The sequence below is a fragment of the Tahibacter soli genome (assembly GCF_025717065.2).
Lineage (GTDB): Bacteria > Pseudomonadota > Gammaproteobacteria > Xanthomonadales > Rhodanobacteraceae > Tahibacter > Tahibacter soli.
Genome location: NZ_JAOVZO020000019.1, coordinates 1 through 57,206 on the forward strand (window position 1 = coordinate 1; position 57,206 = coordinate 57,206).

The following is a 57,206-nucleotide window of genomic DNA, read 5'->3' on the forward strand; positions in this document are numbered from 1 at the left end:
TCAAGGATTCGGTTTTATCGAACTTGCGCAGTCCTTGACGGCCTGAGCACGGTGCTAGGCTGCGACGACCGCAGCGAGCTTTGTATTGCGCCAAACGCTGCGAGCTTCGGCTTCTCTCTTGGCTCGTCATTCCAGCGCAAGCTGGAATCCAGCCGTTGCTGTTGCTCTTGACGCCCAAAAACTGGATTCCAGCTTGCGCTGGAATGACGAGCGGCGGGGGGCGTCAAGGATTCGGTTTTATCGAACTTGCGCAGTCCTTGACGGCCTGAGCACGGTGCCAGGCTGCGACGACCGCAGCGAGCAGTTGTATTGCGCCAAACGCTGCGAGCTCTGGCGTCTCTTTGCTCGTCATACCGGCGAAGGCCGGTATCCAGCTTTTCGGTGTCGGCGAAAACCGAGCATAGAAGCTGGATACCGGTGGTCTCAACCGGTCGATGCAACATAGGCATGTTGTTTCGATCGGAGAGAAGGCATGGAGAGGTCGCGGTCACGCACCTTGAGTCAAGCGGAGCGACAGGAGGTTTGGCGCCGATTTCGCGCCGGTGAGTCGTTGCGGCAGATTGCCCGAGGACTGTCGCGCAACGCCTCGTCGGTGACGGATCTGGTCAAAGCACGCGGTGGCGTGGCGCCGATGGCGTCGCGCCGCTCGGCCCGTACGCTGACATTGCATGATCGCGAACACATTTCGCGAGGGCTTGTTGCCGGTGACTCATTCCGACAGATCGCGTGCGAGTTGGGCCGGCCAACGAGCACGATCAGTCGCGAAGTGGGTCGTCACGGCGGACGCCAGGGTTATCGCGCGGTGCTGGCCGACGAGCGAGCGTGGCAGCGGGCTCGTCGTCCGAAGGTGTGCCGTCTGGCGCGCTCACATCGACTACGGCATCAGGTTGCCTCAAAGCTGCGACAGGATTGGTCGCCGAACCAGATTGCCCAATGGCTTAAGCTTGAGCATCCGCATGAGCCGGAGCAGCGTGTGTCGCACGAGACGATCTACCGATCCTTGTTCATTCAGGCGCGGGGCGCGCTGAAAAAGGAGTTGATGACGCATCTGCGATCACAGCGACAACTGCGCCGCTCACGCAACGCCGAGCGTGTGCCGCAAGGTCGAGGACAGATTCCCGATGCGGTTTCGATCAGCGAGCGTCCCGCACAGATCGAAGATCGGGCAGTACCAGGACACTGGGAAGGCGATTTGATCTGCGGGGCGAACAACAGCTATGTCGGTACCCTGGTGGAGCGCCACTCTCGTTTTGTGATGCTGGTCAAGCTGGCCGGCAAGGACACGCAGACCGTGGTGCGTGCCCTTGCTCGTCGCATGAAGCGCTTGCCGGCAACCCTCAGAGGTTCGCTGACTTGGGACCGTGGTGCGGAAATGACCGCCCATGCCCGCTTCACTCTCGCCACCGACATGGCGGTATACTTTTGCGATCCCCGCAGTCCGTGGCAACGCGGATCCAACGAAAACACCAATGGGCTATTGCGCCAATACTTGCCGCGCAAGGCCGATTTATCGCTCTTTACACAGACTCAACTCGACGCGATTTCGCGACGACTGAACCAACGTCCACGAGAGACGCTGGCATTCAGAACGCCTGCTTTTAAACTCGCACAGGCGTTGCAATGACCGGTTGAGACCACCCCCGGCCTTCGCCGGTATGACGGCTTTGTAGATGGGCCGTGCAAATGGTTTGTCATTCCAGCGCAAGCTGGAATCCAACCGTTGCTGTTGCTCTTGGCGTCCAAAAGCTGGATTCCAGCTTTCGCTGGAATGACGAGCTAAGGGACGCCGCGCTTCGGCTGTTGATGTTGATGTTGTTGTTGCTTCTGGCGGCAGGAAGCCGCCCGCTCTACCCGGGGCCCCGTCGGCCGCGGCGAGATCGCGGAGGAAAAGCCCACGCAGCGGGTGCGCACAGGATGTGCGCCGTTCGTTGACGGGCCATGGATGGCCCATCAACGAACCCCGGAGCGATCTCGCGAAGTTTGCGGGCATGGATGCCCGCAAACCGCGGCCGTCGGGGTGCCCTTGGAGGGTGCTGGGAGGGGTTGGGCAAGCAACCTCTCCCTGCCCGCTCGCGGCAGCGAGCGGAACGCTTTGTTGAAAGCCGAGCGGAAACTACAAAGCGAAAAGCAACGTCAAGAGCGGGACCCCAGCTTTCGCCGGGGTGACGAGCCGAATAGACGAGCGAGTATGGCGCCGAGCAAAGAGCCCGGCGCAGCGTATCGAGTGCGAAGCCGGCCTGTAAGCCGGGTCCTGTTCGCCCGCTTCGCCAGAAGCAAAGCGCGCGCGACAGTCATTCCTCTAGGCGCACCGTCGCCGGTGCGCTCAAGCGACCAACCCGGAAGCGACGCGGGCAACGTCATTGCTTCCCTATTCGGTCTTGCTCCGGGTGGGGTTTGCCGTGCCGTGCGGCGTTGTCCCCGCACGCGGTGCGCTCTTACCGCACCGTTTCACCATCACCTGATCCCCTTGCGGGGCCATCGGCTGTCTGCTCTCTGTTGCACTTTCCGTCGGCTTGCGCCGCCCAGGCGTTACCTGGCACCCTGCCCTGCGGAGCCCGGACTTTCCTCGCGGCATCGCTGCCCCGCGACTGTCCGGCCGACTTCGCAACCGCGGATCATACGCGATCGGCGGGTCTCACGCCTCGTACAACGCCTTGCGCGGCGCCCCGGTGATCGCTGCCGCGAGTTTCGCCGCGCGCGCCGGCGGCAGTTCCTCGCGCAGCAGCGCGAAGACGCGCCGCCCTTCGGCGAGCTTGCCGTCTTCTTCTTCCGGCCGCCCCGCCACCAGCACCACGAACTCGCCGCGCTGCTGATTCGCATCGCCGTTCACGCGTTCGACGAGTTCGCCGAGCGGGCCGTCGAGCACGGTTTCGTACAGCTTCGTCAGCTCGCGCGCGACGACCGCGGGGCGCGTCGCGCCGAATACCGCGGCCATGTCGGCGAGCGATTCGGCGATGCGATGGCTCGATTCGTAGAACACGAGCGTGCGCGCGTCACCGGCGAGTTCGCCCAGACGCTCGCGCCGCGCGCCGCTCTTGGCCGGCAGAAAGCCTTCGAAGACGAACCGGTCGCTCGGCAGGCCCGCGACCGACAACGCCGCGATCGCCGCGCAGGCGCCGGGCACCGGCGATACGGCGATGCCGGCCTCGCGCGCCGCGCGCACGAGACGAAAGCCCGGGTCGCTCACGAGCGGCGTGCCGGCGTCGCTGATCAGCGCGATGCGCTCGCCGGCCTGCAGTCGCGCGACGAGCCGCTGCGCTTCGTCGCGCTCGTTGTGTTCGTGCAGCGCGACCGTACGCGTGGCGACGCCGAGACGGGCGAGCAGCGGCGCGCTGTGGCGCGTGTCTTCGGCGCAGATGAGGTCGGCGTCGCGCAGCACGGCCTGCGCGCGCGCGGTGACGTCGTCGAGGTTGCCGATCGGCGTCGCCACCACCCACAGGCGTCCGGGCTGTTTGTCCATGTCTGGCTCCTGCCGCCGGCACGAGGAGGCCGGCGCGATCCGCTATCATCGCAGGACTTGCGGGTTCGAGATCGGAGTGGACGATGCGTATGACGAACGCGCTGCGGCGCCTGCCTGCCGTGCTGCTGCTCGCGACGATGACGCTGGCCGCGGGCTGCGTCACGACCGGCGGCGGCCCGGGCACGGCCGTGCCCTCGGCGAGCGCCGACGAGCTGTATCAGCGCGGCGAATTCAACGCGGCGGCGCAGGCGTATCTCGCGCTCGCGCAGAGCAATTCGAGCCAGCGCGCGCACTTTCGCCTGCGCGCGGCCGAGGCGTTCCGCGAGGAAGGCGATCTCGCCGCCGCGGTCGACGCGCTCGACGGCGTCAAGCGCAAACGTCTGGCGGTCGACGAGGCATTCCGCTTCGACCTCCTCGAAGCCGAGATCGCGCTGGCGCGCAAGGATCACGCGCAGGCGCTCGCGCTGCTCGCGGTGCCCGATACGAACCTGCCGCCGGCGCTCGCCGTGCGGCGCCTCGAACTCACCGCGCGCGCGCAGGCCGAGAGCGGAGACGCGTACGGCGCGGCGCGCACGCGCGCGGCGCTCGACCGGTCGCTCGAAGGCCCCGACCGCGAGCAGAACCGCCAGCAGATCGTCGACACGCTGGCCGCGCTCGATTCGGCGACGCTCAAGGAACGCGCCGGACAGCTGCAGCCCGACGACGCGCTGCGCCCGTGGATCGAACGCGCGCTGCGCAAGCAGGGCCAGGTGCTGCCGCTCGTGACGATGCGCCCGAGCCGTCCGGTCGGCACGCTCGAGGCGAACGGCGAGCGGCGCGAAGGCTACGCGGCGACGAAACACATCGCGCTGCTGCTGCCCGCGAGCGGCTCGCTCAAGAACGCCGCCGCGGCGATACGCGACGGCTTTTTCGCCGCGTGGTTCAACGACGCGAACCCCGCGCCCGAACGCGGCGAGGTGCGTGTGTACGACGCCGGCACGTCGGCGCAGGACGCGCTCGCGGCGTATCAGCGCGCGGTGCAGGCCGGCGCCGACCGCGTCGTCGGGCCGCTGACGCGCGACGCCGTGAGCCTGCTGTTCGACCAGGGCCGCCTGCCGGTGCCGGTGCTCGCGCTGAACCAGGCCGACAACGGCCAGACGCCGCCGCCGGGCAGCATCGCGTTCGGCCTCCTGCCCGACGCCGAAGGCGCGCAGGCGGCCGAGCGAATGGTGTCGCTCGGTATCAAGGAAGCCGTCGTGATCGCGGCGACCGACGACTGGGCCGAGCGCGCGTCGCTCGCGTTCCGTGCGCAGTTCGAAAGCCTCGGCGGCGCGATCGTCGGCGAATCTCGCGTGCGCGAGGGCGACATCAACTACGCGCCGCTGATCCGCCAGTCGGTCGGCGCGTTTCAGACCGCCAGCAACGCCGCCATCTTCATCAGCATGCGCCCGCAGCAGGCGCGGCTGTTGCTGCCGCAGCTCAAGCTCGCCGGCATCACGCTGCCGGTGTATGCGAGTTCGCACGTGTACTCCGGCACGTTGAACGCCGGCCTCGACCGCGACCTCGACGGCCTCGAATTCTGCGACGCGCCGTGGCTGTTCGACGCGACGGCCGGCCTGCCGCGCCGTGAGGAGATCGCACGCGGCATCGACTCGGCGCGCGGCGGCGGCGCGCGCCTGTTCGCGCTCGGCCTCGACGCCTATTCGCTGTTGCCGTACATGGACTGGCTCGGCACGCATCCCGACAGCTATCTGCCCGGCGCGACCGGCCAGCTCGCGTCCGACGCGTTCGGCCGCGTGCATCGGCTGATGATCTGGGCGCGCTTCGAGAACGGCGTCGCGCGGCCGGCGTCCGGCCTGATCGGCCAGTTTTGACGCATCCGCGATGAAGGCGATCGGCGCGGTCTGGGAAGACGCCGCGTTGGCGGAACTCGTCCGCCGCGGCCTGACCCTGATCGTGCGCAACTGGCACTGCCGCCACGGCGAGCTCGACCTCGTCATGCGCGATCGCGACGGCGGCATCGTCTTCGTCGAGGTACGCTTTCGCGGCGACGGCATGCACGGCGACGGCATCGAGTCGGTCGCGGCGGCCAAGCGCGGCAAGCTGGTGAAAACCGCGCGCGAATTTCTGGCGGCGCATCCGGCGTTCGCGCGCGCGCCGTGCCGCTTCGATATCGTCGCGTTCAGCGGCGGTCCGCACAATCCGACGTTCGAGTGGTTGCGCAACGCCTTCGACGCTGGGAGCTGATTCGATGAAACGATGCTTACGCAACGCCCTGTTCGCACTCGCCGCGCTGCCGCTGCTCGGCGGCTGCTTCGCCGCGGTCGTCGGCGGCGCGGCGGCGGGCGCGGGCGCCGCGCACGACCGCCGCAGCTTCCGCACCGTCATGGACGATCGCAACATCCAGTTGTCGGCCTACGACAATTTGAACAAAGATAAAGAGCTCGCGCTCGAGAACAACGTATCGATCACGGTGTACAACGGCGTGATGCTCTTGACCGGCGAAGTGCGCACGCCGGAACTGAAGGAACGCGCCGAGGGCCGCACCGCGGGCTTCGAAGGCGTGCGCCGCACCGTCAACGACATCGAGGTGCGCGAGCCGGAAGGCTTCTGGTCGCGCCGCCGCGACAACACGATCACCGCGCACGTGAAGACCGCGCTGCTCGACATCGTCGACCTGCCCGGCTTCGATCCCACGCGCGTGAACCTCACGACGGTACACCGCACCGTGTATCTCATGGGCGTGCTCACGCGCGAGGAAGCCGAGCGCGTGGTCGAGGTCGTGCGCAATGTCGCCGGCGTCGAGAAAGTCGTGCGCGTGCTGGAGTACCGCGACGAATGAACGCGAGCGCCGGCCTGCGCGACGCCCTCGCCGGCATCTTCGCCGCCGGCGCGTACAGCGTCGATCCGGCGGAAACGCTCGTCTACGGCTACGACAACTCGCGCCGGCAGGCCGCGCCGGACGCCGTCGTGTTTCCCACGGCGCACGACGAGGTGGTCGCGCTCGTGGCCGCGTGCCGCAGGCTGGGCGTGCCGATCGTCGCGCGCGGACGCGGCACGAACACCACCGGCGCGACGGTGCCGGTCGCCGGCGGTGTGGTCGTGTCGTTCGAGCGCATGAACCGCATCGTCGAGATCGATCCCGCGAACCGTCTCGCGGTCGTCGAACCCGGCGTGCTCAACGGCGCGCTGCAGGCCGCGCTCGCGCCGCACGGCTTTTTCTGGCCGCCCGATCCGACGTCGAGTCCGTACTGCACGATCGGCGGCAATCTCGCGTGCAATTCGGCCGGACCGCGCGCCGTGAAGTACGGCGCGCCGCGCGAGAACACGCTCGGCCTGCGCGCGGTCGCGGGCACCGGCGAGGATTTTCGCTGCGGCTACCGTACGACGAAGGGCGCGACCGGCTACGACCTCACGCGCCTCCTGATCGGCGCCGAAGGCACGCTCGCGCTGATCACCGAGGCCACGCTGAAACTCACGCCGCTGCCGGGCGCCAGGCGGCTGCTGCGCGCAACGTATACGACGATACAAAGCGCGGCGCTCGCCGTTTCGCGCATCATGGCGCAGCCGGTCGTGCCGTGCGCGCTCGAGTTTCTCGACGACGAGGCGCTGCGCCTGGCTCGCGCGCACGGCGGCGACGCGATTCCCGTCGCCGGCGCGATGCTGCTGATCGAAGCCGACGGCGAGCCGGATACGCTCGCCGCATCGGTCGACGCGATCGCGCGCGCGGCGCGCGGCGAAGGGCTCATCGAACTCGTCGCGGCGAACGACGCGGCCGAGGCCGACGCGCTATGGGCCGCGCGCAAGGCATTGTCGCCGGCGCTGCGCTCGATCGCGCCGATGAAGATCAACGAAGACGTGGTGGTACCGGTCAGCCGCGTGCCGGAACTGATCGGCGGCTTGAAGGCCATTTCCGCGCGCCATGCGATTCCGATCGTCAATTTCGGCCACGCCGGCAACGGCAACATCCACGTGAATCTCTTGTATCGTCCGGAGGACGCGGCGCAGGCCGCGGCGGCGCCGGACTGTCTCGCGGCGGTGTTCGATCTCGTGCTCGCGCTCGGCGGCACGCTGTCGGGCGAACACGGCATCGGCCTCGTCAAGCGCGAGTTCCTGCCGCGCGCGCTCGACGCGACGTCGCTCGCGCTGATGCGACGGATCAAGGCGCAGTTCGATCCCGACGGTCTGCTCAACCCGGGCAAGCTCTTGCCGGACTAAGAAAGTATGAAACGTTTTCTGATTGCAGTGACGATGCTCGCCGCCGCCGGCACCGCGTTCGCGGCCGACACGCCGCGGCGCATCCTGATGGTCGGCAACAGCCTGAGCTACACGAACAACCTGCCGCAGCTCCTGGCCGCGGTCGCGCGCGCGAGCGGCGAGTCGGAAGTCGACGTGCAACTGGTCGCCACCGGCGGCGGCACGATCGCCGAGCGCTGGCGCGACGGCTACGTGCAGCGCCTCTTGCGCGACGAGCACTGGGACGTGCTCGTGCTGCAGGAACGCGGCGGCCGCATCGCGTGCATCGCCGACCAGCGCGCGGCGCCCGGCGACAGCTGCCGCGAACTGCGCAACGCGCACGACCGCTTCGTCCGCCTCGCGCGCGAGCGCGGCGTCAGGCCGTTGCTGCTCGGCACCTGGACGCCGGAAGAGCGCTGGCAGCATCGCCTCTCCGAAGGCCTGCGCGAGCTTGCGGTCGAAACCCGGGCGCGCGCGGTCGATCCGGGGCCGGCGCTCGCCGCGCTCGCGGCGAAGCGCCCGCCGGGCGCGGTCTACGCCGACGAGCAGTTTCATCCGACGCTCGACGCCTCGGTGCTCGTCGCGTGTGCGCTGTACCGCGAAATCTACGGCCGCGAGCCGCGGCGCGCGGGCCTAGACGCGCGCATCAGCGTGCTGCCGGCGTCGACGTATTTGTATGCGATGCGCACGGTCGAAAATCAGAACCTGCCGCTGCCCGAGCCGCAGCCGGTCGCGCTGTCGGCCGAGAAACTCGGCGAACTGATCGACGCGATCGCCCCGCGCTGAGCACGTCAGTCCGCCTTGCCGCCGCGTTTCAGGCGGGCGAGCCGGTATGTGGCGTAGTCGTCGTCCGCATCGAGCGCGACGGCGCGCTTGAACAACGCCGCGGCCTTGTTCCTGTCGCCGCGATCCAGCGCGATTTCGGCCATGCCGTCGTAGCTGCCCGACGAGGTCGGGAACGTCGCGAGCGTGAAGTCGAAGATCGCCGCGGCGGCATCGAGCCGGCGATCCTCGAAGAGGTCGTAGCCGAGGTGCAGCAGCATGTTTTCGTTCAAGCCCGGATCGTCGGGCTTGGCGCGCGCGAGCGCCTGGTACTGCGCGATCGCCGCCGCCGCGTCCTTGTCGACGATCGTCGTCCAGAGCACGTCGCGCGCCGACCGCGCAGGCTGCGCGTACGGCGCGCCGAATACGATCGCGGCGAGATCCCTGCCGGCCCGGCCGGCGGACATGCGGTCGCTGTTGCCGAGCACGATCACGGTCACGCGCGCGTCGGGAAAGCGCAGCAGATACGACGAGAACCCGTTGAGGCTGCCGCTGTGCTCCGTCGTGCGCCGGCCGTACGCCTCGCCGATTCGCCAGCCGTACGCGTAGCCGTCCTTGAACGCGGTGAACATCCGCTCGCGCGATGCGCGCGAGACGAGCGTGTCGGCGTAGAGCGCCTGATCCCAGCGCAGAAGGTCGCCGGTCGTCGAGGTCAGGCCGCCGGCGGCGTAGCTGGCGGTCGGATCGACGAACGGCGCGCCGACGAACCGCGTGCCGCGCGAGTAGTAACCGGTCGCGCGGCCCGGCACGAGTTCGCGGTTTTCGGTGTACGCGGTGTGCAGCATGCCGAGCGGCGCGAAGATCGCGTCATGCAGGTACTGCGCGTAGGTCTTGCCCGACGCGCGCTCGATCGCGAGCCCGAGCAGGTGATAGCCGGAATTGCTGTACTTGTGCTTTTCTCCCGGAGTGAACTCGAGCGGCAGGCCGCGGACCAGATCGACGAGTTCGTCGCGCCGGTACCGCCGGAGCCCGAGGTCTTCGTCCCAGTCCGGCAGACTGGAAAAGTTTCTGATGCCCGACGTATGCGTCAGCAGATGGTGCAGCGTGATCGGCCGCCATGATTTCGGGCAGTCGGCGAGATACCGGCAGATAGGGTCGTCGACCTTCAGCTTGCCCTGCTCTTCGAGTTGCAGGATCGCCATCGCGGTGAACTGCTTGGTCAGCGATGCGATGCGGAAGATCGTGGAAGGCGTGTTCGGCGTGCCGGTCTCGATGTTCGCGAGGCCGTAGCTGGCATCGAACAGCGGCACGCCGTCGCGCGCGACCAGCACCGAGCCGGAAAAATGCGCGTCGCGGACGGCGGCCTGCAGATAGGCGTCGATGTTCGCGGCGATGCTCGTCGCCGCGGCGGCGGCGTTTGTCGCACCGTCGGTGGCCGGCGGCGTCTGCGCCGTCGCGAGGCTTGCGGCGAGCGCGCACGCGCCCGCCAGCGCGGCCCAGCGGCCGCGTCGTTTCGTCGTCATGTCGGTTCCTTGGTGGACTAGCGGAATGTTCGGCCGCTCAGGGCCGGCCGGCGACCGCGCCGTGGGCGGCGAGCCAGGCACGCACGGCGGGATCGCGCGCCTGGTTCAGCGGCGATCGCCAGCGCCCGAGCCAGCCGTCGGCGACGACGCCGAGATTGACGTCGGCGCCGTGCGCGACGAGGCGCCGCACCGTCGAGAGATGGCCCTCGCGCGCCGCGTTGATCAGCGGCGTCTCGTCGTAGGTCACGACGCGATCGACGTCCGCGCCGGCCCTGATGAGACGCTCGACGATCGCGTCGTGCCCAAGCTGCGCCGCGACGATCAGCGGATTGCCTTCGCCGAGCGACGCGCGGTTCGGATCGGCACCGAGGTCGAGCAGCGTGTCGACGGTGCCGGACCTGCCCGCGCGGATCGCCTGGATCATCGCCGTGCCTTCGTCGAGCACGCGCGCGTCGACGTCGGCGCCGTCGCGAACGAGCCGGCGCAGGGCTTCGTCGTCGCCGCTGCGCGCCGCGGCGAGCAGTGCCGCGGCCTGCGTGTCGGTGGCGGGCGTGGTCCATGCCGAGAAATCGACCGATGGAGATGTGGCGACGGCAACGCCCGCGAACGCGACGAGCAGACCGGAACACAGTGCGACCGCTGCGCGGCGACGCTGCGGCGACACCTCGGTCTCGTCGTCGAGCAGACCGTCGATGCGGCGCGCGAGCTGGCTGCGACGCGCGAAGATGCCGGCGGCGAGCGGCATCGCCTGTGCGTCGGCGACCGGCAAGGTTTCCGCCATCGTCAGCAGCGACGCGGCGTAGCCGACACGCACGCCGCTCGCGTGCGCGGCGCGTTCGTCGCAGGCCATTTCGCGCGCGAGTTCCAGCCGCCGCTCGATGAGGCGCAGGAACGGACTCCACCAGAAAACGGCCAGCGCGAGGCGCACGAGCGCGGCCAGCCACAGATCGCCGCGCCGGATGTGCGCGATCTCGTGCCGCAGCACGTCGCGCAGGATGCCGGCTTCGAGCCCGTCCGCGACGGCGCGCGGAATCAGGATGCAGGGGTGCAGCAGGCCGACCACCATCGGCCCGTCGGTCGCGGTGGTCGCGATGCGCGCGCGGCGCGGCAGCACGTCCGCAAGTTCGGCCTCGAGCGCCGGCGCCGGATGCGCGCGGCGGCGCAGGCGCCGGGCGAGCGCCCAGCCATCGAACAGCCGAGTCAGTTGCACGAGGATGCCGACGGACCATGTCAGCACGACCAGCGTCCACGGCGAACGCGGAACGTCGAGATGCACCATGTCGCGGCGATAACCGGCGTCGTACACCGCTTCGTCGACGGTCGCGCCCTCGCCCGGCAACGGCTCGAGCGCCGGCGCGGACGACGCGATCGCCGGCGCCAGCGTCGACGCGCCGGGCACGAAGATCGCGAGCGGCGACAGCGCGGCAGTCAGAAAGATCGCCAGCAGCAGCCACGAACGCCATTCGGCGCCGAGCGCGCTCACGCGCGACAGCAGCAGCGCCGCTGCGAACAGCAAGGCGCTGACGAGAAGATGATGAAACGCCAGGGAGAGCGCCGCGTCGATCAGGCTTTGCATCACGATTTCCCCTTCGCGCCGGCGGCGTCGACCTTGCGCCGCAGCGCCTCGAGTTCCGCGCGATCGATCTCGTGCTCGGCGACGAGGTGCTGCGCCAGCACGTTCGGCGAGCCGTCGAAGAACTGCGCCAGCAGCTCGCTCAACGCGCGCTTGCGCGCCTGTTCGCGCGTGATCGCCGCGCGATAGATGAAGGCGCGCCCGTCCTGGCGGTGCGTGACGAGCCCCTTCTTGTGCAGCACGCCGAGCATCGTCAGCACCGTGGTGTAGGCCGCCGGCTTGTGCCTGGACAATTCGTCCGCGACGTCGCGCACCGAGGCTTCGCCCTTGTGCCACAGCACATCGAGTATCGCGTGCTCCGACTTCGTCAGCGTCGTCGAGGGAGGTCTGGCCATGGCGCTTCTACGTATTCGTTAGTTGATGCGCGGCATCGTAGGCGCGACGCCGGCGGCACGTCAACTATTTATTTAGTAGCTACGGAACGACGTGCGCGACGGCTGCGAGCACGGCACCGGCCATGACGCCCGCCAGCGCATCGTCGAGCATGACGCCGAGACCGCCGTGCACGTTGCGGTCGGCCCACGAGACGGGCCACGGTTTCCACACGTCGAAGATGCGAAAAAGAATAAAACCGACAAGAATCCACCACCACGCGGGAGGCGCCAATGCGAGCGCGAGCCACTGCCCGACGAATTCGTCGACGACGACGAAACCCGGATCCTGCACGCCGGTTCGCGCCACGACGATGCGCGACGCCGCGATGCCGAGCGCGAACACGAGCGCGACCGCGACGAAATAGCCGGCGAGCGGCAGGTCGCGCAGCCACAGCCAATACGGAATCAGCGCGACGGCGGAACCGACCGTGCCCGGCGCGACCGGCGCGAGGCCCGCGCCGAAACCGGTCGCGATCCAGCCGGCCGGGTGCGCGAGCAGCGCGCGGCGCTGCGCGGCGTCGAGGCTCACGCGAAATGATCCCAGCCGGCGCGGTCGGGCGCGAGCGCATCGCCGCCGGCGTCGACGAGACCGGGGCGTTTCGTGACCGTGCCGATGCGCGCGATCGGCACGCCGGCCTGCGCCGCCGCGCGCTCGGCGTCGGCGACGCGATCGTCCGGCACGGTGAAGCACAGTTCGTAGTCGTCGCCGCCGCGCAGCTGCCAGTCGCGCCGGCGATCGGGGTCGGCGCAGGCGCGCAGCGCGTCGGACGCGGGCAATGCGTCAACGTCGACCGTCGCACCGACGCCGCTGCGCCGCGCGACGTGGCCGAGGTCGGCGGCTAGGCCGTCGGAAACGTCGATGCAGGCGGACGCGACGCCGCGCAGCGCGAGGCCGAGCGCGACCCGCGGCGTCGGACGGTCCAGCCGCGCGCGCAGAGCCGCGCGTTCGGGCCGCGACGCGAACGCGTCGGCGAGAACGACGGCTAGGCCCGCCGCCGCGTCGCCGAGCGTGCCGCTGACGAAAATGGCGTCGCCCGCGCTCGCGCCGTCGCGTCGCAACGCGGTGCCGCGCGGCACGAAGCCGTGCACGGCGACCGTGATAGCGAGCGGACCGCGCGTAGTGTCGCCGCCGACGAGCGCGACGCGATGTTCGGCCGCGAGCGCCGCGAAGCCGTCGACGAACGCGAGCGGCCATTCGGGCGAACCCTCGGGCAAGGTCAGCGCGAGCGTGACCCACGCGGGCTCGGCGCCCATCGCCGCGAGATCGGAAAGGTTCACCGCGAGCGCCTTCCAGCCGACGTCGAACGCTGCGGTGTTCGGCGGAAAATGCACGCCGGAGACGAGCGTGTCGGTCGAAACGACGAGTTCGTGGCCGGGCCGCGGCGCAAGTATCGCCGCGTCGTCGCCGATGCCGAGGACGACATCGTCGCGCGTGTTTGAAACGCGCGACCGGATTTCATCGATCAGCGCGAATTCGCGCATCAGCGCCCGCGGTATTCCGTCGTGCGCCACTGGCCCGCGAGCTTGTCGAGCACGCCGTTGACGTAGGTGTGGCCGTGGTCGGCGCCGAAGCGCTTGGTCGTTTCGATCGCCTCGTTGATGACGACGCGATACGGCACGTCGATGCGATACCGAAGCTCGTAGGCGCCCAGGCGCAGCGCGGCGCGTTCGATCGGGTCGACCTGCGCGACTTCGCGGCCGAGAAACGGCAAGAGGCCCGCGTCGAGTTCGGCGCAGTGCGATTCCACGCCGCGCACGAGGTCTTCGAAGTATTCGAGGTCGGCGACTTCCATGTCCTGCTCGTGGCGGAACTGGTCGATCACCGTGCCGATCGCGCTGCCGGACAGCTGCCACGCGTACAGCGCCTGCAGCGCGCGGCGACGTGCGCGCGAGCGCGCCTGGAGATCCACACCTTCGGGTTTGCGCGACGAATTCACAGCTTGCTCCACAAATCAGCCATTTCCACAGCGGCGAGCGCGATGTCTTCGCCTTTGTTGCCGTGCGCGCCGCCGGCGCGCGCTTCGGCGTCGGCGTACATCTCGACCGCCAGCACGCCGTTCAGCACCGGCACGCCGTGGTCGAGCGCGACGCGCATGAGGCCCTGCGCGCAGCCGTCGGCGACGTGTTCGTAGTGGCGCGTATCGCCGCGCACGACGCAGCCGAGCACGAGGATGCCGGCGTAGCCGCCCTTGCTCGCCAGCCGCGCGACCGCGACGGGCAGTTCCCACGCGCCGGGCACGCGCACGACGTCGATCGCCGCGTCGCTCGCGCCGTGTTCGCGCAGCACGCGCTGCGCGCCCGCGACGAGCGGATCGACGATGCGGGGGTTCCAGCGGCTCGCGACGATCGCGAAACGCCGGTCGGCGGCGACGCGCAGGTCGCCGGAAATCTCGGGCATGGGAGGGCCGCGCGGTTGAACGGGGGCCGCTAGTTTACCCGACTTGATGCCCGACCACTTCGAGGCCGAACCCGGCGAGCCCGACGAGGCGCCGCGCGGGGCCGAGCACGGTCAGGCGCCTGACGCCCAGGTCCATCAGGATCTGCGCGCCGAGGCCGTGGCGGCGCCATTCCTGCACGGCGTCGGTTTTCGCGTCGGCCTTGGCCGTCGCGCGCACGCGCCGCGTCAGTCGATCGAGCACCGCGGCGGCGTCTTCCGGCTCGGCCAGCACGAGCACGACGCCGCGATCGGCGTCGGCGATGCGGCGCAGCGCGGCCGTCACGGTCAGGCCGAGGTCGTCGCGCGTGAGGTGCAGCACGTCGCTCAGCGTGTTGCGCACATGCACCCGCGTGAGCACCGGCGCGCCGTCGTCGATCGCGCCGCGCGCGAGCGCGAAGTGCAGCGAGCGCGAGAGCAGGTCGCGATACGCGACGAGGCGGAACGCGCCGAACTCGGTGTCGACGGTTTCGTCGTGCACGCGCTCGACGGTTTTTTCGGTTTCGAGGCGATAGCGGATCAGGTCGGCGATCGTGCCGATGCGCAGGCCGTGCTTTTTCGCGAACGCTTCGAGCTGCGGCCTGCGCGCCATCGTACCGTCGTCGTTGAGCACTTCGACGAGCACGCCGGCGGGTTCGAGGCCCGCGAGCGCCGCGAGATCGGTCGCGGCCTCGGTGTGGCCCGCGCGCGTCAGCACGCCGCCCGGCTGCGTCGTCAGCGGAAAGATGTGGCCCGGCTGCGTCAGGTCGTGCGCGCGCGCGTCCGGGCGCACGGCGGTGCGCACGGTGTGCGCGCGGTCGTACGCGGAGATGCCGGTCGTGACGCCTTCGGCCGCCTCGATCGACACCGTGAAATTGGTGTGGTGCGGCGACGTGTTGTCGACGACCATCGGCTTCAGGCCCAGCTGGCGGCAGCGCTGCGGCGTCAGCGACAGGCATACGAGCCCGCGCGCCTCGCGCACCATGAAGTTGATGTCTTCGGGCCGCACTTTTTCGGCGGCCATGATCACGTCGCCTTCGTTCTCGCGGTCTTCGTCGTCGAGAATGACGACCATGCGGCCGGCGCGGATGTCCTCGATGATGTCGGGGATGGTGTCGAAGCTCATCAGATAGTTCCCTGCTGCAGCCGCTCGACGTAACGCGCGACCATGTCGACCTCGATGTTCACGGCGGCGCCGGGAGCGAGGTCGGAAAAAGTGGTTTTTTCCACGGTGTGCGGAATGAGGTTGACGCCGAAGCGCGCGCCGTCGACTTCGTTCACGGTGAGGCTGACGCCGTTGATCGCGACGGAGCCCTTCGCGGCGATGTAGCGCGCGAGTTCCTTCGGCGCTTCGAACACCCAGCGCTGCGACCGCGCGTCCGGCGTCACCGACACGACGCGGCCGACGCCGTCGACGTGGCCCGACACGAGATGCCCGCCGAGGCGGTCGGCGAGGCGCAGCGCCTTTTCGAGATTGACGCGGCTGCCGGCGACGAGTGCGCCGAGCGTCGTGCGCGACAGGGTTTCGGTCGAAACGTCGGCGGCGAAGCCGGCGGCATCGAGCGCGACGGCCGTGAGACACACGCCGCCGACGGCGATGCTGTCGCCGAGCGCGACGTCCGCGAGGTCGAGATCGCCCGCGTCGACGACGAGACGCGTATCGCCGCCGACCGGCTCGAGCGCGCGCACGCGGCCGACGGACTGGATGATTCCGGTGAACATCAGGCGTTTCCTGGCCGCAACAACAGGCGGATATCGTGGCCGACCTGCCGTTGTTCAACCACCGCGAGATTCCGGCGCATGCGCATGTCGTCGATGCGCGGCAGGCCCACGAGCGGCCGGCCGGCGTCGCCGAGCAGCGTCGGCGCGACGTACAGCAGCAGCTCGTCGACGAGCCCGGCCGCGACGAGCGCGCCGGACAGCGTCGGCCCGGCCTCGACCTGCACTTCGTTGAGGCCGCGCTGCGCGAGCGCACGCAGGGTAGCGTCGAGGTCGAGCCGCCCTGCCGTTGCGGCGACGGCGAGCGTTTCAACGCCGGGAACCGAGGCGCCGCGGCCGTGCACGATCAGTGTCGGCGCGCTCGCGTCGCGCACGCGCGCGGCGGCCGGCGTGCGCGCGGCGCGGTCGAGCACGACGCGCAGCGGCGGCGCGAAGTCGATGCCGTCGGGCAGTCGCACGGTCAGCTGGGGATCGTCCGCGAGCACGGTGCCGACGCCGGTGAGGATCGCGCTCGACCGCGCGCGCCAGCGCTGCACGTCGGCGCGCGCGGCCTCGCCGGTGATCCATTTCGACGCGCCGTTCGCGAGCGCGGTGCGGCCGTCCAGGCTCATCGCGAGTTTTACGCGCACCCACGGCCGGCCGCGCTGCACGCGCGACAGAAAGCCGCGGTTGAGTTCGCGCGCGGCATCGGCGAGCACGCCGTGCTCGACCGCGACGCCGGCGTCGCGCAGCCGCGCAAGGCCGGTGCCGGCGACGGCCGGGAACGGGTCTTCGATCGCCGCGACGACGCGCGCGACGCCGGCGGCGATCAGCGCGTCGGCGCACGGCGGCGTGCGGCCGTGGTGCGCGCACGGCTCGAGCGTGACGTAGGCGGTCGCACCGCGCGCGGCGTCGCCGGCTTCGCGCAGCGCGAACACTTCGGCATGCGGCTCGCCGGTGCGCCGGTGCCAGCCCTCGCCGACGACGCGCTCGCCCTGCGCGATGACACAGCCGACCCGCGGGTTCGGCATCGTCGTATACAGACCGCGCTCGGCCAGACGCAGCGCGCGCGCCATCATCGCGTGATCGAGCCCGCTCATCAGGATTTCTTGCGCGACGGCGGCGGCGGCGTGGTGTTGCCGAGCAGCGGCAGCTGCAGGCCTTCGAGCACCGGCAGGTCGCGTTCGAGTTTTTCGATTTCCTCGCGGAACGCCTGCACGTCGGCGAAGCGGCGATAGACCGAGGCGAAGCGCACGTAGGCGACCGAATCGATGCGGCGCAGCTCGTCCATGACCCATTCGCCGATGCGGCGCGACGGCACTTCGCGCTCGTTCACCTGGCGCAGGAGGCGCAGGATGTTGCGCACGACCTCGTCGACGGCGTCGCTCGGCACGGGCCGCTTCTGCAAAGCGCGCTCGACGCCGCTCTTGAGCTTGTGCTCGTCGAACGCCTCGCGCCGCCCGTCGCTCTTGACGACGTGCGGCAGCTTGATCTCGGCCGTTTCGAACGTGTTGAACCGTTCGCCGCACGCGGGACACTCGCGCCGGCGCCTGACCGTGGAACCGTCCTCGGTCAGGCGCGAATCGATTACGCGCGTGTCTTCGTGCTGGCAGAACGGGCAATGCATGATGTGTCGATACTACCCGCCGGCGTTCCCTTTGTGATCATCCATACACGGGGAAAGCGCGGCATTGTGCAGTCACGGCGTCGCGCACGCGCGCGAGCACCGCGTCGTCGTTCGGCGCGTCGAGCACGTCGCACAGCCAGTTGGCGAGATCGGTGCACTCGGCCTCGCCGTAGCCGCGCGTGGTCACGGCCGGCGTGCCGATGCGCACGCCCGACGTCACGAACGGCGAGCGCGGATCGTTCGGCACGGCGTTCTTGTTGACCGTGATGTGCGCCTTGCCGAGCGCCGCTTCGGCGTCCTTGCCGGTCACGTCGCGGCCGATCAGGTCGATCAGCATGAGATGGTTCTCGGTGCCGCCCGACACGATGCGGTAGCCGCGCGCCTGGATCGCCGCGGCCATGGCCTTGGCGTTCTTCACGACCTGCTGCTGGTACGTCGTGAACTCGGGTTCGAGCGCTTCCTTGAACGCGACGGCCTTCGCCGCGATCACGTGCATCAGCGGGCCGCCCTGCGTACCCGGGAACACCAGCGACTGGAATTTCTTTTCGAGCTCTTCGTTCGCCTTGGCGAGAATGATGCCGCCGCGCGGGCCGCGCAGCGTCTTGTGCGTCGTCGACGTCACGACGTCGGCATGCGGCACGGGATTGGGGTAGACGCCCGCGGCGACGAGACCGGCGACGTGCGCCATGTCGACCATGAAGTACGCGCCGACCGACTTGGCGATTTGTGCCATGCGCGCCCAGTCGACCACCTGCGAGTAGGCGCTGAAGCCGCCGATGATCATCTTCGGCTTGTGCTCGGTCGCCAGGCGCTGCATGTCGTCGTAGTCGATCCTGCCGGTGGCGAGGTCGATGCCGTAGGGCACGATGTTGAACAGGCGGCCGCTGAAGTTCGCCTTGGCGCCGTGCGTGAGATGGCCGCCGTGGGCGAGGTTCATGCCGAGCACGGTGTCGCCCGGGTTGAGCAGCGCGAAGTACACGGCGGCGTTGGCCTGCGAGCCCGAATGCGGCTGCACGTTCGCGTAGTCGGCGCCGAACAGCTGCTTGACGCGGTCGATGGCGAGCTTTTCGGCAATGTCCACAAATTCGCAACCGCCGTAGTAGCGCTTGCCCGGATAGCCTTCGGCGTACTTGTTCGTGAGCTTGGTGCCCTGCGCCTCGAGCACGCGCGGACTGGCGTAGTTTTCCGAGGCGATGAGCTCCACGTGGTCTTCCTGGCGCTGCCCTTCGGCCGCGATGGCGTCGGCCAGGGTGTCGTCGTAGCCGCGGATGCGCATATCATGTTTGAACATAGGAAGGGCGCCGGGTCGGGAAAGAGACCGTAAATTCTACGGTTTCACGAGTCGAAAGTCCCATAACACCTGGTTGTCAGACCCCTCAGGCGCCGCCGCATTCGGCGAATTGGCGCGCCCGGGCTTAGGAGTTCGCATGAGCGTCGTCAATCCCACTCTCGTCAACAACGAAGTTGCCCGCGCCTACGGCCTGCTCGGCGGCGGCAAGCCCGCCGATGCCGAAAATGCGGTACGCGCGCTGATCCAGGCCGAACCCGAGGCGGCCATCGCCTACGTGCTGCTCGGTCATCTGCTGCGGTTGCGCGGAGACCTCGCGCAGGCCGCGAGCGCGCTCGAAACCGCGCGCAGGCTCGATGCGTCGATCGCGCAGGGACACGCCGAGCTCGGCCTCGTCTACGCCGAAGCCGGCCACGCCGCGCGCGCCAGGCCGCTGATCGCGCAGGCGCTGGAGCTCGCGCCGCGCGACGCGAACATGCACTGGATCGCCGGCCAGGCCGCGGCGCTCGACGGCAAGGCCAGCATCGCCGAACAGGCGTTCGCGCAGGCCGAACGGCTCATGCCCGGCATCGGCGCGCACCGCTATTCGCTCGGCATCGCGGCGCTGCGCGTCGACCGTTACGTCGCCGCGCGCATCCATCTGTCGGCGGCGTCGCGGCGCGACCCGAAGTCGGCCGCCGCGTGGGCCAATCTCGGCGCCACGCTGGCCGCGCTCGGCAACGTCGAAGACGCGATCCAGGCAATGACGCGCGCGCGCGCGTTGCGCCCGGCCGATGCGCAGCTCGCATCGCTGCTGGCGCGCGTCGCGGTGCAGGCCCCGACGGTTTCGCCCGAAGCGAAGGTGACCGCCTGCCGCGACGCCGCGGCGCTCGATCCGACGAACGACGACGTGGCGATGCTGCTCGTCAGCGCGCTGGCTCAGGCATACCGCTACGCCGAGGCGAAGGACGTCGCGCGCGCCGTGGTCGAACGCGATCCGCGGCATCTCCTCGCGCATTGGCTGTCGTTCCAGCTGCCGTCGCGGGTCGCGTTCGACACCGAAGAAGAACGCGACGCGTATCCGGCGCAATGGCGCGACGGCATGGCGGCGTTCATGACGCGCGCGAACGAACGCGGCGCCGCCGCGGCGTGGGCCGAGGCGGTGCTCGACAGCGTCAGCAACTACTACCTCACCTATCGCCCCGAACCGCTCGTCGACGAGCACCGCGCGAACGCGCGGGCGACGCGCCTGCTCGTCGAGGCGCTGGGTCTTGCCGCGCACGAACGCGCGGTCGCGCCCGTGACGCGCACGCGCCGCCGCATCGGCATCGTGTCGCCGCATCTGCACGCGCATTCGGTCAGCAAGGTGTTTTTGCCGATGGTCGCGGCGCTGCCGCGCGACGCGTTCGAGATCGTCGCGTTCTATCCGTCGCCGCGCCCCGACGCCGTCACCGCGCAGTGGCGCGAACGCGCCGACGTCTTCGTCGACGGCGATCTGCCGCTCGCCGAATGGGCCGCGCGCATCGCCGCGAGCGATCTCGACGTGCTCGTGTATCTCGACATCGGCATGCATCCGATCATGAACGCGCTGACCGCGCTGCGCCTCGCGCCGGTGCAGGCGGCGGCGTGGGGCCACCCGGTCACGACGGGTTCGACGGCGATCGACTATTTCCTGTCGGCCGACGCGATGGAACCGTCCGATGCCGACACGCACTACGTCGAACGCCTCGTGCGCCTGCCGCGTCTCGGCACGACGTTTGCGGCGCCGCAGGTTGCCGTCTCGCCGTTCCGCGACCGCGAGACGATCGAACTCGCCTGCGTGCAGAACGCCGCGAAGCTCGCGCCGCGCTACGACGCGCTGTGGGCGCGCATTCTCGCGCAGTGCCCGAATACGCGGCTGTCCGTGTACTGCGGCCTGCCGACGTTCGTCGCCGACGGCCTGCGCGAGCGGCTGACGCGCGCGCTCGCGGCGGCCGGGGTCGATCCGCAACGTTTGACGGTACATCCGCTGCTGGCGCCCGACGCGTTCGATGCGGCGCTGGGCGACGTCGACGTGCTGCTCGACTCGATGGATTTTTCCGGCGGCATCACCGGCTTCGAATGCCTTGCGCGCGAGCTGCCGATCGTCACGCTGCCGGGGCCGTGCATGCGCGGACGCCAGACCGCCGCGATGCTGCGGCAGGCCGGCGCGGACGACCTCGTCGCGCGCGACGAGGACGACTACGTCGCGATCGCGGTACGGCTGTGCAACGACGCGCAGGCGCGCCGTGCGGCGGTCGAGCGCATCGCGAGCGGCAAGGCCGCGCTGTTCGACGACGCGGGCGTCGCCGAGGCGTTCGCGCGGTTCCTGGAACAGGCGCAGCCGCCGGCCTGACGGCACCGGGCCGGCGCGCGCCGCGCGCTGGCCCGCGGGACGCGCATCGACGATAATCGGCGGTCTTTCCGCCTACCGGATACGTCGTCCCATGCAATACATCTACACCATGATCGGGGTGAGCAAGGTCGTGCCCCCGAAGCGCGAGATCATCAAGGACATCTCGCTGTCGTTCTTCCCCGGGGCGAAGATCGGCCTCCTGGGCCTCAACGGCTCGGGCAAGTCGACGGTGCTGCGCATCATGGCCGGCGTCGATACCGACTTCAACGGCGAGGCGCGCCCGCAGCCGGACCTCAAGATCGGCTACCTGCCGCAGGAACCGCAGCTCGATCCGGAAAAGACCGTGCGCGAATCGGTCGAGGAAGGCGTGTCGGACATCCTGCACGCGCAGCAGCGCCTGGACGAGGTATACGCCGCGTACGGCGAGGAAGGCGCCGACTTCGACAAGCTCGCCGCCGAACAGCAGCGCCTCGAAAACATTCTCGCGGTGACCGACGCGCACACGCTCGAGCGCCAGCTCGAAGTGGCCGCCGACGCGCTGCGCCTGCCGGACTGGGACGCGAAGGTCGGCAACCTCTCGGGCGGCGAAAAGCGCCGCGTCGCGCTGTGCCGCCTGCTGCTGTCCAAGCCCGACATGCTGCTGCTCGACGAGCCGACCAACCATCTGGACGCCGAATCGGTCGAGTGGCTGGAAAACTTCCTGCACGACTTCCCCGGCACCGTCGTCGCGGTCACCCACGACCGCTACTTCCTGGACAACGCCGCAGAGTGGATTCTTGAACTCGACCGGGGCCGCGGCATTCCGTGGAAGGGCAACTACTCGTCGTGGCTGGAACAGAAGGACGCGCGCCTGAAGCAGGAAGAAGCGTCCGAAAAATCGCGCCAGAAGGCGATCCAGCGCGAACTCGAATGGGTGCGCCAGGGCGCCAAGGGCCGCCAGTCGAAGGGCAAGGCGCGCCTGAACCGCTTCGAGGAACTGAACTCGGTCGAATACCAGCAGCGCAACGAAACGAACGAGATCTACATTCCGCCGGGCGAGCGCCTGGGCGACATGGTGGTCGAGTTCAAGGGCGTTTCGAAGGCGTTCGCCGATCGCCTGCTGATCGACGACCTGTCGTTCAAGGTGCCGCCCGGCGCGATCGTCGGCATCATCGGTCCGAACGGCGCGGGCAAGTCGACCTTCTTCAAGATGATCACCGGCCAGGAAAAACCGGACAAGGGCGAGATCGTCATCGGCCAGACCGTGCAGATGGCGTACGTCGACCAGTCGCGCGACAAGCTCGACGGCACGAAGAACGTGTGGCAGGAAGTGTCCGGCGGCGCCGACATGATCACGGTCGGCAAGTATCAGACGCCGTCGCGCGCGTACATCGGCCGCTTCAACTTCAAGGGCCAGGACCAGCAGAAGCTCGTCGGCTCGCTCTCGGGCGGCGAACGGGGCCGACTGCACCTCGCCAAGACGCTGATGCAGGGCGGCAACGTGCTGCTGCTCGACGAACCGTCGAACGACCTCGACGTCGAAACGCTGCGCGCGCTCGAAGAAGCGCTGCTCGAGTTCCCGGGTTGCGCGATGGTGATTTCGCACGACCGCTGGTTCCTCGACCGCATCGCGACGCACATCCTCGCGTTCGAAGGCGACTCGCACGTCGAGTTCTTCACCGGCAACTACCGCGAGTACGAGGAAGACAAGAAGCGCCGCCTCGGCGACGAAGCGGCGAAGCCGCATCGGATGCGGTACAAGAAATTGGCGTGATGCGTGGAAGCGGCGATGGCGGGATTCGTCGCGCACGGGAAGGAACGGTCATCCCCGCAAAAGCGGGGATAAGCATAAACCGCCGGTTGGGCATTGGCATTGCCTCGGGCTTCGGCATTGGCTTTGGCAGTTGCTTCTGGCGGCAGGAAGCCGCCCGCTTCACCCGGGGCCCCGTTGGTCGCGGCGAGATTGCGGAGGAGAGCCCGCAGGGTCGCGCGCAGGAAGCGCGCGAGTTCGTTGCAGGGCCATGGATGGCCCTTCAACGAACCCCGGAGCGATCTCGCGGAGTCGGAGGGCAGGATGCCCGTAGACCGCGGCCAAGGATTAGGAGCTGGATCCCGGCCTACGCCGGGATGACGAGCGAAAGGCGGAGATCAAAGGCTGGATCCCAGCTTTCGCTGGGATGACGAGCGAAAAGGCGAGCGAAGCGACGAGCGAAAAGACGAGCGAAGCGACGAGCGAAAAGACGAGCGAAGCGACGAGCGAAAAGACGAGCAAAGCGCGTCAGCCAGCCCCCGCGCGCGCCTGCGCGCCCACACCCCGCGCCACCACAGCCCCGGCAACAGCAGCGCGAAACGCGCCCACAACCCGAGCCACACGATGCCGCGCACGAACGGATTGCCCGCCGCGCGATCGAACTTCGCGAACCATCGCCACATGCCGCGGTGCTTGTGCCACGCGACGAATACCGGCCGGCGCCGGCTCGATCCGCCCTTGCCGTGCACGACGCGGATCGTTCCCGCATACACGACCTCGCGGCCCGCGTCGCGCACGCGGCGGCACAGGTCGAGGTCTTCACAATGCAAGAAATAGCCTTCGTCGAAGCCGCCGAGCGCGTCCATCAGCGCGCGCGGCAGGAACATCAGCGCGCCGGAAACCGCTTCGACCGCGACGTCGGCCTCGGCCGGCGCCGCAGGGCTGTTGACGCCCGCGAGCCGCGGCCAGCGTGATTCGAAACGCGCGAGGCCCGTAAGGCTCGCGAGGCTGCGTGCAAGCGTCGGATCGCGACGCCGCGACGCCGGCTCGTCGACGCCGTTTTCGTCCACGACGCGCACGCCGATCAGTCCCGCGCCCGGTCGCGCGGCAAGCAGCGCGCACAGGCGCGCGATCGTGTCGGGTTCGATCAGGCAATCGGGATTGAGCACGAGCACCGCATCGCCGTTCGCCTTGGCGAGCGCGCGATTGACGCCGGGACCGAAGCCGAGATTCGCGCCGTTCTCGACGATGCGCACGCGCGGCTCGTGCGCGTAGCGTTCGGCGAGGCGCGCGACGCTGCCGTCGGACGACGCATTGTCGGAAACGATGAATTCGACGTCGACGGTGCTGGCGAGCACGCGCGCGGCGCAGTCGGCGATGCCGTCGCCGCTGTCGGCGGCGACCACGATCACCGTCGTCAGCGTCGACACACGCTACACGCCGGCCAGCAGACGCTCGCCCTGCTCGCGCGCGTACGACCACAGCGCGGGCCACGCGTCGAACTGGTCGGCGAGGCCGTTGAACTCGCGCGCGAGCGCGGCGGCGCAGCCGGCCGGGTCGATGTCGTCGGACCAGTCGGCCAGGCGCGGCGCGCCCTTGGCGATCAGCGCGCGACCGTTCGCGTCGATGATGCTGCGCACGTCGGCCTGCCAGTAGATCGGCGAGTCGTTCGCCGCCGCTTCGAACTGCTGCTGCAGGCGTTCGATCGCGTCGGCGCGCACGTAGTTGAGGTATTCGCGCAGGTGCGTGACGCGCCGCGCCTCGTCGGCACCGGCGAGGTCGCGGAAGATGCCGGCCAGCAGATGCAGGCGCTGCGCCGGATCGCTCGCGAGAAACGCGCCGAACTGGCGCTGGATGTAGTCGGTCGCGAAGTGGTTCAGGCGCGGCGTCGACGCCTGCAGCGAACGCTGCGAACGGCGGCGCGACTGTTCCTGCACGTGGCCGATGGCGACCGGCAGTTCGAGCACGAGCGCGTCGGGATGGCAGAAGTGCGCGGCGGCCGAGAACAGCGCGTCTTCGCCGCGGCCGAGCGGGTTCGTGCACGGCAGCAGTTCGCTGTTGTCGAACGCGAACGGCGTGAACCACGCGATGCTCGACAGCCGCGCCTGGCGCGTGCCGTGCCACAGGTGCTGCGCCTCGACGTTGGCGAGATACGCCTCGCGGCTGGCGGTGAAATCGGCACGGCCTTCGGCATCGAGCTGGTACAACCACGCCGCGCTTTCCGAACGCGCGCTGCCGTAGGTGCCGTGCATCGTCGCGAGCACCCGCGCGTCGGGCGCCAGGTGCGTCAGGCGCGAGAGCGGCAGGCCGCGCAGCGATTCGCGGTCGAGCTTGTATGCGTCGCGCGCGACGAGATCGCCGATACCGGAACCGCAGGCGTCCAGGTGCAGGGCGAACGGATCGGCGTCGATTTCCTCGCCGGCACCAAGCGCCTCTTCCATGTTGCGGAAGAAGCGCGCGAACGCGCCGCGCGATGGCGCGAGGTCGAGACCGCTCGCGGCGAGCTCGTGGCGCTTGAGCGGCAGACGGTGATCGTCGTCGAACATCACGAAGCGGTCGCCGGCCGACAGCAGCAGCGCGAGGTTCCAGCTGCGACCGCCGCCGAAGTTCGTCGCGCCGGGCTGCGGCAGCAGCAGGCTGTCGATCGCCGCACGCGCCGCCGGCAGCGCCTTGGCGAGCTTGTCGGCGAGGCGCTGGCGCTCGGCCGGACCGATGAAGGTGACCTTGCAGCCGGTCGTGCGCGCGAATTCGCGCACGAGGTCGCGGTGGCGATCGATGCTCGCCTCGGTCGACGAATCGTCGAGCACGACGTAATGACGCGCGCTGCGGAAGCGGCGTTCGTAGTCGGCGAGCGACGCGAGCAGCCGGTCGAGCTGCGCCGGCCGGTCGCATGCGCGGATGAACGCGGCGCGCAGCGGCTTGGACGCGCGCGCGGCGCGACCGTCGCTCAGGCGGCTGACGAAGAGATCGTCCGACACGAGCAGCTCGCGGTCGACGAGGCTTTCGAGCACGGTCTTGACCGCGTCGCGCTGGTTTTCCAGGCCCGGTATCGTCGTCTGTACGCGCGCGACATGCTCGTCCAGCGTGCGGAAGTCGCGGCACTGGTCGAGCGCCTGCAGAACCTGGAACGTCATGACGTGCGCGTCGCCGGTCCGCTTGACCTGGAAAATGCACTCGTTGTTCGACAACGAGGCGACCAGCGCGTCTTCCGACGCGAACAGCGGCGCGTTCGGATCGGGCCGCACGACCGGGCGCTGCAACGGCTGCGGCGTGGCGTCGAAGGAATACTGGAACTGTACGTTGCTGCTCATCGTGTAACCTTGTTGCGCGGCCGTCGCCCCGCCGGGAGTACCCCCGACAGGCGACGCGTATGCGGTGATCGACGGGCGGACGCATCCGCCGTCGTTTGTCCCCTGCGCCGAAGCGTCTGTTGCAGGCCACTAACCTCCGGCGTGTGTCCTATCCCAGCCAGCGCCGCCACCAGGGGCGCCGCGCGACGGCCTTAAGAGCCGTTGTTGTGGGTTCGTTCGCGCCGTCTTCAACCGGCGCCGCAAGCCTCGCGCGCAGTTGCGCGACTTCCCGCTCGAGTTCGGCGATACGGCCCCCGGCGGCCATGTTCTTGCGAATTTCGTGATTGTAGTGCCGATAGACGCTTTCGTCGCGGTCGCCGAACCATGCGCTGCCCGGCAGCGCCGGCAGCGGCCGGCGCGAACACGCGGCGACGTAGTACATCGGCGGGTAGGCGAGGCCCGGCGCAACGCCGCCGTCGGCGTCCGCGGTGAGCATCTGCGCGGGGCCGTCGTCGTCGAGCGACCATAGCGCCGACTGAAACAAGAGGCGCTGTCCGTACAGCCGAACATGCGGAAAGTGCCGGCCGAGCAGCGCGACGAGCTCGTCGCGGTACAGCTCGCGCACGTGGTACTCGTTGCGAAAACCGGCCGCTTCGCTGTACGTCGCCTTGTCCGGCGACGAGATCAGCAGCATTCCGTCGCCGGTCAGCGCACGCGCGAAGCCCTCGAGCAGCGCTTCCTGCGCCTCGACGTGTTCGAGCGTTTCGAACGAAACGACGACATCGACGCTGCCCGGTTCGAGCGCAAGGCGCGTCACGTCGGCCTGCGCAAAGCGCAGGTTCGGCCGGTCGCCGTAGCGCTCTTGCGCGTGCGCGACAGCGGTATCGGCGATATCGAGACCGAGCACGGACGCGGCAGTCCGCGCGAGCAGCGCGCTGCCGTAGCCCTCGCCGCACGCGGCGTCCAGCACGCGCTTGCCGGCGACCAGCGGCTGGGCGAACGCGTAACGGTGGTAGTGCTCGTACCAGATCTCGCGCACGCACTCGGGCGTGAAGCGCTCGCCGGTGAATTCCAGCGCGGGGGTCGGGTTCATGACGGCGGCGTCGCCTGCAGGGGGGCGGCATGTTCCCAGACGTGGGGCAGCCGCACCAGTCCCAGCTCGCGGCTGCGCCCCCGGACCGACAGGCCGCGCTCGACGGTGTCGAACAGGCGCACGCCTTCGGGGTCCATCGGGTGTACGCGGACGGTGTAGCCGCCCGGCAGCAGCGACAGCTGCGGCAGGCGCAGCACGATTCGGTAGTGGTCTTCCGGCGTCGGCGCCGGCTGCACGCCGTCCATGTCGCTCGAGATGCCGTAGACGGGCGTGCCGTCGGCGCGCACGATGCCGACGTGCACGACCGGCACGCGCCCCTCGCGCGAGGCGATCGTGGCTTCCACGAGCAGTTCGGCGCCGTGTTCGACCGCCTGCGGGTGCTCGCTGTCGTCGCCGTTCAGACGCATGCCGGCGACGTGGAACTCCAGACCCTTGGCCGCCTGCGCGTCGCGCGACTGCTTTTCGAGCGCGCCGGTGGACTTGCGCTCGTGATACGCGAGATACGCCTGCGTCACGTCGAATACGTCGCCGCTCGCCTGCACCCTGCCCTCACGCAGCCAGCACGCCTGCTGACACAGCTTCTGGATGTGATACATGCTGTGCGAGACGAGAATCAGCGTGCCGCCCTGGTCGAGGTAGTCCTCCATCCAGCGTACGCACTTCTTCTGGAACGATTCGTCGCCGACCGCGAGCACTTCGTCGGTGATCAGAAGGTCGGGCCGCGTCGCCGCGACGATGCCGAAGCCCAGGCGCACGACCATGCCCGACGAATAGTGCTTGACCGGCTCGTCGATGTAGCGGCCGATGTCGGCGAACGCGACGATCTCGGGCAGTTTCGCGGCGAGTTCGGCGGGATCGAAACCGTGCAGCGCGGCCGACATCGCGATGTTGTCGCGACCGGTGTACTCGGGGTGGAAGCCGGCGCCAAGCTCGAGCAGCGCGCCGACGCGGCCGTTGACGCTGACCGTGCCGTGGCTGGGCGTCAACACGCCGGTGAGCAATTTGAGCAAAGTCGACTTGCCCGCCCCGTTTTCGCCGATGAGCCCGAGCGACTGGCCGCGTCGCACGGTGAGGTCGACGTCGGCGAGCACCGGCGTCGCGGCGCTCGCGGCGCGACCGGTCAACAGCCGCGCCAGCGCGCGCAGGCGGTCGGCACGGCGAAATACCAGCGGGTACTCCTTGCCGAGACCGCGCGCTTCGACGAGCACGGCGCTCACAGGAAATCCTCGAAATGGCGCTCCAGGCGCCGGAAGGCGTAGCGTCCGACGATCACGGCCAGCGCGACGCAGACGAGCGCCCAGACGATCGCGCGCGCGCTCGGCATCGGCATGCCGAGAAACGCCCAGCGGCCGTACTCGGCGAACGCTGCGTAGGGATTGAAATCGAACAGCCCGCTCCATTCGCGCAGCAGATCGCGCGAATAGAACACCGGCGACAGGAACATCCACACCATGAGGAGCTGCGGCAGCGCCGGCGCGATGTCGCGCACGAACACCTGCAGCGCGGACAACAGCAGCGCGAGACCGATCGCGAAGACGAACAGCAGCGCGAATGCCGGCAAATACAGCGCGAGCCCGAGCGGCGCGATCGCGACGCCGGCCAGCATCATCGCGACCAGCAGCGCGGCGAAGCCGACGCCGTGGATCGCGAAACTCGCGAACACCGGCGCCAGCACGAGCGCCGCGCGCGGCAGCGCCACCTTGCCGATCAGGCTGGCGTTGTCCTGGATCGCCGTCGTCGCACGCACGACGCTCTCGGAGAACGCGATCCACGGCCACATCGCGACGACAAGGAAAGGCACGAAGCCCGGCGCATCGCGCCCGGGCACGGTCGATTTCATGACGTAGCCGAAGACGAACGCGTACACCGCGAGCTGCACGAGCGGCTGGAACAGCGCCCACAGACCGCCGCTGAAGCTGCCGAGATAGCGGTTGCGCAGGTCGCGCCGCGCCAGGTGCAGCGCGAGCGTCAGCGTGTTGGAAGCGGACGAAGTCGCCGGGGTCATGATGTCGTTTGGCCGAACGGGGGGCCGGGCGGCGGTCGGCCGTCCGGGAAGTGTAGCGAGTTGGCGCGTGGCCGAACGGTTCGACGCGTTTCGGGCCGCGGCTGCCGGTTGCGATGCGTCGCCGCGGCTGCGGCATCGGATTGCACGCGGCGACCTTCGGAGCCGACACGCCCGGCCATGGACGGCGTCAGGGCATCGGCCGTCGCGGACCGGTCGCGCGACCGGTCCGCGAGTGCATCGATTACTGCGAAATCGCGTCGTTCGCGGCTTCCTGCTCCGGCGTCGGCGGCGTGACGACCTGCCCCGGCTTCAGATAGCGCGTGCGCAGCGACATCACCGCATCGGCGTTCGCGTCCATCGGACGGTTGCGGATATCGTCGGTATGGCCGCGAATCTGCGCTTCGTACCACTTCGAGCGCAGCTCCTTGATGATCTTCGCCGACACTCTTTCGTACGGCGGCAGGACGTCGGGCTTGCGTTCGACGAGTTTCAGGACATGGAGTCCGAACGGCGTGGTGACGATCGGCGAGATCTCGCCCGGCGTCTTGAGCTTGCGCGCCGCTTCCGCGAACGCCTCGGCGTAGTTTTCGGAGCCGGCATCGAAGATGCGCCCCTGGTTCTGCGCCTTGCTTTCGTCTTCCGAATATTTTTCGACGAGCTTGACGAAATCGTCGGGCTTTGCCTTGGCCTGGCGCTCGACCTCGGCCGCGATCTCGTAGGCCTTCTTCTGGTCGTGCTTGTCCGTGCTGATCAACACGTGCTCGACGGTGATTTCGCCCTTGACGGTATATACGTCCTTGTTCGCCAGGTAGCGCTCTTCGGCCTGCATCGCGAAATCGGGCTCCTTGAGGCTGTCGCGGAACTCGGTCAGACGCGCGCGGGACAGCGTTTCCATCGTCGCCAGCGCGACCTGCCGCTGAATCTCCGGCTTCTTGTCGAGGCCGTTCTTGACCGCCTGTGCCGCGAGCTGCTTCTGCACGAGCATGTTGCGGATCATCGTTTCCAGGCGCTTGGGGCTGTTGGCATAGCCCGCGCGATTGTTCTCCGGAATCCGCTCGACGAACGCGTCGATATCGCCGAGCGTGACTTCGACGCCGCCCTGACTCGCAACGACGGTTTTGACGTCCTTGGCCTCATCGGCCCAGGCCGTCGATGTGGAAAGCACCAATGCGGCAATCGCTAAGCGTCGAATCATGATTTTCTCTGTCCGGAAATGAAAAAAGATGGGCGCGTCTAGCGCGCCCATCTGACCGTGTCGGTCGACTAAAGTTGCGGGATCAGAAGTTGCCCGGCCCGTTCTGGATCGAGTTTCCGCAGATACCGAGCGGGCAGGTGCTCGTGCCCGGGTTCGCAAGGTCGGCGTGGATCACGTGCATGTAGTACGTCTCGCCCGGCACCATCGGGCAGCTGGCCTGGAAGTCCGGACCGGACGTATACGTGGTCCAGAAGAAGGTCGCCGATCCGTTCGCATTGTTCAAAATGCAATTCGGGGAGATCGCGCTCGTCGGCGCGAGGTCGCCGCAGGTCTTGCTGATCTTGATCGTCGTCGTACCGAAGTAGTTCGTGTCGACCAGCGTGAAATAGCCGTACCTGCCGTTCGCGCCGCTCGGGTAGGTGGACGGAACCGTGTACTGCAGCGCAACGAAGTTGTTGTTGCTGATCTTGATGCGCTGCTGCAGGTTGCGGCGACCCGGCCACAACGTCGGCGAGCCGCCCGCGGCGTTGTAACCGAAGACGTTCTCGAACTTCGAGACGTCGACCGAACCGCGGCACACGGTGCCACCCGCGTCACAGACTTCGGCAAACAACTGACGCGTCAGGCCGGCCGGTGCCGAACAGCCCGTCGCCGTCGATGCAACGGTACTGACCGTGCTCGTTACCGGCGTCGCGTTGTTGTTTTTGTAGCATTTGAGCTGGAACTTGTACGTGCCGTTGACCGAGGCAGTGAACGACTGCGGATGCGCGATGTCGCACGTCGCCGCCGAATTGCAGATCTGCGGAGGGGTGGTGGCGTTCACCGGCCAGCCCGCATACGTCACCGGCAGGAGGCTGCCCTCGGTGGTGCAGTAGTCGGCATCGGCGCGCCAGTTCAGCGAGAGCGTCGCACCGGTCGTCACGCTGGCGGGAATGTCGCCCTCGAGCGTATCGCGGAACGACGGGGTGCCCGGCGGCGTCACGACGGTCGTCGGACAATCCGTTCCGAACGTGCCTTTGGCGGCCAGCGACGTGTCGCTGTTCATGGTCACGGCGCCGTTGGTCGTGAAGATGCAAGTCTTCTCGGCGCCACCGCCGGCGGGGTCGTATTTCAATTGCATCACGACCGACTGTGCGCCGACGGAACCGGCAACAACCGCCATAAGCAGCGTGGAAATGGTGATAAAGGTGCGCTGAAAGAGCATTGCAAGTTCCCGAGAGGCTTTAAACCGAATTGTAACGACCCCCTGTCTGCCGTTTGCAAACGGATCGTTAAAGCTCTGCCCGACAGTACGGAGGATTTCCCTCCATTCGCGACAGGCCGGCGTAGTCTGCGCCTTCCCGGCGGTAGCGCCAAGTCTCGCGCCGGAGATCGGCGTTGCGCGGCTCTGCGCCGTGCGCGCGATCGCGATGTCGCCATGCCGCGTACCGATTTGCGCAAGAAGCGCGACCAGGATCGGACGGTTTCGTCGGCACGAAAAGAGAGAGGGGCCCGAAGGCCCCTCTCGTTACACACTTAACGCGTCATCAATCCCGAAGGATCGATTACGAGCAAGCCGGGCCGCCCAGGGCGTCGCCGACCTGGCAGGAACGGCTGGCGCGATGACGGAACAGGCCGCTGTAGTTCGCGAGCACGCCCGGGGTCTGGTTGCGGTTGACGTAGTTAACCGCTTCGAAACCCGTGACCGGGAGGCCGTTGAACACTTCGCCGTCGATCGACGGGCGAAGCTGGTGACGTTCCGCACCCGGGTTCAGGTCGATGCGCGCCCAACCGGACGTGTAGCTGCCCGGATTGACGTTCGTGACCAGCGTCGAACCCAGCACGCCCGACTTGGTCGGAGCGGCCGAACCCGGCGGCAGGGCGAGGAAGCTGATGACGTTCACTTCCTTACACAGCGAGGACGGCGGCTGGCCCGGGGGCGGCGGCGAGAAGCCCGGCTGCGGACCCGTCGGGGTGCGCTCTTCGCGGTCATACACGGCGACGCCGACCTGGGTGCAGGACTGGCCGAGGCCGTTGCGCTGCGGGACAACCTGACCGAAGCGGTAGACGAACGGACGGATGCCGCTGCCCGACGCGCCGATGATCTGCGGGTCGACGTAGAAGCGCTTGGTCGGGAAGGTCACGACCCAGTCGGTGTTCGAACCGGCGAGGCTGTCAACGTTGTACTCGTTGAAGATCGCGTCGGACGTGAACACCGCGGAGACCGCGTCGATCGCCGGGTTGGTGTTGGACTGACCGGCGGTGCGGTTGTACGCAGCCTGGATCAGCGCGCCATCGTCGAACACGTAGGCAACGGCCGTCGAAGCGGTCGAGCTGGCCTGCGCGATGGACGGCTGGACCGATTCCGAACCCGAGAACAGGTCTTCGATCGTGTAGCCATCGAGAGCGTCGGCGTTGTACGAGAAGAACGTACCCTGCCCGGTGTTGACGATCGCGCCGGCGCCGAACAGACCGCCCGTCGGGGGCAGCAGGTCAGCGTCGCCCACGTCGAGCGCAGCGGCGACGTCGCAGTCGTCCGGCACGCCGTTGATGTGGGTCACGGCATCGGCGGTGTCGCCGACGACGTCGGACATCGAGATCAGTTCGATGTGACCTTCACGCGTACGCTCGATACCGGTCGGGCCGGTGTCGTCGTTGCCGCCGTTGGCCGGCGAACCGCCCGAGTAGGCGTACGGCAGGAACGCGGCGTACTTGCGGCCGTCGCCCAGGTCGCCCCAGAACGCGGTGTTCAGCTGCGGATCGACGCAGCTCTTGTCGCTGGTGGTGATACCGGCGCCGGCGCTGGCGCCCGGCAGACCGGCGTCGGCCAGCGCGAAGATCGCACCGGTCCACACGTCGAAGCGCGACAGGAACAGGTTGAAGTCGAGGACTTCGCGAGAGTTGTGACCCTCGAGGAAGCGAACCTTGACCGCCTTCGCGATGTTGGTGGTGTTGACCACCGAGATCAGCGTCGACTGACCTTCGTTAACCGTGTAGTACGGGTAGATCAGGACTTCGCCGATGCCATCCGGGTTCAGCTCGACGGCGTTCGCGAGTCCGGCGATACCGGCGACGCCGGCGATGCCGGCGACGACTGCGGTCGTCAGATTGTTTCTTTTCATCACAACACTCCTAAATGAACCACAGGGCTTTGCTTAAGGCCCGTCATGCTCCGCAGCAGCGGTTTTGGCCCGCCTTTTTTGGGCATGAATAGGCAACAGCGCGGCAATGCTAGAACAAAGCCCAAAGCAACGCAATCCCGATCGGAACGCCTTTTTGCCTTGGGGGTACCGCGTTTACTTCTCGGGCAAGTGATACCACACACCCTTGATTCGAATCCACTTTTCCTTCTCGCCGGAGACGCCTTCCACCGGCCCCGGAATGCCCGCAGCGATACGCAGTTCATAGACGAGAAGGAGGTAAACGGTGCAGGTGTTCTCGTCCTCGCACTCCTTGCGCATGAACTTGATCGACTTCCACACCACCGGACGGCTTCCCATCGAGATGATGTACGGCTCTTTCGGGTGCGTCTGGCGGTAGCCGGGCGTGAGGTATTCGTAGGCGTCGCCCGAACGGTGCGCGATCAGGTCTTCCCAGCGCTGCACGGCGCGGTCTTCGACCGTCGCCTTCGCGGACGAACCCTTCTTCACGTTGCCGGGCGAGCACGCCGCCGCAAGCACCACCATCGCCGCCAGCGCGAGAATGCGCAGGATCTTGAACATCGGAGCTGTCATTATTTGTCCTTCTTGTTGCCGAACGCGCCTTCGATCGTATCGCCGCCGGCGCCGCGCAGCGGTGCCAGCGACTTGAACCGCTTCTGGTATTCCTCGGTGATGTCGCGCGCTTCGTTGGAGTTGCTGACCACGCGCGGCGTGATCAGGATGATGAGTTCGGTTCGATCGTTGTCGCGTTTGGTAGTTCCGAACAACCGGCCCAGCAGCGGAATTTTCGACAGGCCCGGAATACCGTCCTTGGCACGCGATTCGTTTTCGCCGATCAGGCCGCCGAGCAGCACGGTCTGGCCGCTCTGCACGGCGATTTCCGTTTCGATCTCGCGCTTGGAAACCGTGTAGTTGCCGGTCGCGTCCTGCGTGCCGGGCTTGGACACCTCCTGCCCGACTTCCATGTATACGAGCCCGCCCGGATTGACACGCGGCGTCACCGTGAGCTGCACGCCCGTGTCGCGGAACTGCACCGAGCCGCTGTTGTACTGCGAGCCCGACGTGCCGGTATTGAAGCCCGGGTTGTAGAACGTCTGCACGACCGGAATCTGATCGCCGACGTTGATCCGCGCTTCCTTGTTGTTGAGCACCATCAGCGACGGCGCCGACAGCGTCTTGGTGTTGGAATCCTTCTCCAGCGCGCGGATCGCGGCTTCGACTTCGTTGTTGGCGAACGCGTAGAAGAACGTGCTCGACGCGTCGCGCGCGGTGCCGCCGCTGCCGAGGCCGATGCGCTGCTTGTTGCCGGGCTGCGAGCTCGTGAACGGACCGCCGCCCTGGTCGGACGTGTTGTTCAGACCGATCAGGCCCTCGAGATACCACTGCACGCCGAAGCTGAAATTGTCCACAAGGCGCACTTCGAGAATCTTCGTCTCGATCTGCACCTGCAGCGGCTCGATATCGAGGCGCTTGATCGCGCTCTGGATGATGCCCCACTGGGTCTGCGTGCCCATGATGAGGATCTGGTTGTTCTCCTCGACCGCGGTGATGCGGACTTCGGTTTCTTCGTCGCCCACCTGGAACGAACCGCCGCCGGCCGCCGCTCCCGTGTTGCTTGCCTGCTGTTGCTGGCGCGTGTTCTCGGCGCGGCGGCTGTTGTCGTTCATGCCGCGTACTTCGACCGACTGCAGGCCCGGCGCGACCGAACCGCGGCTGCTCTTGCGCGACGAGCTCGACGCGCTGCGCTGGCCGGTGAACACTTCGCTCAGCCGATCGGCCAGATCCACCGCTTTGACATTTTTTACGTCGTATACATAGAGCTGCGTGCCGCTTTCGCTGCCGCCCTGGTCGAGCCGGCGCAGCCATTCCTCGGCCTGCGACAGATAGTTCGCATTCGGCGTGATCACGACGATCGAGTTCGTGCGTTCGATCGGCACGAAGCGGAACATGCCGGCCATCGGCGATTCGCCGGTCGCGCCGAAGATCTTGTCGAGTTCCGGCATGATCTTGGCCACTTCGACGTGCGCCACCGGGTACACGCCGACCGACATGCCCTTCAACCAGTCGACGTCGAACGTGTCGATGCTGCGCTGGTAGTTTTCGAGCTCCACCGCGGTGCCGGCCATGATCAGCATGCTGCGCGACGTGTCGACCGACACGAACGCATCGTCCTTGGCGAACGGCTTGAGCAGCTTCTCCATTTCCTTGGGCGACACGAATTGCAGCGGGAACACGCGCACTTCGTAGCCCTTGGCCGCGCCCGGCGGCCCCAGGCGCGCCGTCTGCTTGCCCTTGATCGCGTCCTTGGCCGGCAGCACGGTGTAGCGTCCTTCGCTGAACACGAGCGCGTTGTTCGTCCACGACAGCAGCATCTGCAGGATCGACATCGCCTGCTCGGACTTGATCGGCTTGGACGTCGAGAAGCTGACGTTGCCCTGCACGCCCGGCGCGATGACGTAGTTGAGCTGCAGCAGGTCGCCGAGGATCGCCTTGGCGACGGCCTGGATCGGCTGGTTCTCGAAGTTGAACGTCAGCTGGCCTTCGCCGTCGGGCGTCGACGGCACCGGTGCGCGCGCCGACGCTTCGTTGATGAACTTGCCGTTGCCGATCTCGATTTCGGGCTTCGCCAGCGGCGCGTCGGTGCCGCCGCGACTGAGCGAGATCGGTCCTTCGTCGCGGCCTTCGGCAAGCGCTTGCGCCTTGCGATCGACCTCGGTCTGCACTTTCGGCTTGTCGAGCAGCTCGGCGACCGCGCCGTCGACTTTCTCGCGCTGCTGCGGCGCCGTGGCGCATCCGGCCAATGCGACCAGCGCCGTGACGAGGCTCAGAGTTTGGGCACTTAGACGCACTGGGGTCACTCCGTGTTCTTGTTCGCTTCTTGCTGCTGACGCAGCTTTTCCGCCTGCTCGCGCATCTCGCGGCGGCGCTCTTCGATACGGCGTTGCAGTTCGGCCGCGCGGTCGGCCGGCTGCGCCGGCACGTTCGCGTTCGCCACCGGCGGCGGTGGCGGCGCACCGCCCGGCGGCGGCGACGCGGCGGTCGGCTGTTGCGGCGGCGGCGGTGTCGGCAGGCGCGATGCCGGCGGTGCCACGGCCTTGACCTCGGCGACCTGCAGCTCGACTTCGGCCGTCTCGTCGCTCGCGTTCTTGAACACGGCGCTGCGGTTCTTGATTTCGCTCAGCGTCCACACCTGCTGGTCGCCCGGCAGCGGCATGCCCAGGCGCAGCGAGACCGATTCGTTCTTCGCGTTGTCCTGCACCATCGCCAGACGCACGTTCGGCGTCAGGATGATGCCGGTCAGCGTGACGTTGAGCGGCACGGGCGGCAAATCCGATTTGGCGACTTCCGGCGCCGCCGGCGGCGTCGGCTTGCGGTCTTCGTTGAAGATCGGCCGCTGCTGGATCTCGGCGAACTGCGCCTCCGGCGGAATCGCGACCGGTTCGCCGTCGATGCGGCCGACGCCGGTGACCGGCGGCGGTTCGCTCGAGTCGGCGAGCCAGCTGTAGCCGCGACCGGCGCCCATCCAGGCGAGGATCGCGGCAAGGCCGAGCACGCCGCACGTGCCGGCAAGGCCGTAGGTGACCATCTGGGCGGTGCGGGAGTTCATGCCTTGTCCGCTCCGCGCTTGCGCAGGTAGCCGGTCAGGTTGAAGCGCACGTCGAGCGCGCTCTGCTGCGGCTGGCGCTGGTTCGGCGGCACGTAGCCGTAATTCTGCTTGTAGATCATGAGCTGTTCGACGAACAGGTACGGCTTGCCGCTTTCGAGCTCGTAGACGATCGACGAGAACGGCTCGAGATCGCAGCGCATGCGCACTTGGATCGTCACGCGTTCGTACAGCTCGGGCTTGCCGCCGGACAGGGTCTGGTTCGTCAGCACCTGGCAGCGGTTAGGATCGGTCGCGTGCTGGCTGACGGCCTGCTTCAGGCGCTGGATCAGGTCGGCCGACGCCGCGCTCGAGTCCGACTGCGCGAGAAACGCCTGGTTGTTCTGTTCGAACGTGCGCACGTCGACGAGGCGCTTTTCGATCTGCGGGCGCTGCAGGCTCGTTTCGTGGAAACGCTGCTGCTGCTCGCGCAGGTCGCTCATCTGCGACATGACGTCCAGATGCGGCGCGACGAACCACCAGTGCACGCCCAGGAGATACACGAGCATCGCCACGATCAGCGCGAGCACGACGGCAAGCAGGCGGCCGTTATTGGCTTCCGGCAGCAGACGCATGCTTGTCCTCCTGTTTGGCGCTCGCATCGGCCGGCGCGGCGGCGGGCTTCTCCGGCTCGTACGGCTTCAACTGCGCGACGAGATTGAAACGGTCTTTCTTGAGGCGCGGATCGGGCTGGATCACGCCCTGGAAACTCGGGTTCATGATCACCTTGGATTTCTGCAGCTCGGCGATCAGGCTTTCGGCCTTGTCCGACAGGCCCTGCAGTTCGATGCGTCCGTCCTCGTTGACGTTGAGACGCTCGAGGTACGTGCCGTCCGGCAGACGCTCGGTGAGGTCCTTGAGCAACAGCACCATCGGGATCGCAGAGCGTTTGCGCTGCGCGAGGAAGTTCGCCGAGTCGATCGTTTCCTCGAGCGTCTTGCGCAGCCCGGCGACCTGCTTGGCCTGTTCCTGCGCCGCCTGCACTTCGGCGGTCATCGATTCGAGCGCCTGCTGGCGGTTCGTCACGGTGCGCCCCATCACGCCGAGCGCCAGCACGATCGCGACGGCGACGAGCGCGAGGTTCAGGCGCAGACGCATGTTGCGGCGGCGCGCGCGGCGCTCGGCCGGCAGCAGGTTGATGCCGAGGCGGCGGCCGGTCGACACGTCCTGCCAGCAGTCGACGCCGTCGAGTTCGGTCGCAAGGTTCGCCAGCGGCGCGAGTTCGGCGTCGAGCTGCGCGCGCGGCATCACGACGAGGTCGACGTGCAGCTGGCGCCCGCTCGCGTCGCGGCCGAGCACGCGATAGTCGAAGTACACCTGCTCGGCCTTGAACGGCGTCTGCCGGTCCATCTCGAACGACAGCACCTGGCGCAGATTGTCTTCGGCCGCGGCCGGCAGGCTCAGCGTGCGGCGCAGCGTGCGCGCCGGCGAGATGCAGTAGAACTGGCGCAGCATCGGCTCGTCGATGCTGCCGCGCAGGCGTTCGAACGCGGTGCGCTGCGCGTCGGCGTCCTGATCGAGCCCGATCGTGCCCATGTCGGCCACGCCCTGCCCCGCTTCGCGCCGCACGACGATCGCGCCCGCGTCGGTGTGCAGGAGCAGCGCCTCGCGGCCTTCGGCCAGCGCGTCGCGCCAGCGTTGCGGCAAAAAGGTCGCAAGCTCCCGTCCCCACCACGACAGGAATCGCGGCAGAGGGGTTTTCGCATAGCGCGCCCGCAAGCGGACGAGCTGAGGTTCGAGCACGTCTAGAATGGCCATTACGAGTTTTCGCCGTCGCGCCAGCGCAGTACCGCATACGGTCTGCCGCCCACGCCCGAACCCCCAAGCCGAATCGTGGCTTCCAGCCGGGTGCTGGAGCCGTTCGGGAGTTTGGCGCGGGACTCGATACTATACGTGAGCCCCCCACCCTCCGCCACGACGGGGGTTCCGTCCGGCAGCATCAGGCCGGACGGCGGCGAGCCGGGCTGCAGCGCCTGGCGCTGTTGCAGAATCATCTGTGCGAGTTCCTCGGTCATGCCCGGCAACGCCCTCAACACCTCGAGGGGGGCGTATCCTGCGCTGGGCTGGCTACGGCCGGAATACAGGGTGATGGCTTTCTCGATCTTGTGATAGACGTCGTAGTCCATCCCAAGTACCTGCTGCACTTCGGACACCGTTTCGAACGGCGCGTTCCGCGGTTCGTACTTCAAACCCGCCGATTTGTACTCGGACGACTCCGCGCCGTGAGGTCCGGTCAGGTCGTCGGGATCGCGCCAGTCGACGATCGCGTCGGCGAGCTCCTCGGCACGCCGGTCTTCGACGCCGGACGACACGAACAAGGCCTTGAGCATCACCGCGTCGGCGACGTTGATGTCGATCTTGCCGCTGTCGTCGGTGATCTTCACGTCGACCTCGACGCCTTCGAACGCGAACTTGTAGGGCCGTCCGTCGGCGACCCAGCGCGTCATGAGGTCGGGATTGCGCAGCTCGTAGATCGCGCGATTCATGCCCGCCTCGGCCGCATAGCGCGCCGCGGTGGTATCGAACAGGTGGCGCGCCTGGATGTTTTCGGTGCGCGCGATCACCGAGAACGCCCCGAGCAGGATGCTCATCAGCGCGATGACCCACAGCACCAGTACGAAGGCGACGCCGCGTGCGTTGCGCATGATCACTCCTTCGCCTGCCCGTCGCCCGGGTCGTTGGGCTGGCTGCCCGGCCGGCGCGAGGACTGGAACTGGCGGATGCCGCCGGACGTGTCTAGCACCAGCGGTATGTCCATCGTCGGCCAGACGATGCCCGACTCGGTCGTCATCTCCAGTTCGATGCGCACCATCACCGGGAGCGCCGACGGGTCTTCCCAGTCGTCCGTCCAGTCGTCGAGCTTGCCCTCGTCGTCGTACTTGCGATACAGCAGGCGCCCGTTGCGGATGCCGTCGATCAGCAGCACGGGTTCGAGATCCTTCGTCGACAGCTTGTCGAGGTCGAAGCCGTTCAGCATCTGGTGCGTGAAGAGCAGCTGCATGCCGTTGCGCCCGCGCGCGAGCTCCAGGCTCTGTACGTACGCGCCGCCGCGCGACAGATGGCCGGGCATCGGCGCGACGAAACGCAGGAAATCGTTCTCGCCCTGGAACACGAAGTTCGCGCCGCTGCCTTTTTCCTGGCCGAACGCGAGCGGCAGCGCGCGCGAGATCTCGTGGCGGATGAATTCCTGCGTCACGCGCAGGCGGTTCGTACGGTCGATCGCCTGCTCGCCCGAATGCATCGCGCGCGTCGCGGCGCGGATGCCGCCCATCGCGCCGGCGAGCAGCAGCGCCAGCAGCGTGATCGCCAGCAGCACTTCGAGCAGGGTGAAGCCGGCGCCGGAACGCGGCAGTCGATGCGCGGCCATCAGCCCCCCTTCTGACCGTTCGAGGCGTTGCCGCCGGGGCGCTGGTTGCCGCCGGACTGGCCGCCGCCGAGACGGCTCGTGCCGTTGGCGTTCGGATTGACCGCCCGCAGCGTCGTGAAATGCGCCGAGCGCGGATTGCGCGTCGCGCCCCAGGACACGACGAGGTCGAGCTTGTACAGCTCGATACCGGTAAACGACTCGGTGTCGGCCGCCGCCGCCGAGGCCGACTGACCTTCGATCGGCGGCGGCTCGTACTTGACGATGTCGAGTTCCCAGCGGAACTCGTCGTCGAACTTGCCGCTCTTGTGGCCTTCTTCGAGTTCTTCGCCGATGCCGGCGACGTCGAGGCCGCTCTGCGCCCACAGCGCCGCTTGCGTGTAGTCGGCCGCGAGACGCGCGTTGCGGATCGATGCCGACAGGATGCCCATCAGCACCGCCATGCCGAGCGCGAACACGACGAACGCCGCGACCATCTCGATCAGGCTGAAGCCGGACTGGCGCGCGGGCGCGGCGCGCGGCGCGCGGCGCCGATCGAAGGCGAATGCGTTCATCGGCCCTTGAGCTCCTCGAGCGACACCTCGCCGGTCAGCCAGCCGACGTTGACGCGCCATTCGCGCTCGCCGGCGATGACCGAGATGTGGCCGCCGGTCGAGCTGCCGTCGGGATAGAAGCGGATGCCGCCGGCCCGCGCGGTCGTCAGTTCGCTCTGCGCGGTCAGGAGCTTGATCTCGACCTTGTCGGGAAACTTCACCGCGTCCTTGTTCGGCGCCTGATACGTCATCGCGTCGAGGTCGACGTCGAGCGTCTTCTGCTCGCCTTTGACGATCGCCTGGCCGCGCGTGTAGCGCAGCGCGGCGACGAGGTCGCGGCTGACCGCCTGCAGCTTCGCGCTGTTCAAGCTGTTGCTGACCGTGAACGACGCGACGCTGATGGCGATCGCCATCAGCACCATGACCGCCATCAGCTCCATCAGGCTGAAGCCGGCCGCGGCGCGCTGACGCGGCGCCCGGCACGACGTGCCTGCGCGGGTTCGGATCGGCAAGCGGGTCATGGTTGGCGCCTTGCGTTGCTGTACGGGTCGGCCAGGCTTACTGCCAGTTGCCGTGGTCGGCGTTGTAGTTCTCGCCGCCGGCCTTGCCGTCCTTGCCGAGGAAGACGATGTCGAAGTCGCCGTGTTCGCCCGGCGCCTTGTAGCTGAACTGATGGCCGAACGGATCCTTCAGGTCCGATTCCTTCGCATACGGCGACTTCCAGCCGGCGGCGCCGGACGGCTTGGTGACGAGGTCTTCGAGCTTGGCCGGCGGACTGCCATTGTCGAGCGCGTACGACTCGACCTGCATCGCGAGCTTCGACACCTGGCTCTTGCCGGCGTTCCACTTGCCCTTGTCGACGTTGGTGCCGACCTGGTTGACGACGATGCCGGCGACGATGCCGATCAGCACGATCACCGCGAGCATTTCGAGCAGGCTGAAACCGGCCGCGCGGCGCGCGATGTTGCGATGTGCAAAAGCGTACTTCATGATTTTCTCCAGGATTACTGAACCGAGCCGGCGAGGTTCATGATCGGCAGAATGATCGCCATCATGATCATCGCCACCAGTACCGTCATTACGATCGTCACTACCGGAACCAGCGCGGCGAGCAGCCGGTCCAGCGTGTTCTTCACTTCCACGTCGAAGGTGTCCGCCACCTTCAGAAGCATCGTGTCGAGTTCGCCCGACTCCTCGCCGACCGCGACCATCTGCAGCGCGAGTTTCGGGAATCGCTTGCTCTGGCTCAAGGCGTAGCCGAGGCCGGTGCCGCGCTTGACCTCCTCGGTCGCGCCGGCCACCGCTTCGGACAGCGCCGCGTTGCCCATGACGTTGCGTGAAATCGTCAGCGCAGCCAATAACGGAACGCCGTTCTTGAGCAAAGTTCCCAGCGTGCGCGACAACCGCGCGGTTTCGAGCTTGAGAATCACGTTGCCGGCGACGCGAATGCCGAGCAGTCGCGTATCCATCGCCAGCCGCGTGTCGGGCTGCGCGTACTGCCGCCGCAGCCACGCGGCGCCGGCGAACGCCGCGATGAGGCCGAGCCACCAGAAGTTCTGCAGCACCGTGCCGAGGCCGAACACGATCTTCGTGATCAGCGGCATCTCCACGCCCATGTCCTTGAACATCGGCACGAACTGCGGCACGACGTAAATCAGGAGAATCAGCAGCGACATGAACACCATGCCGATCAGGAACGCGGGGTAGATCATCGCGTTGATGACGTTGCCCTTGAGTTCGCGCGTGCGTTCGAGATAGTCGGCCAGGCGCTTCAACGTGTCGTCGAGCGAACCGCCGGCTTCGCCGGCGCGCACCATGTTGACGTACAGGCGCGAGAAAACCCCGTGCTCGGCTTCCAGCGCGTCCGACAGCGGCGCGCCGCCGCGCACGGTGTCGCGGATGCGCTCGAGCATGCGCTTGGCCTTGTCGGTTTCGGGCAGGTCGAGCAGGATCTGCAGCGCGCGGTCGAGCGGCTGGCCCGCGCCGAGCAGCGTCGCGAGCTGCTGCGTGAACTGCACGACCTGCGCGCCGCTGAACGCCGAGCGGCGCGTCAGCGCCGCCAGGAGGCTCGACGACTCGCCCGCGTCGGCCGCGCGCGCGTCGAGGGGAATATTGCCGGCGTCCTGCAGCTTGGCGATGACTTCCTCGGTCGAGGCCGCTTCCATCTGGCCTTCGAGGGTCTCGCCCGCGGGCGTTACGGCTTTGTAGCGAAATAGCGCCATGAAAACTCGGAGTCGTTACGTGGATTGCCGCGTCACAGGCGCGGAACGGATCAACCTTCCTGCGTGACGCGCAACACTTCTTCGATCGTGGTGACGCCGGCGAGCGACTTGACCAGGCCGTCCTCGTACATGTTGCGCATGCCCTCGGCGCGCGACTGCGCCTCGAGCTCGCCCATGCCCGCATGCTGCATCACGAGGCGGCGCAGCGGATCGGACATGACCATGAACTCCATGATCGTGGTGCGGCCGAAATAGCCGCTCGCGTTCGCCGGGCTCGGCGTGGGTTTGTACAATTTTATCGGACGCTCGGTTGTGAGCTTGTCCAGATTGAACTCGCGCACGACTTCGGGCAGCGCCTCGTACGATTCGGCGTGGGCGAGATCCAGGCGGCGCACGAGGCGCTGCGCGAGAATGCCGTTCACGGTCGAGGTCAGGAGATAGTCTTCCACGCCCATGTCGAGCAGGCGCGTGATGCCGCCGGCCGCGTTGTTCGTGTGCAGCGTCGAGAGCACGAGATGGCCCGTCAGCGCCGACTGGATCGCGATGCGGCACGTTTCCAGGTCGCGCATTTCGCCGATCATGATGATGTCGGGGTCCTGGCGCACGATCGAACGCAGCGCGTGCGAGAAGTCGAGGCCGATCGCAGGCTTCGCCTGGATCTGGTTGATGCCTTCGATCTGGTATTCGACCGGGTCTTCGACCGTGATGATCTTGACGTCCGGCGTGTTGAGCTTCGACAGCGCGGTGTACAGCGTGGTCGTCTTGCCCGAACCGGTCGGGCCGGTCACGAGCATGATGCCATGCGGCAGTTCGAGCACCTTCATGAACTGCGGCAGGAATTCGTCGGTGAAGCCGAGCGTGTGGAAGTCGAACACGACGCTTTCGCGATCGAGAATACGCATGACGACCGACTCGCCCCACGACGTCGGCACGGTCGACACGCGCAGGTCGAGCTCCTTGCCCTGCACGCGCAGCATGATGCGGCCGTCCTGCGGCAGGCGGCGCTCGGCGATGTTGAGCTTCGCCATGATCTTGACGCGCGAGATCACCGCCGCGGTCGACGCCGCCGGCGGCGATTCCACTTCGTGCAGCACGCCGTCGATGCGGTAGCGCACCTTCAGGCGGCTTTCGAACGGTTCGATGTGGATGTCCGACGCGCGCTGTTCGACCGCGCGCTGCACGATCAGGTTGACGAGGCGGATGACCGGCGCCTCGGACGCGAGATCGCGCAGGTGCTCGATGTCGTCCTCGCCGCGGCCGGCGTCGTCGGACAGCGTCTCGACGATCGTGCCCATCGCCGAACGGCCCTGACCGTAGTAGCGCTCGATCAGGTCGTCGATTTCCGACTTGAGCCCGATCTGCACCGTCACTTTCTTGGCGGTGGCGAGCTCGACCGCCTGCAGCGGATAGCGCTCGGCCGGGTCGGCGATCAGCATGCCGACTTCGTCGTCCGACTCGCTCACCGGCACGATGTGGTGCTGCTTCAGGAACCGCACCGAGAGCTGCACGTTCGGCGGGGGCGATTCCGGAAAATCCTTCGACCCGAGCAGCGGCAGCTTGAACAGCTCCGCCATCGACTCGGCCATGTCGCGCTCGGACACGAGGCCGAGCTTGGTCAGGAGGTTGATCAGCCGGTCGCCGTCCGATTCCTCGTGCACGCGGCGCGCGCGCGCAAGGTCGGCCTCCTTGAGGCGGCCCTTGCGCACGAGGAAGGTACACAGGCGCTCGTCCAGGTTTTCCTCGGCGACGTCCGGCGACACCGCGGCATCCGGCGTTTCTACGGCTGACATGACTTCTTTCCTATTGGGTACGAGTACGACCCGCATCCCCCGACGCAGGTTCCCCGAACTTGCGCCCGGTGAGCGCCTCGATGAAGGATTGGTTCAAGGCCAGCCACAAGGCCGCCGGCACGACCGTGGGCAGGATCAGATACCCGAATTGATAGCACAGCGCGACGAGGTCCGGCGACAGACCCGCCGCTTTGGCGGCCGCCGCGGTCTGCGCGCCGGAGCTGAGCGCGAAGGTCTTGAGCGCGTCGGCGACGAGACCGAACGTCTGCGCGAGCCAGATCACGAGCGCGCCGATCGCCATATGGCCCCAGCGGCGCTCTTCTTCCAGCGGCGTCGCCAGCGCGAGCCCGAAGAACAGCGGCAGCGAATAGCCGTAGATCAGCGGATAGACCGCCAGCTCGACGAAACCGACCGCCTCGCGCCCGTCCGGCCCGATTTCCGACACCGCGACGGCCGTCAGCAGCGACAGGATCGGCTTGCCGCTCGCCGCGTCGATGCCGGCCGTGACCGACGTGAACAGGCTCGGCCAGCCCCAGGTCAGGATCTTCGCCGCAAGGTGACTGGGCAGCCACACCGCGAGGCTCGACACCCACCACCACAGGAAAAAGCACAGCGGCAACCAGCCGAGCGCTCTCAGCATGAAGCGCCGCAACAGACTCGGCGACGGCGCCGCGGGCGTCATCCGACCCAGACCCGCGCGTTGCGGAACATGCGCATCCACGGCGAATCCTCGCCCCATTCCTCCGGGCGCCAGCTCATCTGCACGCTGCGGATGACGCGCTCGGGGTGCGGCATCATGATCGTCACGCGGCCTTCGGCGGCGGTCAGACCCGTCAGGCCGCCGACCGAGCCGTTGGTGTTGAGCGGGAACGTTTCGGTCGCCTTGCCGCGGTTGTCGACGAAGCGCAGGCACGGCTGCACGCGCTTGTAGTCGGAGCCCTGTGCGAAATCGACGCGGCCCTCGCCGTGCGCGACCGCGACCGGAATGCGCGAACCGGCCATGCCGCGCAGGAGGATCGACGGCGAATCGATCACCTCGAGCGTGACCAGGCGCGCCTCGTACTGCTCGGACGCGTTGCGGCGGAACTTCGGCCAGTAGTCGGCGCCCGGGATGATGTCTTTGAGCGTCGCCATCATCTGGCAGCCGTTGCACACGCCCAGCGCGAACTTGAACGAATCGGCGAAGAACGCGGCGAACTGTTCGCGCAGACTCGCGTTGTACAGGATCGACGTCGCCCAGCCGCGGCCGGCGCCGAGCACGTCGCCGTACGAGAAGCCGCCGCACGCGGCAAGGCCGGTGAAGTCGGCCAGCTTGTAGCGGCCGGCCGCGAGATCGGACATGTGCACGTCGACCGCGTCGAACCCGGCGCGCGTGAACGCCGCCGCCATTTCGATCTGGCCGTTGACGCCCTGTTCGCGCAGCACGGCCACCTTCGGCCGCACGCCCTTGGCGATGAACGGCGCGGCCACGTCGTCGGCCGGATCGAATACGAGCTTGGCCGTGATGCCCGGATCGTCCGCGTCGCAGCGCCAGTTGAGTTCGCTGTCGGCGCAGTACGGGTTGTCGCGCAGGCGCTGCATCGCATGGCTCGTTTCCGACCACGCCTGCATCAGTTCGGTCCAGTCCCAGCGCGCGATGCTCTCGTCGCCCAGGCGCAGCGCGATCTGCAGTTTTTCCTTCGGCCGGCCGACCATGTGCGCGATGTCGGCCAGACCGTGCTTGTCGAACAGCGCGCGCAGCGCCGGCACGTCGTTGCGGCGCACCTGCACGACCGCGCCGAGTTCCTCGCAGAACAGGGCGCGCAGCGTGTTCTCGGCCCAGCCGTCGAGGCCGATCGCGAGGCCGCAGTGACCGGCGAACGCCATTTCGAGCAGGGTCACGAGCACGCCGCCGTCGGAGCGGTCGTGATACGCGAGCAGGAGGCCTGCGGCGTTCGCCTCTTGTATACAGGTGAAGAACGCCTTGAAGCGCGTCGCGTCGTCGAGATCGGGCGGCACGCCGCCGGTGCGGTTGAACACCTGCATCAGCGCCGATCCGCCGAGGCGGTTGCGGCCGCCGCCGAGGTCGATCAGCCACAGTTCGGTTTCGCCCTGGTCGAGGCGCAGCTGCGGCGTCAGCGAGCGGCGCACGTCGGTCGTGCGCGCGAAAGCGGTGACGATCAGCGACACCGGCGCGACGGTTTTCTGTTCGCGCTCGCCGTCGTTCCAGACGGTCTGCATCGACAGCGAATCCTTGCCGACCGGAATCGAAATACCGAGCGCCGGGCACAGATCCATGCCGACCGCGCGCACCGCGTCGTATAGCGCGGCGTCCTGATGCGGATAGCTCACCGCGGCCATCCAGTTCGCCGACAGGCGCACCTCGCCGAGGTCGGCGATCGGCGCGGCGGCGATATTCGTCAGCGCTTCGCCGACGGCCATGCGCGCGGCGTCGGCGCTCGACAACAGCGCGATCGGCGTGCGCTCGCCCATCGACATCGCCTCGCCGGCATAGCCGTCGAAGTCGGCGATCGTCACGGCGCAGTCGGCCACCGGCACCTGCCACGGCCCGACCATCGGATCGCGCGAGCACAGGCCGCCGACGGTGCGATCGCCGATCGTGATCAGGAACGACTTCGAACCGACCGCCGGAAACCGCAGCACGCGCTGCAGCGCTTCGGCGATCGCGATGCCGGAACAGTCGGAAACGAGATCGACGCGCGGCGCCTTGCGCCTGGCGTCGCGGTGCATCTTCGGCGCCTTGCCGAACAGCACGTCCATCGGCAGGTCGATGACGGGCAGGTCGCGGCGCGAATCGGCGACGATCAGGCGCTCCTCTTCGGTCGCATGACCGACCACCGCGAACGGACAGCGCTCGCGCCGGCACATCGCTTCGAAGCGTTCGAGATCGGTCGGCGCCACGCCGAGCACGTAGCGTTCCTGCGATTCGTTGCACCACAGCTGCATCGGCGACAGCTGCGGGTCGTCGCACGGAATCGCCGCCATGTCGATGCGGCCGCCCACGCCGGAGTCGTGCAGCAGTTCGGGAATCGCATTGGACAGGCCGCCGGCGCCGACATCGTGCACGCTGACGATCGGATTGGCGTCGCCGAGCGACCAGCAGTGGTCGATGACCTCCTGCGCGCGGCGTTCCATTTCCGGGTTGTCGCGCTGCACCGACGCGAAGTCGAGATCTTCGGAGCTCGCGCCCGAGGCGACCGACGAGGCAGCGCCGCCGCCGAGGCCGATCAGCATGGCCGGCCCGCCGAGCACGATCACCGCGTCGCCGGGCGACAGCACGCGCTTGCGCACATGGTCGCGGCGGATGTTGGCGAGGCCGCCGGCGATCATGATCGGCTTGTCGTAGCCGCGGCGTACGCCGGGAATGCCGGTTTCCCACTCGAACGTGCGGAAATAGCCGCCGAGCGCCGGCCGGCCGAATTCGTTGTTGAACGACGCGGCGCCGATCGGCCCGTCGCGCATGATCTCGAACGCGGTGGCCATGCGCGGCGGCAGCGGGCGCGCGGTTTCCCACGGCCGCGGCAGATCCGGAATGCGCAGATGCGACACCGAAAAACCGGTCAGGCCGGCCTTCGGCTTGCCGCCGCGACCGGTCGCGCCCTCGTCGCGGATCTCGCCGCCCGAACCGGTCGACGCGCCCGGAAACGGCGCGATCGCGGTCGGGTGGTTGTGCGTTTCCACCTTGATGGCGTAGTCGATCGGTTCGGCGTGCGCGCGGTAGATGCCGTCGGCGTCGGCGAAGAAGCGCCGCCCGTCGCTGCCGGAGATCACCGCGGCGTTGTCCGAGTACGCCGACAGCGTATGCGCCGGCGACACCTGGTGCGTGTTCTTGATCATCGCGAACAGCGAACGCTCCTGCGCCTCGCCGTCGACCGTCCAGGTCGCGTTGAACACCTTGTGACGGCAGTGTTCGGAGTTGGCCTGCGCGAACATCATGAGCTCGGCGTCGGTCGGGTCGCGTCCGAGTTCGCCGTAGCGCGCGATCAGGTAGTCGATTTCGTCCGGCGCGAGCGCAAGGCCGAGCCCCACGTTCGCGGCATTCAGCGCGGCGGCCGGATCGGCGCCGAGCGGGATCGTGCCGAGCGGACCCGGCGCGCCCTGCAGGAACAGGCCGTTCGCGGCATCGAGCGACGTCAGCACCGACTGCGTCATCGGGTCGGACAACACCTTCCGGAGCGTCTTGCCTTCGGGCGAACCGGCGGCGGGCGCCGCGTCGATCTCGAACGCGATGCCGCGTTCGACGCGCGCGACCGGCAGGTCGCAGCCTTTCAGAATGTCGGTCGCCTTGGACGACCACGGCGAAATCGTGCCGAGCCGCGGCACGACCCAGAGCGTCGCGGGGCCGGGCTCGCCGTCCTGCGCCTCGAGCACCTCGCAGACGCGGGCGCGCTGGTCGGCGGCAAGGCCGCCCGGCGCGTCGAGGAAATACACGTAGCGCGCGGCGACGATGCGCGAAGCTCGAACGATTTCCGCCAGTTGGCGGTTCAAGCGGTCGAGGCGAAAAGCGGACAGGGCGGGCTGCCCGTCGAACACGATCATGGAAGGCCGTTCCGGAGAGGGAATCTCAGAAGGGCGCGCATGATAACCGCTGGGGTCTCACTATCGCCATCGCGGCGATGCAACAAAACGCGCCGCCAAGCCCCGGCGCGGGCCGCAGCCCGCGCCGGGGCGCCGGTTCAGTGTTCCGGACAGGCGCAGGTGAACGTACAGATCCGCGTCGGGCAGATCGCCGAGTTCGTCGGCTGCGGACAGACGCGCGTGTGGATCACGATGGTATCGGTGACCTGGCAGACCTGCTGGCCGCCCGTTGCGCCGCCGCCGACTTCGCGGGTCTCCTGCCCGGACAGTTCGCGCAGCGTTTCCTTCGACAGATTGATCTTCTTCACGATTCCGTTCTCCTTCCGTTGGTTACGGACCGCCGCGAATGCGTCGGCCCGGCGCTTCCAACCACCAGAACGACATGCGCCGGCCGGACCGAACTCAGTTCGGATCGCAGATCTGCGGAATCTCCGTATGCCGCGGCAGGCACCGCGTCACCGGCACGCTGTGGCAATCCTTCGGCAGCTGCGTCGGGAACACGCAGGTGGGCGGGCCCGCCGAGGCGACGGCGCCGGCGACGGCTTCGACTTCCTGCGCGGTCAGCACGCGCAGCGTTTCTTTTCCGAGCTTGATCGATTTCATGATGCCCTCCGGGGCGTTGGATCAGACGCACGGCGTCATGCCATGCGCATCGGAACAACGCGACCGGAGCCGGAAAGCGAACGCGAAAAAAGCAAAAACCCCGCAATATGCGGGGTTTTCGTTCAGGCGGGCAAAGTGCGGCTTACTTGGCGGCAGCGAGCGCGTCGAGCTGCTGGCGCATGGCCTCGGCCGGCAGATAGCCGCCGAGCTGCGTGCCGTTCGGCGCGATGACGGTCGGCGTCACGTTGATGCCGAGGCGCTGCGCGAGCGCGAACTGCTCGGCGATCGGGTTGTCGCACCGGGCCGGCTTCGTTTCGGCGCCGGCCTTCGCCTCGCTCAGCGCCTTGTTGCGGTCGGCCGCGCACCAGACCGACACCGCCTTGTCGAACGACGGCGTGTTCGGACCCGAGCGCGGCAGCCACAGATACTCCACCGCGATGCCCTGCGCGTTGTACTGCGCGATATCGTTGTGCAGCTTGCGGCAATAGCCGCAGTCGATGTCCGTGAACACCGTGACCGCGTACTTCGGGTCCTTCGGCGCGAACACGATGCGCTGGTCCTTCGGCACCTTGTCCAGCAGCGTCTTGCGCATGCCGGACAGGCGCGCCTCGGTCAGGTCCTTGCGCTCGATCATGTCGTACAGCGGGCCGCGCAGCAGGTAGCGTCCGTCGGCGCTCGCGTACAGCACCTGCCCGTCGGCGACGACTTCGTAGAAACCGGCGACCGGCGATTTCGTCACCGAATCGATCTTCGCGTCCGGCGCGATCTTGCGGATGCCGTCGGTGACGGCCTGCGTTTCGTCGGCGGCGCGTGCCGCCGGCACCGTCGCGAGCAGCGCGACGGCAATTGCGAGCAACTTGAACATCCCCACTCCTCCCGTGCTGTGGTCGACGACAGACCCGTCGATGGCACGGAAGTTCGCGCGGCGCAAAGAAAAACCCCGCGCATCGACGATACGCGGGGTTTTGGGGACGGCCGGCTTACTTCGCGGCGGCGAGTGCGTCGAGGCGCTGGCGCATCGCTTCGGGCGGCAGGTAGCCGCCGATCTGCGTACCGTTCGGCGCGATCACCGACGGCGTGCCGTTGATGCCGACGCGCTGGCCGAGCTCGAATTCCTCGCTGACCGGGTTGTCGCACTTGGCCGACTTCGGATCGGCACCGGCCTTGGCGTCGGTGAACGCCTTGTTGCGGTCGGCGGCGCACCAGACCGACACGGCCTTGTCGAACGACGGCGTATTCGGGCCCGAGCGCGGGAACCACAGGTACTCGATCGCGATACCCTGCTCGTTGTACTTGGCGATGTCGTTGTGCAGCTTGCGGCAGTAGCCGCAGTCGATGTCGGTGAACACGGTGACGGTGTACTTCGGATCCTTCGGCGAGAACACGATCCGCTTGCTCTTCGGGATCTTGTCGACCAGATCCTTGCGCAGGCCCGAAAGGCGGGCTTCGGTCAGGTCCTTCTTGTTGCTCATGTCGAACAGCGCACCCTGCAGCAGGTACTTGCCGTCGGCGCTGACATATACGACCTGGCCGCCGGTGACGACCTCGTAGAAGCCGGGCAGCTGCGATTTCGTGACGGAATCGACCTTCGCGTTCGGAACCAGCGCCAGGATGGCATCGGTGACGACCTTAGTCTCGTCGGCAGCGGACGCGGTGGTGGCCGCCGCCGCGAGGGCGAGTGCCAGACTGAGTTTCTTGAGCATCACTACATCCTCTCGTGGATTCCGGGGCAGCAGGCGCAGACCGCCTGCGGCGCGAAAAGTTCCGCGGCCGTTCACATTGCCGGGAAAACGGTGAGCTTGCCTCGCCGCGCCGCTGTCCGCAAGCGCCGGTCCGTCCGGCGGCGGATCAGAAACAGGCGACGGTCTGTTCTTTCAGGTCGATCAGATCGGGCAGTTGCGCGTGCCAGTCGAGCGGCCGTTCGCGGTCTTCGGCGAAGTCGATCCAGTACACCGGCAGGTCTTCCGTGCGCTGCACGAGCTGCGGCGAGAAGCCGAGCGCGGCGATCTCGGCGCGGCGGCGTTCGGCGTTGTTCTGATCGCGGAACAGACCGAGCGAAATCGTGTTCTGCTGATCGCCGGCCGTGACGACGTAGTAGTCGCGCACGCCCTTGCCCGACAGCTGCCGCGCGACGCCCAGCGCCTGTTCGCGCGACGCCATCGCCGGCACGAACACCCAGTAGCCGCGCGGCTGCGTGGTGCGCGCCTCGCGAAACTGGATGCGCCGGGTCAGCGGCGTGAGCTTGTTGATCGCGGTGCGCACGTCGGCCTGGGTCGGGAACGGACCGATGCTGCGGCAGGTTTCGGCGGCGGCGGGGCCGCGCGCCGGCGCTTCGGCCAGTTCCGAACTCGCCGCGTCGCCCGGCGGCTCGCGCTCGGCGATGAGTTCGAGCCGCGCGATACCGACGTCGGTCACCGGCAACTGCGTCTTCGCGGCCTGCGGCGTGAAATACAGCCAGCTCGCGACGCCGAGATTGAGCGCCAGCAGCAGCATGAACAATACGCGCAGAAACATCCGTAGTCGGAACCGGGGCCTGGGACCGCGCGATTCTACGGTGTTTCGCCGGCGAGGACCGCAAGGCCGCGCAGGACGAGGTCGGGCTCGATCCGCGCCGGCACGCGCACGAGCGGCGCGAGCTCGCGCGCCGCGCCGCCGGCCAGCGCGAGCGCGGACGGCGCGCCGAACGCCTGCGCGCAGCCCGAATGGAATCTTTCCACAAGTGCAGCGGCGGCGAGCCAGCAGCCCGAGCGCACCGCGTCTTCGGTGTCGTCGGCCGCCTCGACGACGCGCGCCGACGACGACGCGCTGACGCGCGCGGTCGCGCCGAGCAGCGCTTCCTGCATCAGCATCGGACTCGGCGCGATCAGCCCGCCGAGGTGGCGCCCGTCGGCGGCGAGCGCGTCGAGCACCAGCGCGGTGCCGACGCTCGCGAGCACCACCGGTTCGCGCGCCTGCGCGTAGAGCGCGATCAGCGCGAGAAAGCGGTCGACCCCGAGTTTCTCCGGCCGCGCGTACGCGACGCGCACGCCGCACGCTTCGGCACGGCTCGCCACGAATTCGGGTTCGACGCGCAGGCGCGCGCGGATCGCCTGCGCAAGCTCGGCCTCCAGGCGCGGCCGCGCGACCGACGCGACCAGCGCGCGCGTCACGTGCGGCGCATCGGCCCAGGCGGCGGCCAGTTCGACATCGAGCGGTCGCGAATGATCGACCGGTTCGCCGGCGCGAAGGCCCGATTCGTCCGACCACGCCCACTTCAGGCGCGAATTGCCGAGATCGACGAGAAGATTCATTCCCTGCGCACCGTCACTTCGGCGCTGTCGAACAGTGCGACCGCATCGCCGTCGCGCACCCGCAGCGCGCCGCGCTCGTCGACACCGGCGCCGATGCCGCGATGCGCGCCGCGCGCATCGGTCGCGACGAGCGGCACGTCGCGCAGCACGTCGTAGCGCGCGTAGTCGGCGCGGCACGCGGCGAAGCCGTCGCGCTCGAACGCGTCGAGCCGGTCGACCAGGCATTCGAGCAGGCGCGCCACGACGCGATTGCGGCCCGTGGGCGCGGACGACGCGCTCGCAAGGTCGGTCGCGGCCTGGTCGATCGCCGCGCGCGCCGCGTCGGGCAGGCGCACGTTGACGCCGATGCCGATCACCGCGTGGCACGGCCCCAGAAATTCGCCGCCGAGTTCGACGAGAATCCCGGCCAGCTTGCGGCCGTCGGCGAGCACGTCGTTCGGCCATTTGAGCCCGATGCCGCGCGCGCCGCAGTCCTCCAGCGCCTGCGCGACGGCCACGCCGACCGCGAGGCTCAGCCCCACGAGCCCGGCCATGCCGCGGTCGAATCGCTTCACCAGCGACAAATACACATTGCACGCCGGCGGCGACTGCCACGCGCGACCGCGCCGGCCGCGGCCGGCGGTCTGCTGTTCGGCGAGACACACCGCGAGATCCGGCGCGTTCGCGGCGCGGCGCAGCAGCTCGCTGCTGGTCGAGTCGATCTGCCAGTGGATCGCGACGTCGCCGCAGCGCGCGGCGGCATCGGGGCGCATCGCCGCGCGTATCGCGTCGGCGTCGAGCAGTTCGACCGGCGCGGCGAGCCGGTAGCCCTGCCCGGCCGCGGCGTCGATGTCGAGCCCGGCCGCGCGCAACTCTTCGATGCGCTTCCACACCATCGTGCGCGTGACGCCGAAGCGCGCGGCGAGCGCGCTGCCGGACAGCGCCGAGCCGTCCGCGAGCGCGGCGACGAGATCGCGCGCGTGCATCAGCGGGCTCCGCGGCGCGACGGGAAAGAAGGGTACGAACGGGCGTAAGGCATCGACGTAGTATCGGCGATACGGCGCCCGGATGTTTGCATTGCGGCTGTCGCCCCGCTGTAATTCGCGCCCTCGCCCATCCTCCCGGAGCCCGTCATGTCCGTCCTTCGCCTGTCCGATCTCGATCTCGCCGGCAAGCGCGTCCTGATTCGAGAAGACCTCAACGTGCCGCTGAAGGACGGCCGCATCACCGCGACGCAGCGCCTGGAAGCCGCGCTGCCGACGATCCGCCTCGCGCAGGGCGCCGGCGCGAAGGTCATGGTCATGTCGCACCTGGGTCGACCGAAGGAAGGCGTGTTCGAGGAATCCGAATCGCTCGCGCCGGTCGCGCAATGGCTGTCGCAGGCGCTCGGTGCGTCCGTGCGGCTCGTACGCGACTACCTCGACGGCGTCGACGTCGCCGCCGGCGAAGTCGTGCTGCTCGAAAACTGCCGCATGAACGTCGGCGAGGGCAAGGACGATCCGGCGCTCGCGCAGAAGTACGCCGCGCTCTGCGACGTGTTCGTGATGGACGCGTTCGGCACCGCGCACCGTGCGCAGGCGTCGACGCACGGCGTCATCCGCGCGGCGAAAGTCGCCTGCGGCGGCCCGCTCCTGATGGCCGAGCTCGACGCGCTCGGGCGCGCGCTCGACACGCCGGCCAAACCGCTGCTCGCGATCGTCGCGGGTTCGAAGGTGTCGACCAAGCTGCTGCTGCTCGAAACGCTGATCGGCAAGGTCGACCAGTTGATCGTCGGCGGCGGCATCGCCAATACGTTCATCCTCGCGGCCGGCCATCCGGTCGGCAAGTCGCTGGTCGAAGTCGACCTCGTCGACGCCGCGAAGAAGATCATCGCCGACGCCAAGGCACGCGGCGCCGACGTGCCGGTGCCGACCGACGTCGTCGTCGCGCCGGCGTTCGCGGCCGACGCGCCGGCCACGGTCAAGCGCGTCGAAGACGTGACCGCGCAGGACATGATTCTCGACATCGGCCCCGACACCGCGCAGCGCTACGCGGCGATGATCCAGCAGGCCGGCACGGTCGTGTGGAACGGCCCGGTCGGCGTGTTCGAATTCGACGCGTTCGGCAAAGGCACCGAAACGCTCGCGCACGCGATTGCGGATTCGAAGGCATTTTCAATCGCCGGCGGCGGCGACACGCTCGCGGCGGTCGAGAAATACGGGGTCGAAGAGAAAATCGGCTACATCTCGACCGGCGGCGGCGCGTTCCTCGAATTCCTCGAAGGCAAGGAACTGCCGGCGGTGGCGGCGCTGAAGGCGCGCGGGTGAACCGTTTTTCGCGACGCCGTGCGACGGCGTTGGCATATCGGGCGCACGCAAACCAACACCAGTTCGCAGTAGTACGGGAAAGCGCGGGCTAGCATCCGCGCCAGTACCTACTGCGGATTCTTCAGCATGCGTCGCCTGTCTTTGCCCTTGTTCGTGCTGTCGCTCCTGTCGTTCGCCGCCGCGCAAGCCGCGCCGGTCGAAGGCCGCCTGGAGCTCGTCTGGGGCGACGGCGAGCCGGGTTCGGGGCTCGCCGAGCAGTTTGTCGTGCACGTCGTGACCGACGACGGCCATCGCTACCGGCTCGATCCGCAGGCCGCGCGCGAAGCGGCCGGCGACCTGTACGCGCTCGCGGGCAAGCCCGTCGCGGTCGGGTTCGCCGCCCGCGCGGCGACGCCGGACGGCCTGCAGGTCGACGCGATCGTATCGGCCGGCGCGTCCGAGTCGGCCACGCAGCCGGCGGTCGCGGGCAACACGGTCTGGGCGACGCTGCTGTGCAAATTCAGCGACGTCGCGACCGAACAGAAGCCGCTGAGCTTCTTCGCGGGCCAGTACGGCAACAATCCGGGCCAGCTCGACCACTACTGGCGCGAGGTGTCGTACAACAAGATCAACCTCACCGGCTCGAGCGCCTACGGCTGGTTCACGCTGCCGAGCCCGCGCTCGACCTACGTGCCGGCCGGCGGCAGCGCCGACCTCAACAAGCTCTTCGACGACTGTACGAACGCCGCGAACCCGACCGTCAACTTCGCCGCGAACGGCGGGCTGCAGGGCATCAACATGATGTTCAACGGCGATCTCGACGGCTTCGCCTGGGGCGGCAGCCGCTGCAAGACGCTCGACGGCGTCAACAAGTGCTGGAGCTCGACGTGGAATCCGCCGTGGTCGTTCTCGAACTCGGCGCCGCTGTCGCACGAAATGGGCCACGGCTACGGCCTGCCGCACGCGAACAACTCCGACAACGACACCGACCCGTACGACAACCCGTGGGACGTCATGAGCGACGCGTGGAGCAACGCGGCGAGCGACGGCACGTACGGCAAGATCGCCAAGCACCTGTCGACGTATTCGCGCGACCGCCTCGGTTTCGTCGACGCCGCGCG

52 protein-coding genes and 1 other RNA gene (1 of these 53 running past the window's edge) are annotated in these 57,206 nt (G+C 68.2%); 10 read left to right on the top strand and 43 right to left on the bottom strand.

Features of this window, described 5'->3' with window-relative positions; genetic code table 11:
- The first annotated feature begins 472 nt into the window (after positions 1–472).
- Positions 473–1,624, top strand: a complete 1,152-nt coding sequence (locus OD750_RS19155; protein WP_263540908.1) for an IS30 family transposase — start codon at positions 473–475, stop codon at positions 1,622–1,624.
- Positions 1,625–2,224: 600 nt separating this feature from the next.
- Here the strand turns inward: OD750_RS19155 and rnpB are convergent.
- An RNA gene (gene rnpB, locus OD750_RS19160) (RNase P RNA component class A) lies at positions 2,225–2,604 on the bottom strand.
- Positions 2,605–2,635: 31 nt separating this feature from the next.
- Positions 2,636–3,460: a 16S rRNA (cytidine(1402)-2'-O)-methyltransferase gene (gene rsmI, locus OD750_RS19165; protein ID WP_263541086.1), complete on the bottom strand. Its 825-nt coding sequence runs from the start codon at positions 3,458–3,460 to the stop codon at positions 2,636–2,638.
- Between the two features lie 83 nt (positions 3,461–3,543).
- Between rsmI and OD750_RS19170 the strand changes: the two genes are divergently transcribed.
- The 5 genes from OD750_RS19170 to OD750_RS19190 are packed head-to-tail and all read left to right on the top strand — an operon-like array spanning position 3,544 to position 8,461.
- Complete coding sequence (locus OD750_RS19170; RefSeq protein WP_263541085.1) at positions 3,544–5,313, top strand: penicillin-binding protein activator; 1,770 nt, start codon at positions 3,544–3,546, stop codon at positions 5,311–5,313.
- 10 nt (positions 5,314–5,323) lie between these two features.
- On the top strand, positions 5,324–5,686 hold the full coding sequence (locus OD750_RS19175) for a YraN family protein (protein WP_263541084.1): 363 nt from the start codon (positions 5,324–5,326) through the stop codon (positions 5,684–5,686).
- A 4-nt stretch (positions 5,687–5,690) separates the two neighbouring features.
- On the top strand, positions 5,691–6,281 hold the full coding sequence (locus OD750_RS19180; protein WP_263541083.1) for a BON domain-containing protein: 591 nt from the start codon (positions 5,691–5,693) through the stop codon (positions 6,279–6,281).
- Entirely contained in the window at positions 6,278–7,657 is a 1,380-nt protein-coding gene (locus OD750_RS19185) for an FAD-binding oxidoreductase (protein WP_263541082.1), read from the top strand. The genes OD750_RS19180 and OD750_RS19185 overlap by 4 nt, the downstream gene beginning before the upstream one ends.
- 6 nt (positions 7,658–7,663) lie before the next feature.
- Positions 7,664–8,461, top strand: a complete 798-nt coding sequence (locus tag OD750_RS19190) for an SGNH/GDSL hydrolase family protein (protein WP_263541081.1) — start codon at positions 7,664–7,666, stop codon at positions 8,459–8,461.
- A gap of 5 nt (positions 8,462–8,466) precedes the next feature.
- Here OD750_RS19190 and OD750_RS19195 read toward each other — a convergent pair whose 3' ends face one another.
- From OD750_RS19195 to glyA, 12 genes are all read right to left on the bottom strand, one after another.
- Positions 8,467–9,960, bottom strand: coding sequence for a serine hydrolase (locus OD750_RS19195; protein ID WP_263541080.1), 1,494 nt, complete (start codon positions 9,958–9,960; stop codon positions 8,467–8,469).
- Between the two features lie 37 nt (positions 9,961–9,997).
- Complete coding sequence (locus OD750_RS19200; RefSeq protein WP_263541079.1) at positions 9,998–11,536, bottom strand: M56 family metallopeptidase; 1,539 nt, start codon at positions 11,534–11,536, stop codon at positions 9,998–10,000.
- Positions 11,536–11,928, bottom strand: coding sequence for a BlaI/MecI/CopY family transcriptional regulator (locus tag OD750_RS19205; protein ID WP_263541078.1), 393 nt, complete (start codon positions 11,926–11,928; stop codon positions 11,536–11,538). Before OD750_RS19205 ends, OD750_RS19200 begins: the two co-directional genes overlap by 1 nt.
- Positions 11,929–12,007: 79 nt before the next feature.
- A complete protein-coding gene (locus tag OD750_RS19210) occupies positions 12,008–12,496 on the bottom strand; it encodes a phosphatidylglycerophosphatase A family protein (protein WP_263541077.1) in 489 nt (162 codons plus the stop codon).
- Complete coding sequence (thiL, locus tag OD750_RS19215; RefSeq protein WP_263541076.1) at positions 12,493–13,449, bottom strand: thiamine-phosphate kinase; 957 nt, start codon at positions 13,447–13,449, stop codon at positions 12,493–12,495. The genes OD750_RS19210 and thiL overlap by 4 nt, the downstream gene beginning before the upstream one ends.
- A complete protein-coding gene (gene nusB, locus OD750_RS19220) occupies positions 13,449–13,904 on the bottom strand; it encodes a transcription antitermination factor NusB (RefSeq protein WP_263541075.1) in 456 nt (151 codons plus the stop codon). The genes thiL and nusB overlap by 1 nt, the downstream gene beginning before the upstream one ends.
- Positions 13,901–14,365, bottom strand: a complete 465-nt coding sequence (ribH, locus tag OD750_RS19225; RefSeq protein ID WP_263541074.1) for a 6,7-dimethyl-8-ribityllumazine synthase — start codon at positions 14,363–14,365, stop codon at positions 13,901–13,903. The genes nusB and ribH overlap by 4 nt, the downstream gene beginning before the upstream one ends.
- A 34-nt stretch (positions 14,366–14,399) precedes the next feature.
- Positions 14,400–15,506, bottom strand: coding sequence for a 3,4-dihydroxy-2-butanone-4-phosphate synthase (ribB, locus tag OD750_RS19230; protein WP_263541073.1), 1,107 nt, complete (start codon positions 15,504–15,506; stop codon positions 14,400–14,402).
- On the bottom strand, positions 15,506–16,102 hold the full coding sequence (locus tag OD750_RS19235; RefSeq protein WP_263541072.1) for a riboflavin synthase: 597 nt from the start codon (positions 16,100–16,102) through the stop codon (positions 15,506–15,508). The genes ribB and OD750_RS19235 overlap by 1 nt, the downstream gene beginning before the upstream one ends.
- A complete protein-coding gene (ribD, locus tag OD750_RS19240; protein WP_263541154.1) occupies positions 16,102–17,154 on the bottom strand; it encodes a bifunctional diaminohydroxyphosphoribosylaminopyrimidine deaminase/5-amino-6-(5-phosphoribosylamino)uracil reductase RibD in 1,053 nt (350 codons plus the stop codon). The genes OD750_RS19235 and ribD overlap by 1 nt, the downstream gene beginning before the upstream one ends.
- Before the next feature lie 23 nt (positions 17,155–17,177).
- On the bottom strand, positions 17,178–17,705 hold the full coding sequence (nrdR, locus tag OD750_RS19245) for a transcriptional regulator NrdR (protein WP_263541071.1): 528 nt from the start codon (positions 17,703–17,705) through the stop codon (positions 17,178–17,180).
- Positions 17,706–17,742: 37 nt separating this feature from the next.
- Entirely contained in the window at positions 17,743–18,996 is a 1,254-nt protein-coding gene (gene glyA, locus OD750_RS19250) for a serine hydroxymethyltransferase (RefSeq protein WP_263541070.1), read from the bottom strand.
- Between the two features lie 136 nt (positions 18,997–19,132).
- Here glyA and OD750_RS19255 point away from each other — a divergent pair, with 136 nt between their 5' ends.
- Together OD750_RS19255 and ettA are read left to right on the top strand one after the other, a co-directional pair.
- Entirely contained in the window at positions 19,133–21,346 is a 2,214-nt protein-coding gene (locus OD750_RS19255) for a tetratricopeptide repeat protein (RefSeq protein WP_263541069.1), read from the top strand.
- A gap of 91 nt (positions 21,347–21,437) precedes the next feature.
- Positions 21,438–23,099, top strand: a complete 1,662-nt coding sequence (gene ettA, locus OD750_RS19260; protein WP_263541068.1) for an energy-dependent translational throttle protein EttA — start codon at positions 21,438–21,440, stop codon at positions 23,097–23,099.
- Between the two features lie 374 nt (positions 23,100–23,473).
- On the opposite strand, the gene OD750_RS19265 is transcribed toward ettA, so the two are convergent.
- From OD750_RS19265 to OD750_RS19405, 29 genes are all read right to left on the bottom strand, one after another.
- Positions 23,474–24,505: a glycosyltransferase family 2 protein gene (locus OD750_RS19265; protein ID WP_336407568.1), complete on the bottom strand. Its 1,032-nt coding sequence runs from the start codon at positions 24,503–24,505 to the stop codon at positions 23,474–23,476.
- 3 nt (positions 24,506–24,508) lie between these two features.
- Positions 24,509–26,386 carry a hypothetical protein gene (locus tag OD750_RS19270; protein WP_263541066.1) on the bottom strand — a complete coding sequence of 626 codons (1,878 nt, stop codon included), beginning with the start codon at positions 26,384–26,386 and terminating at the stop codon, positions 24,509–24,511.
- Positions 26,387–26,534: 148 nt separating this feature from the next.
- Entirely contained in the window at positions 26,535–27,458 is a 924-nt protein-coding gene (locus OD750_RS19275; protein ID WP_263541065.1) for a methyltransferase domain-containing protein, read from the bottom strand.
- Positions 27,455–28,675, bottom strand: a complete 1,221-nt coding sequence (locus OD750_RS19280; RefSeq protein ID WP_263541064.1) for an ABC transporter ATP-binding protein — start codon at positions 28,673–28,675, stop codon at positions 27,455–27,457. The genes OD750_RS19275 and OD750_RS19280 overlap by 4 nt, the downstream gene beginning before the upstream one ends.
- Positions 28,672–29,463: an ABC transporter permease gene (locus tag OD750_RS19285; protein WP_263541063.1), complete on the bottom strand. Its 792-nt coding sequence runs from the start codon at positions 29,461–29,463 to the stop codon at positions 28,672–28,674. The genes OD750_RS19280 and OD750_RS19285 overlap by 4 nt, the downstream gene beginning before the upstream one ends.
- 241 nt (positions 29,464–29,704) lie before the next feature.
- Complete coding sequence (locus OD750_RS19290; RefSeq protein ID WP_263541062.1) at positions 29,705–30,658, bottom strand: peptidylprolyl isomerase; 954 nt, start codon at positions 30,656–30,658, stop codon at positions 29,705–29,707.
- Between the two features lie 82 nt (positions 30,659–30,740).
- Complete coding sequence (locus OD750_RS19295) at positions 30,741–31,862, bottom strand: hypothetical protein (RefSeq protein WP_263541061.1); 1,122 nt, start codon at positions 31,860–31,862, stop codon at positions 30,741–30,743.
- 340 nt (positions 31,863–32,202) lie between these two features.
- Complete coding sequence (locus OD750_RS19300) at positions 32,203–33,759, bottom strand: hypothetical protein (RefSeq protein ID WP_263541060.1); 1,557 nt, start codon at positions 33,757–33,759, stop codon at positions 32,203–32,205.
- Positions 33,760–33,933: 174 nt separating this feature from the next.
- The gene (locus OD750_RS19305; protein ID WP_263541059.1) at positions 33,934–34,359 is read right to left on the bottom strand and encodes a hypothetical protein; all 426 of its coding nucleotides are present in this window, start codon (positions 34,357–34,359) and stop codon (positions 33,934–33,936) included.
- Positions 34,360–34,370: 11 nt separating this feature from the next.
- Positions 34,371–36,647, bottom strand: coding sequence for a type II secretion system secretin GspD (gspD, locus tag OD750_RS19310; protein ID WP_263541058.1), 2,277 nt, complete (start codon positions 36,645–36,647; stop codon positions 34,371–34,373).
- Between the two features lie 5 nt (positions 36,648–36,652).
- Positions 36,653–37,405, bottom strand: a complete 753-nt coding sequence (locus OD750_RS19315; RefSeq protein WP_263541057.1) for a hypothetical protein — start codon at positions 37,403–37,405, stop codon at positions 36,653–36,655.
- Positions 37,402–38,016, bottom strand: coding sequence for a type II secretion system protein GspM (gene gspM / locus OD750_RS19320; protein WP_263541056.1), 615 nt, complete (start codon positions 38,014–38,016; stop codon positions 37,402–37,404). The genes OD750_RS19315 and gspM overlap by 4 nt, the downstream gene beginning before the upstream one ends.
- Positions 37,991–39,199, bottom strand: coding sequence for a PilN domain-containing protein (locus tag OD750_RS19325; protein WP_263541055.1), 1,209 nt, complete (start codon positions 39,197–39,199; stop codon positions 37,991–37,993). Before OD750_RS19325 ends, gspM begins: the two co-directional genes overlap by 26 nt.
- Positions 39,199–40,086 carry a type II secretion system minor pseudopilin gene (locus OD750_RS19330; RefSeq protein ID WP_263541054.1) on the bottom strand — a complete coding sequence of 296 codons (888 nt, stop codon included), beginning with the start codon at positions 40,084–40,086 and terminating at the stop codon, positions 39,199–39,201. The genes OD750_RS19325 and OD750_RS19330 overlap by 1 nt, the downstream gene beginning before the upstream one ends.
- A 2-nt stretch (positions 40,087–40,088) precedes the next feature.
- A complete protein-coding gene (locus OD750_RS19335; RefSeq protein ID WP_263541053.1) occupies positions 40,089–40,808 on the bottom strand; it encodes a prepilin-type N-terminal cleavage/methylation domain-containing protein in 720 nt (239 codons plus the stop codon).
- Positions 40,808–41,359 carry a type IV pilus modification PilV family protein gene (locus OD750_RS19340; RefSeq protein WP_263541052.1) on the bottom strand — a complete coding sequence of 184 codons (552 nt, stop codon included), beginning with the start codon at positions 41,357–41,359 and terminating at the stop codon, positions 40,808–40,810. The genes OD750_RS19335 and OD750_RS19340 overlap by 1 nt, the downstream gene beginning before the upstream one ends.
- Positions 41,356–41,859, bottom strand: a complete 504-nt coding sequence (locus tag OD750_RS19345; RefSeq protein ID WP_263541051.1) for a GspH/FimT family pseudopilin — start codon at positions 41,857–41,859, stop codon at positions 41,356–41,358. The genes OD750_RS19340 and OD750_RS19345 overlap by 4 nt, the downstream gene beginning before the upstream one ends.
- A 37-nt stretch (positions 41,860–41,896) precedes the next feature.
- Positions 41,897–42,328, bottom strand: a complete 432-nt coding sequence (gene gspG / locus OD750_RS19350) for a type II secretion system major pseudopilin GspG (protein WP_263541050.1) — start codon at positions 42,326–42,328, stop codon at positions 41,897–41,899.
- A 14-nt stretch (positions 42,329–42,342) separates the two neighbouring features.
- Complete coding sequence (locus tag OD750_RS19355) at positions 42,343–43,560, bottom strand: type II secretion system F family protein (protein WP_263541049.1); 1,218 nt, start codon at positions 43,558–43,560, stop codon at positions 42,343–42,345.
- A gap of 50 nt (positions 43,561–43,610) precedes the next feature.
- Positions 43,611–45,350 (bottom strand): type II secretion system ATPase GspE, encoded by a 1,740-nt coding sequence (gspE, locus tag OD750_RS19360; protein ID WP_263541048.1) that lies wholly within the window; start codon positions 45,348–45,350, stop codon positions 43,611–43,613.
- Between the two features lie 10 nt (positions 45,351–45,360).
- The gene (locus tag OD750_RS19365) at positions 45,361–45,990 is read right to left on the bottom strand and encodes an exosortase H-associated membrane protein (RefSeq protein WP_263541047.1); all 630 of its coding nucleotides are present in this window, start codon (positions 45,988–45,990) and stop codon (positions 45,361–45,363) included.
- Positions 45,991–46,028: 38 nt separating this feature from the next.
- Positions 46,029–49,889 carry a phosphoribosylformylglycinamidine synthase gene (gene purL, locus OD750_RS19370; protein WP_263541046.1) on the bottom strand — a complete coding sequence of 1,287 codons (3,861 nt, stop codon included), beginning with the start codon at positions 49,887–49,889 and terminating at the stop codon, positions 46,029–46,031.
- 137 nt (positions 49,890–50,026) lie between these two features.
- Positions 50,027–50,236, bottom strand: coding sequence for a hypothetical protein (locus OD750_RS19375; RefSeq protein WP_263541045.1), 210 nt, complete (start codon positions 50,234–50,236; stop codon positions 50,027–50,029).
- A gap of 94 nt (positions 50,237–50,330) precedes the next feature.
- A complete protein-coding gene (locus OD750_RS19380; RefSeq protein WP_263541044.1) occupies positions 50,331–50,531 on the bottom strand; it encodes a hypothetical protein in 201 nt (66 codons plus the stop codon).
- 142 nt (positions 50,532–50,673) lie between these two features.
- Entirely contained in the window at positions 50,674–51,396 is a 723-nt protein-coding gene (locus OD750_RS19385) for a DsbC family protein (protein WP_263541043.1), read from the bottom strand.
- Positions 51,397–51,511: 115 nt separating this feature from the next.
- Positions 51,512–52,234, bottom strand: a complete 723-nt coding sequence (locus OD750_RS19390; protein ID WP_263541042.1) for a DsbC family protein — start codon at positions 52,232–52,234, stop codon at positions 51,512–51,514.
- 145 nt (positions 52,235–52,379) lie between these two features.
- A complete protein-coding gene (locus OD750_RS19395; protein ID WP_263541041.1) occupies positions 52,380–53,045 on the bottom strand; it encodes an SPOR domain-containing protein in 666 nt (221 codons plus the stop codon).
- 35 nt (positions 53,046–53,080) lie between these two features.
- Entirely contained in the window at positions 53,081–53,821 is a 741-nt protein-coding gene (locus tag OD750_RS19400) for a type III pantothenate kinase (protein WP_263541040.1), read from the bottom strand.
- Entirely contained in the window at positions 53,818–54,786 is a 969-nt protein-coding gene (locus tag OD750_RS19405) for a biotin--[acetyl-CoA-carboxylase] ligase (RefSeq protein WP_263541039.1), read from the bottom strand. The genes OD750_RS19400 and OD750_RS19405 overlap by 4 nt, the downstream gene beginning before the upstream one ends.
- Before the next feature lie 147 nt (positions 54,787–54,933).
- On the opposite strand from OD750_RS19405, the gene OD750_RS19410 reads away from it, so the two are divergent.
- Together OD750_RS19410 and OD750_RS19415 are read left to right on the top strand one after the other, a co-directional pair.
- Entirely contained in the window at positions 54,934–56,106 is a 1,173-nt protein-coding gene (locus OD750_RS19410; RefSeq protein WP_263541038.1) for a phosphoglycerate kinase, read from the top strand.
- A gap of 126 nt (positions 56,107–56,232) precedes the next feature.
- Positions 56,233–57,206, top strand: partial view of a metallopeptidase domain-containing protein gene (locus tag OD750_RS19415; RefSeq protein ID WP_263541037.1) — the 5' portion only. The gene runs 421 nt beyond the window's last position; 974 of the gene's 1,395 nt are visible here — the first part of the coding sequence; it begins with the start codon at positions 56,233–56,235; its stop codon lies off the right edge, out of view.

Bases quoted from the DNA above. Each gene is read 5' to 3' on its own strand.
- OD750_RS19205 (WP_263541078.1), bottom strand. From the start codon at position 11,928: ATGGCCAGACCTCCCTCGACGACGCTGACGAAGTCGGAGCACGCGATA.
- OD750_RS19270 (WP_263541066.1), bottom strand. From the start codon at position 26,386: ATGAGCAGCAACGTACAGTTCCAGTATTCCTTCGACGCCACGCCGCAG.
- OD750_RS19180 (WP_263541083.1), top strand. From the start codon at position 5,691: ATGAAACGATGCTTACGCAACGCCCTGTTCGCACTCGCCGCGCTGCCG.
- ribB (WP_263541073.1), bottom strand. From the start codon at position 15,506: ATGAGCTTCGACACCATCCCCGACATCATCGAGGACATCCGCGCCGGC.
- OD750_RS19185 (WP_263541082.1), top strand. From the start codon at position 6,278: ATGAACGCGAGCGCCGGCCTGCGCGACGCCCTCGCCGGCATCTTCGCC.
- OD750_RS19400 (WP_263541040.1), bottom strand. From the start codon at position 53,821: ATGAATCTTCTCGTCGATCTCGGCAATTCGCGCCTGAAGTGGGCGTGG.
- OD750_RS19405 (WP_263541039.1), bottom strand. From the start codon at position 54,786: ATGCACGCGCGCGATCTCGTCGCCGCGCTCGCGGACGGCTCGGCGCTG.
- ettA (WP_263541068.1), top strand. From the start codon at position 21,438: ATGCAATACATCTACACCATGATCGGGGTGAGCAAGGTCGTGCCCCCG.
- OD750_RS19335 (WP_263541053.1), bottom strand. From the start codon at position 40,808: ATGGCCGCGCATCGACTGCCGCGTTCCGGCGCCGGCTTCACCCTGCTC.
- gspM (WP_263541056.1), bottom strand. From the start codon at position 38,016: ATGCGTCTGCTGCCGGAAGCCAATAACGGCCGCCTGCTTGCCGTCGTG.
- OD750_RS19315 (WP_263541057.1), bottom strand. From the start codon at position 37,405: ATGAACTCCCGCACCGCCCAGATGGTCACCTACGGCCTTGCCGGCACG.
- purL (WP_263541046.1), bottom strand. From the start codon at position 49,889: ATGATCGTGTTCGACGGGCAGCCCGCCCTGTCCGCTTTTCGCCTCGAC.
- nrdR (WP_263541071.1), bottom strand. From the start codon at position 17,705: ATGCATTGCCCGTTCTGCCAGCACGAAGACACGCGCGTAATCGATTCG.
- OD750_RS19300 (WP_263541060.1), bottom strand. From the start codon at position 33,759: ATGAAAAGAAACAATCTGACGACCGCAGTCGTCGCCGGCATCGCCGGC.
- OD750_RS19285 (WP_263541063.1), bottom strand. From the start codon at position 29,463: ATGACCCCGGCGACTTCGTCCGCTTCCAACACGCTGACGCTCGCGCTG.
- OD750_RS19170 (WP_263541085.1), top strand. From the start codon at position 3,544: ATGCGTATGACGAACGCGCTGCGGCGCCTGCCTGCCGTGCTGCTGCTC.
- OD750_RS19340 (WP_263541052.1), bottom strand. From the start codon at position 41,359: ATGAACGCATTCGCCTTCGATCGGCGCCGCGCGCCGCGCGCCGCGCCC.
- OD750_RS19330 (WP_263541054.1), bottom strand. From the start codon at position 40,086: ATGCGCAACGCACGCGGCGTCGCCTTCGTACTGGTGCTGTGGGTCATC.
- OD750_RS19255 (WP_263541069.1), top strand. From the start codon at position 19,133: ATGAGCGTCGTCAATCCCACTCTCGTCAACAACGAAGTTGCCCGCGCC.
- thiL (WP_263541076.1), bottom strand. From the start codon at position 13,449: ATGCGCGAATTCGCGCTGATCGATGAAATCCGGTCGCGCGTTTCAAAC.
- OD750_RS19355 (WP_263541049.1), bottom strand. From the start codon at position 43,560: ATGGCGCTATTTCGCTACAAAGCCGTAACGCCCGCGGGCGAGACCCTC.
- OD750_RS19385 (WP_263541043.1), bottom strand. From the start codon at position 51,396: ATGTTCAAGTTGCTCGCAATTGCCGTCGCGCTGCTCGCGACGGTGCCG.
- OD750_RS19275 (WP_263541065.1), bottom strand. From the start codon at position 27,458: ATGAACCCGACCCCCGCGCTGGAATTCACCGGCGAGCGCTTCACGCCC.
- OD750_RS19410 (WP_263541038.1), top strand. From the start codon at position 54,934: ATGTCCGTCCTTCGCCTGTCCGATCTCGATCTCGCCGGCAAGCGCGTC.
- OD750_RS19305 (WP_263541059.1), bottom strand. From the start codon at position 34,359: ATGTTCAAGATCCTGCGCATTCTCGCGCTGGCGGCGATGGTGGTGCTT.
- rsmI (WP_263541086.1), bottom strand. From the start codon at position 3,460: ATGGACAAACAGCCCGGACGCCTGTGGGTGGTGGCGACGCCGATCGGC.
- OD750_RS19325 (WP_263541055.1), bottom strand. From the start codon at position 39,199: ATGGCCATTCTAGACGTGCTCGAACCTCAGCTCGTCCGCTTGCGGGCG.
- OD750_RS19235 (WP_263541072.1), bottom strand. From the start codon at position 16,102: ATGTTCACCGGAATCATCCAGTCCGTCGGCCGCGTGCGCGCGCTCGAG.
- OD750_RS19155 (WP_263540908.1), top strand. From the start codon at position 473: ATGGAGAGGTCGCGGTCACGCACCTTGAGTCAAGCGGAGCGACAGGAG.
- OD750_RS19290 (WP_263541062.1), bottom strand. From the start codon at position 30,658: ATGATTCGACGCTTAGCGATTGCCGCATTGGTGCTTTCCACATCGACG.
- OD750_RS19175 (WP_263541084.1), top strand. From the start codon at position 5,324: ATGAAGGCGATCGGCGCGGTCTGGGAAGACGCCGCGTTGGCGGAACTC.
- OD750_RS19295 (WP_263541061.1), bottom strand. From the start codon at position 31,862: ATGCTCTTTCAGCGCACCTTTATCACCATTTCCACGCTGCTTATGGCG.
- OD750_RS19200 (WP_263541079.1), bottom strand. From the start codon at position 11,536: ATGCAAAGCCTGATCGACGCGGCGCTCTCCCTGGCGTTTCATCATCTT.
- glyA (WP_263541070.1), bottom strand. From the start codon at position 18,996: ATGTTCAAACATGATATGCGCATCCGCGGCTACGACGACACCCTGGCC.
- OD750_RS19195 (WP_263541080.1), bottom strand. From the start codon at position 9,960: ATGACGACGAAACGACGCGGCCGCTGGGCCGCGCTGGCGGGCGCGTGC.
- OD750_RS19395 (WP_263541041.1), bottom strand. From the start codon at position 53,045: ATGTTTCTGCGCGTATTGTTCATGCTGCTGCTGGCGCTCAATCTCGGC.
- OD750_RS19380 (WP_263541044.1), bottom strand. From the start codon at position 50,531: ATGAAATCGATCAAGCTCGGAAAAGAAACGCTGCGCGTGCTGACCGCG.
- OD750_RS19345 (WP_263541051.1), bottom strand. From the start codon at position 41,859: ATGACCCGCTTGCCGATCCGAACCCGCGCAGGCACGTCGTGCCGGGCG.
- OD750_RS19365 (WP_263541047.1), bottom strand. From the start codon at position 45,990: ATGCTGAGAGCGCTCGGCTGGTTGCCGCTGTGCTTTTTCCTGTGGTGG.
- gspG (WP_263541050.1), bottom strand. From the start codon at position 42,328: ATGAAGTACGCTTTTGCACATCGCAACATCGCGCGCCGCGCGGCCGGT.
- ribD (WP_263541154.1), bottom strand. From the start codon at position 17,154: ATGGCGCGCGCGCTGCGTCTGGCCGAGCGCGGTCTGTATACGACGATG.
- gspE (WP_263541048.1), bottom strand. From the start codon at position 45,350: ATGTCAGCCGTAGAAACGCCGGATGCCGCGGTGTCGCCGGACGTCGCC.
- ribH (WP_263541074.1), bottom strand. From the start codon at position 14,365: ATGCCCGAGATTTCCGGCGACCTGCGCGTCGCCGCCGACCGGCGTTTC.
- OD750_RS19390 (WP_263541042.1), bottom strand. From the start codon at position 52,234: ATGCTCAAGAAACTCAGTCTGGCACTCGCCCTCGCGGCGGCGGCCACC.
- OD750_RS19190 (WP_263541081.1), top strand. From the start codon at position 7,664: ATGAAACGTTTTCTGATTGCAGTGACGATGCTCGCCGCCGCCGGCACC.